The following is a 55,525-nucleotide window of genomic DNA, read 5'->3' as shown; positions in this document are numbered from 1 at the left end:
GATCCAGTGCCCCTCGGGACCGGTGAGGAAGGCGACCACGCGGGCGATGTCCTCCGGTGTGCCCAGGCGTTCGAGCGGCGGATTGGCGGCCAGCGTGGTGATCTGTTCCTCGGTCTTCCCGTCGAGGAACATCGCGGTCGCGGTCGGGCCGGGAGCCACGGTGTTGACGGTGATGTCGCGGCCACGCAGTTCCCTGGCCAGGATCAGTGTGACCGCTTCTACGGCGCCTTTGCCGGCGGCATAGGCACCGTAGGTGGGGAACTGGGCACCGACCACGGATGTCGAGAAGCTCACGAACGAGCCGCCGGCACGCAGCCGCCGCGCCGCTTGCTGGGCAACGACGAAGGTGCCGCGGATGTTGACACGGTGGATCGCGTCGAGAACATTCAGATCCAGATCGGCGATGGTGGACAGGGCGAGGCGGCCCGCGGAGTTGACGACGACGTCGACGCCTCCGAACTCGGCCTCGGCGCGGTCGAACAGTGCGGAGACGGCGTACTCGTCGGCGACGTCGGCCCGGACCGCGATTGCGGTGCCACCCGCCGCGGAGATGGCGTCCACGGCTTCCTCGGCAGCGGTGGCGTTGCCCGCGTAGTTGACGACAACGGTGCTGCCGCGGGCCGCGAGCTCGAGCGAGATCGCGCGCCCGATGCCACGGGAACCTCCGGTGACGACGGCAACCTGTCCGGCGTTTCGTGATGCGGTGTCGGTGGATGTCATGTTCTTCACTATCGGCGGAGCGGGCGGTGGGTACGAGGGGATGTCATCCCCTGTGTCGCGGGCCCGAGGTGCCGCAGACTGGATGTCATGAGCAGCGCGAAGTACTCCGAGCTGGGGATGTTCCTGCGGTCCCGGCGCGAGCGCATCCGCCCCGAAGAGGTCGGATTCGTCTCCGGGCCGCGACGGCGCGTGCGCGGACTCCGTCGCGACGAGGTCGCCCAACTCGCCGGTGCGTCGGTGGACTACTACAACGAGCTCGAGCGTGGGGCCGGGTCGCAGCCGTCGGAGCAGATGCTGGCGGCACTGGCGCGCGCCCTGCGGCTGACCGCCGACGAACGTGACCACATCTATCACCTCGCCGAGCGTCCGGTGCCGCGCGACGGAACCGCGAATTCGCACGTCCATCCAGGAATGGTCGACCTGCTCACCCGGCTGGTCGCGACACCTGCCCAGGTGATCACCGACCTGCACGTCACGCTGGTGCAGAACGCCGCGGCCGTCGCGCTACTAGGCGATCAGTCCGGCCTGCAGGGCATGGCGGCGAGCTTTGTCTACCGATGGTTCACCGATCCCAGCGCCCGGCGGCTCTACCCCGAGAGCGACCATGAGCCCCAGTCCCGGGCGTTCGTCGCCGACCTGCGGGCCGCGGCCGGTCGTCGCTCCGCGGCGGATGCCGAGGCAACTTCGCTCATCTCCGAACTGCTGAGCCGCTCCGCCGAATTCGCGGCGTTATGGACGGCTCACGAGGTGGCATTCCGTCGAAACGACCGCAAACGAATCAATCATCCCGCCCTCGGCCTGATCGAAGTCAACTGCCTCAATCTGTTCAGCGAAGACGGCCGACAACGGCTGCTCTGGTTCACCCCGGCCATCGGCACCGACAGCGCGGACAAGCTGGACCTGCTGACCGTGGTCGGCACCCAGGAGTTCACCGACCTCCAGTGAGCGCCCGAGCGGTGCGGTGATGATATCGGCCGGCTGTGCTGCCGAGTCCTATTACGCGTCGTCCGGGGACCGCTGCGAGCCGGGGCGCACATGTGCGCGTGTTCCGTGCGGACCGAACAGGATCAGCAACTCGACCGCACCCCCATCAGCGCTGCCCAGCCAATGCGGTAGGGACGTATCGAATTCGGCCGCCTCACCGGCCGGCAATGTCAGGTCACGGTCGCCCAGAATCAGCCGTAGGCGGCCGTTGAGGACGTACAACCATTCGAAGCCGTCGTGGGTCTGCGGTGTGGGTTCCAGCGGTTGCGGCCGGGCCGGGATCATCATCTTGAATGCCTGTACCCCACCCGGACGCCGGGTGAGCGGGATGTAGACCATTCCGGCTCGCTGGATCGGTTTCAGGTGGATCCGGGGATCGCCGGTGCGTGGGGCGCCGACGAGGTCGTCGAGTGGAACATCGTAGGTACGCGCCAGCGGCAGCAGCAGTTCCAGGCTGGCGCGGCGTTGCCCGCTTTCCAGGCGGGACAGCGTGCTCTCGGATATTCCGGTCTTCTCCGTCAGGTCGGCGAGGGTGATTCCGCGGTCACGGCGCAGCGCGCGTAGCCGCGGCCCCACCACATCGAGTACTTCTTCCGTTTCCCGGTCCATCCGGGCATCTTGCCGGAACCGCAAGACTTCGTGCCAGATACGGGTGTGGCCGGTGAGACTGAACCGGCCCGGCCACAGACGGGTTCACCTCCACAGAACGGATCGCGATGACCACCGCAACCAGGCCACCGGCGCGTCGAGCGCTGCTCATGGCGGCGGCCGCCACGCTCGCCTGCCTGCTCATGATCTGTACGGCGGCATGCGGCGCGCCGAACGCCGCCGAGATTCCCCCATACGCCGCAGCCGCCCACGAAGACCCCGAATTCGACGCCACCTTCCGCCACGAATTCGCCGATATCGACGGCGTCCGCATGCATTACGTGACCGGCGGCAGCGGTACACCGGTGGTACTGATCCACGGTTGGCCGCAGACCTGGTACGGCTGGTGGCCGATCATGCCCGAACTCGCCGAACACCACACCGTTTACGCCGTCGACCTTCCCGGGTTGGGTGACAGCACCGGATCGCCGACCGGCTATGACAAAGCCACCCTCGCCCGGTATATCCACACGTTGATCGCCGAGCAGCTCGGGGTGCGCGACGCACGCGTCGTGGGACACGATTTCGGTGCCGCGGTGGCATTCCAGTACGCCGCCCAGTTCCCGGACGATACCGAGCGACTCGGCTACTTCGATCTCCCACTACCCGGCCCGGCGATCGATGCCGGCACCTACCGGACGATGAGCTGGCATATCGCCTTCCATTCCCAGCGGCGGGTTCCCGAGGCGGTGGTGGGCGACGACGTCCGCGAATATCTTGCCCTGTTCTACCCCCAGGTCGCCTTCGGCGGAACAGCTTTCGGCGGTACGTCGACCCGGTCGCCGTTCACCGATGCCGAGATCGACGAGTACGCCCGGACATACTCCCGCCCCGAGGCGCTGACCGGCGGATTCGAGTTGTACCGCAGCCTCGACCAGGACGTCCGCACTACCGTCGAGGCGGCACCTGTCCGGGTCCCGACTCTGCTGCTGACCGCCCAGGGACAGCTCGATCCGGTCCGCGCCACCGTGGCCCCGCGGATAGCCGATATCGTCCGGGCGATGGACGTACCGAACGCCGGGCATTGGCTCATCGAAGAGAACCCCCGGTTCGTCACGGCGGAACTACTCCGTTTCCTCGACGGCTGAACTCCGGCAGAACGGTCCGGCAGTGACACCAGCAGGCCCGGTAGTCGCCGGTTCGTGATCGCGATCGGACTATTACCGCTGGGAATCGCGGTGACGCCGGCCTGGCCGATTCACGCCTCGATCAGCCGGCCGACCCGAAGCACAGCGTCGTATGCCTCGGTAGGCCGGATCAGGCCCACTACGCAGTCCGGGCCCCGCATGAGCGGTCCGGACCCGCGGACAGGGCGACGTCACGCAGAGGCGGCGAGCGGCGGATGGTCGAGCACGCGAGGCTTGTACTCGACCAGTTGGATGCTGCCGTCGAAGGTGCGGTGCTCGGTCATCTCGAGGGCGACGTCGGGGTAGCCGTCGTAGATGCGTTCTGCGCCCGTGGCCCCGGTGATCACCGGGAACATCACGACCCGGAAGCGGTCGACGAGTCCGGCTCGCAACAGAGACCGGGACAGGCCGAGGCTGCCGATCGTGCTGAGCAGCCCCGATCCACTCGATTTCATGGCGCGGACAATCTCGACGGCGTCGTCGCGGACCAGCGTGGAGTTGGCCCAGGTCAGTGGCTCCTCGAGCGACGAGGAGAAGACCACCTTGGATGCTCGGGTGAGCTCATCGACGGACTCCTCTTCTTCGGGCCTGAACTCGTCTTGACCACTCGGGACCTCCCCCGCGGCAAAGCCCGACATCAGACGGTAGGTGTTCGCTCCCATCAGGTAGGTGACCTCGGGTTGCTCACCGAGCCACGCGAGATATTCCGGCCCCTCGAGGCCCCAGAACCCGGGCCACCCCTCTCCCGATGCGTAGCCGTCGAGGGAGGTGATGAAGTCGACGAGAAGCTCCGACATGGCGGTGTCCTTTCCTACGGGTGTCATGAGCTTCGACCGGCCGGGAGCCACAAACTCATCGGCCGCGCTGTGGGGTGACGGGAACAATCGCCTCGCGCGTACACCTCTCGGAATTGCGTCGCGGAGCACTCCACGTGTGCCCGGCATGCCTTCGCGCCGGCGCCCTGCGGTTCAGCCGACGGGGCGATCGGGCAGGAGTTGGGCCGCGAGCGAGCGTGCGGTGGCGGCGAGCGGGGCCGTGTCCAACCCCGTCCGCCCCATGAATACGAGCCCTTGTTGCGCGGCCAGGAGAGCACGGGCCAGCGCGGTCGGATCCGCCCCGGCCGCCACGTCGCCCTCACGTTGGGCGCGAGCGACGCAGTCGGCGATCAGTGCAGTGGATATCTCGTAGGTGCGGTGGGCGTGGGCGAGGACTTCCGGATCGGCGTGACCGAGTTCGTAGGTGCTGTTGGCCATCAGGCAGCCACGTCGCGCATCGGCCGGGGCTTCGAGGAGCATGCGCAGTGCGCCCAGAGCCCGCGAAGTCTCGGTGAGCATTTTCCGGAGCTCATCGTGGCGCGCGTCGGTGTAGCCGCGCAGCGCCTGGAGGAAGAGCTGATGCTTGTCACCGAACGCTGCGTAGAGGCTGCCTTTGCCGAGCCCGCTGACCTGCATCAGGTCTTCCAGCGAAGTCGCGGCATAACCGGCGTCCCAGAACTGATCACAGACGGCGGTCAGCACCTGCTTTTCATCGAACTGTCGAGGACGTGCCATACGACCCAGAATACGGGTTTTTGACCACACGGTCCAATATGACTATTGTGGACTGCGCGGTCAAAAATTCCGCCGGAGATCAGTCCTACCGGGAAGAAGGAAGTACATGGGAAAGCTGGACAACAAGGTCGCGATCGTGACCGGCGGATCGCGGGGAATGGGGGCGGCATCGGCGCTGGCACTGGCCGACGAAGGAGCCGACGTCGCGATCAGCTATTCGTCTTCGGCGGATCAGGCCGAGGCCGTGGTCGCCGACCTGCAAGCAAAGGGGGTCCGCGCGGCGGCCTTTCAGGCAGACCAGTCGGACGCGGCGCAGGCGTCGGGCCTGATCCACAGCGTGGTCCGGCAGTTCGGAAAGCTGGACATTCTGGTCAACAATGCGGGCGTCACCGTGGGCGGACCGATCGACAGCGAGCCCGACGAATCCGCTTTGGACCGCCAGCTCGCCATCAACTACACCAGCGTGGTGGCCGCGATCCGGGCCGCGATCCCGCTACTGCCCGAGGGCGGGCGGATCGTCAGCATCAGCTCTGGTGTGGGAACACGGGTGGGTTTTCCCGGGATGACCGACTATGCGGCCACCAAATCCGCCCTCGAGGGTTACAGCCGCGGCGCCGCCCGCGATCTGGCCCACCGGGGCATCACGGTCAACATCATCCAGCCCGGTTTCATCGACACCGAGATGAACCCCGCCGACAGCCCGGCCGCGTCCATATTCCTTCCGACAACCGCGATGGGACGCTACGGCACGCCGGAGGAGATCGCCGCAGGCGTCGTCTTCCTCGCCGGCCCGCAGGCCTCCTACGTCACCGGCGCAGTGCTGAGGATCGACGGTGGCTACGGCGCATAGCGCGATCCGGCTGCGTCAATCGCGTTTCGCCTCGTAACGCAACAGGACCGTGCCGCACGGGAAGGTGCGGTTCTCCAGCAGTCGCAGCGATATCCACGACGGCAGTGCCGGGAAGAACGGGGTGCCGCCGCCCACGGCGGTGGGCGCGATCACGAGCCGGTATTCGTCCACCAAGCCGGCCTGCACGATCGGCGCGGCCAGCGTCGCGCCGGCCACCTCCAGCCTGCCGTCGGTTTCGGCTTTCAGCTTCCGCACCACCTCGACCGGGTCGCCGCGTTCCAGGCGGGAGTTCCAGTCGACCGACTCCAAGGTGCGGGAGAACACGACCTTGGGCATATCGCGCCAGACCCGGGCGTAGTCGACGATCATAGGTGTGGCGTCCGGGGCCTTGTCGGCGGTCGGCCAGTACGCGGACATCAGTTCGTAGAGCCGCCGCCCGTAGAACGACAGGGCGGTTTCCCGCGCAAAGTCGTTCCAGTACTGGTGCAGCTCTTCGCTCGGATCGGACCAGTCGATACTGCCTTGTGCGTCGGCGATATACCCGTCCACCGACACATTGAAGCCATAAATGAGTGTGCCCATGGAGATCAGACTGCCCTGGAGGCCGAAAATCATCGCGACGCGACACGAGATATCGTCCGCGGTCGAACCCGCCGATATCGCCTGGGCGCGCGGCCGATTCGCCACCGGCCGATAACTGACAGCTCGACGGAGTATCGATACCGACGCGGGCTCGATTGCGCTACGGCTACTTCGGTCGTCCGGGGCCGCCACAGGGGTGAATCGGCCCAGCGGCCGGGCAGCCCAGCAGACGGCGGATCTCCTTGTCCGGATACAGGGTCCTCCGGCTTGTTTGCTGGAACGCACGCATGAACGCCGATATCGCCGCGGCGATCGGCGCACGCCGGATGAGGACCGCGGCGGCCTCCTCCGGGATACCCTCCGGCGACTGCCCCTCGGCCAGGGCCCGCACCATCGTGGCGCGGTCCTCCTGCTGAACCCCGAACAGGGCAGTGACCAGCCAGTTCACCAGGTAGGCGGAGGTGTACCCGCGGTCGTAGCTCTGGTTCCGGTCGAAGAACGAGGTCTCCTCCGGCGAAAGAGCGAACCCGGAGGAGAGCGCGAGACCGTAATCGCTGAAGTACAGGTGCTGACCGTCGGTGAGGATGTTCTCGAAATGCGCGTCCAGATGCAGCAATCCGCGACTGTTCATGAACGCGATACCGGCGGCCAGTTCCTGCTCCACCATGACGCAAGCCCGGTCTGTGGCCGCGTCCCCCGCCTCGATCCGGTCGTTCAGCCACTCGTGCAGGTTCTGCGGTATGTACTCCAGGAACAGCGCGATGCTCGCCGAAGAGTCCCGGAGTGCCTCGATCCGGTGGCGTACCTGCGATCGCCCGTCCCAGTAGGCGACGGCGCGATCGATATCGGCCAGCTCCTCCGGTAGCGGTGTCGTGTCCGGCAGCACCCGCCAGTGATACATCAGCGGGAAGCCTTCGTATTCGGCGCCGAGCACCCAATTCGTCGCCATGGCGTGCACGGCGAGTTCGCGCCACGCCCCGAAGCCCGCCGTGCCGAGGTGACCGACTCCGTAATGACAGAAGAGGGGCAGGCCGAACACGTTCGCCGTGGACCGGACGTGCTCCGGCTGCCGTTCCAGGTCGGTGAGAGGTACTCGCTTCACGAAGACCGGGTTTCCGGCGATCTCCAGCAGCGCCGACTTCCCTCCGATACCGGCGCCGAGCGGAACGGCCGCGTCGACGAGCTCGCGCAATGCACGGTCACTGTGCCGCGCCAGGTCCGTGGAAACGGCAGCGTGGACGTGCAGGCGCGCAGGGAGCGACATATCCGTGGGGCGCTTTCCACGGTACCGGCCCATCATTGGAAAGCGTCGATATTCTCTTCAGCCCATTGCGCGAAAGTCCTTGCCGCTGAACCGGTCACCCTGGAGACTGTGCCACGCACCTGCAACAGAGCGTCGTTGAGGTCGCCGCCGGTCACGTCCAGGACGGCGTCGGCGGCGTCCTCGCCGAAAACCGCGACCATGCCCGGTCGAGCCTCCGCCCTGGTGATCTCGGTGAATTCGATATCCCGGCCCAGTAGCCCGGCAATGGTTGCAACCTGCTGACGCGCACTGACCGGTGCGGGCCCGGTCAAGGGCTGCCGTTGGTCAGGAGTAGATAGAGGACGCTATCGCCCTTGCGGTGGAAGGCGGTGCAGGAATCACAGCCGCCGCCGTCGAAGTAATAGGCGGGTCCGGACGGAATACCGCTGTCGGAGTAGTAGCCGGAGTCGTGCAGGAAATGGGGCGGGATGGCGGCAAACAACCAGGTAGCAGCGGCAGGACCCCGGCCGTCGAGTAGCTGGGTGCAGAACTCGGCAATGAGCCGATCCGCCGTTCCCGGCTCGATATGGGTGCTGTACGGGCTGAATGCCCCGGTCATCAGCCACCGCAGGTGCCGCTCGAAACCGGCGCGGTCCATGGAGTCGGCGGTGACCGCCGCATCGAGCCGGACCATGAGGGCCGGGTCTCGATCCGGGTCCGGGACATATCGCCGCAGTTCGGGGTCGTAAAAGGACCAGTTTCCCCAGCACCTGGCGGCATCCGCCGTGGCGATCAACTCACCGAAACCGGGGTGGTGAACGAGGGCGGCGACCGCGGCCGCCGTGTCACCCTCCGCGACAGGCACGCCGATATCCGCCACCAGCAGGAAGGTATTGCTGTTGATCGCGGTGTCGATGGCATCCAGCAGCGCTCTCACCGTGGGGAGGGCCGCACGCTCCATCCTCGATCTCACGGGTTCTGCCACCTCCTTCGAAGAGCAACTCACTCGGGCGGTTCCGGCTGTGGCACGACGCAGCCGCTACGCCGCGCCGCGGCCGAGGGAAACCGCGCGCTCGGCAAGGCAACTGCATCCGTCTCCGAGAACCTTGTCGGCCACCTTCCCACCTGGTCGCGATCGGCGTAACTTACGCCGATCGCCGGTGATACGGAGGGCGACCGGTTGCTCCGGAACCGGCTCGGCGTGGCGGCAAGCAGGACAACCGCACCGAACGGGAGGGTCCGCGTTGTCGACGTCGATCACCGACGCGAGGATCGCGTTGTCGTGGGAGCGGTCCGGGTCGAGTCGGGGATGGCATTGTCGACGAGGACGGCAGCGATTGCGGCGGCCGTGGAGAAGGATTCGCTGTTGAGAACCCGGGTACGGGCCGCGGCGCCGTCGAGGAGTAGCGCCAGTTGTTCGCCGAGCTGTTCGGGGGCAGTGGCGCCCGCCTCGCGGGCGGTTTCGGTGAGCCGCACGGCGATAGCGGTCTTGTAGTCGCGCGCGTACTGGGATGCAGGATGTTCGGGATCGTGAAGTTCGACGGCCGCCGCGATATAGGGGCACAGGGGCGTGGACGCGGGTAACTCGAAGGCGGCGAGGAGCCGTTCGCGGGGGGTGAGGTCGGTGCGGTCGAATACGCCGGACATGAGGTCGGGATCGTATCGGCGCAGATACTCGGCGACGAGTTCGTCCTTGCTGGTGAAGTGCTGGTAGGCCGTGCGTTTGGACACCTGGGCCACGGCGCAGAGTTGGTCGATACCAGTGCGGTTGATGCCCTGATCGCGGAACAGCTGCTGGGACGCGCCGAGGATGCGCTCGCGTGCGCCCCGACCGCGGCGCCGCCCCTGGGGGCCCTTCTCCAATTCCGTCATACCTGCAGCATAGCCGTTTGGTACCGATCGGTGTACATAGCTTGTGCTCCGGCCGATCGTCGGTTAGGTTACGTAAACAGCTCGGTGTATATATCAATCGGACTGCCTCGATAACCAACAACTCAACGGAGTGATCATGGGAAAGCTCGATGGCAAGGTCACGGTGATCACCGCCGGCGGCACCACCGCCATCTGAACCACAGCACAAGCACCGGGTTCCGCCCCGCCACAACCCAGTCGCGACACCTCGAAAACAGGAAGAGAGCACACCACATGAGCAGCATCACTCTCATCGGTACAGGGAACATGGCCCGCACCATCGGCACACTCGCGGTAGCGGGCGGCAACACTGTCGAGGTCATGGGACGCAACCGGGCCAAGGCCGATGCCCTGGCCGAAGCCCTGGGCGGCGGCGCGACGACGGGTAGATGGGGCGACGTGCCGGCCGGGGACATCGTCATCACGGCCCTGCTGTACGACGGGGTCGTTCCGGTCGTCGCCGAATACGGAGACACCCTGGCGGGCAAGGTCATCGTCGATATCAGCAACCCTTTCAACACCACATTCGACGGACTCGCCCACAGCGAGGAAACCTCGATCGCACAGAGAGTCGCCGAGGTGGCTCCGGCCGGCACCAGCGTGGTGAAGGCATTCAACACCATCTTCCGCAACGTACTCGAGAAGGGCCGGCCCGACGTCTTCATGGCCGGCGACAATGCGCAGGCCAAGGCGGCCGTGGCGAAATTCGTCGAGAGCCTCGGGCTACGCCCGCTGGATGTCGGTGGCCTGACAATGGCGCACTGGCTGGAAGGAATGGGTCTGGTCACAGTGGGCCTCGCCGGCAACGGAGTCGGCCACTGGGACTTCGCCCTCGGCGCCGACGAATTCACTGCCTGAGCCCGGCGCCGCCTGATGCCGATCACTACCCGGCACAGCCGAGGCAGGCGGTGCCGGGCGGTGATCGGTTCGGGCCGCTGGTTCAGATTCGGGTCATGGTCGAGGCGTATCCGCCCCCGCCGGGATAGACCCATTCGCCGGTGACCGTGGATCCGTCGGCGTCGAAGGTGCCGCGGTAGTAGGCGGGGCTGTCTTTGGCGCCGGCCCAGATGGTGAGGGTGTCACCGACCAGTTCGTAGACGTAGTCGAAGGTGTTGCCGGTCGAGTCGTAGTATCGCGACGCCACATCGGGGCCGGTCGGCTCTCCGAACGGGCGGAGGTTGCCGATCACTTCCATGCCGGTGACAGGTTCGCCGGCCTGGGTGAGTTCGACGTGCTGGAGCAGGAAGAACCGCCCCGGCATCCACTCATAGCGCACGGTTCCTTCCGCGCCTCCGCTGACCTTCCATGTGCCGACGATGCGGTCCAGGGCCTGCAGTTCGGGGGTGGGCTGCTGCTGGGTCTCGTCCATTTTTCGTCCTCCTGTGTGGGTTGTTCGCTGCTACCTCGGCGCAGGCACCCGGTCTTCGACATCAATCGACTGTGATCTACCTCACTCACCTGGCTGTCGAGGTCCGTCCGGCGGTTCCGAGGTAGCAGGGCGCCGCCGCCGGTCTCGGCCGCACGCTCGCACAGCGGATACCGTGACAACAACCCACCACATCGGAGGATCCCGTGAAATACCTGCTTCTCGGCTACACCCCGGCCACCGCGTGGGACGCCGCGACCGCCGACAGCCCTTCGGAGGAAGCGCTGGCCGCGTTCGCCACCTACCAAGAGTTGGAGAAGGAACTGTTCGCCTCCGGTGAGTTGGTCAGCACCGAGGGACTGGGCCACCCGGCCGTCAGCACCACCGTCCGCAAGGCCGCCGACGGCGTGGTCGCCACCGACGGGCCGTTTGCCGAGCTGAAAGAGGTCCTGGCCAGCTTCGCGGTGATCGACGTCGCCGGACACGAACGGGCCGTGCAGATCACCGCCCGCATCGTCGAAGCGCTCGGTGAACCGATCGAGATCCGACCGATCATGGGCGCGGACTTCACCGCATGACCCGCGAGACCGAGGACCTGTTGCGCACTGAAGCGCCGCAGGTACTCGGTGCGCTGATCCGCCGCTTCGGCCGCTTCGACACCGCCGAGGACGCCGTGCAGGAAGCGCTGCTGGCCGCCGCGCGCATATGGCCGGACGAAGGCGTCCCGGACAACCCGCGCAGCTGGCTCATCCGCGTCGCCTATCGGCGAATGGTCGACCTGCTGCGCGCCGACCAGGCCCGCCGCCGCCGGGAGTTGGAGACCGGTGCCGCCGAGCTGGCCATGTCCGAACCCGCACGGGCAACGCAGGCCGGCGGAATCGACGACAGTCTCACCCTGCTCCTGCTGTGCTGCCACCCCGCACTCGGCCACACTTCCCGGGTAGCGCTCACCCTGCGCGCGGTCGGCGGCCTGACCACCGTCGAGATCGCCCACGCCTACGGCACCACCGAAGCCACGATGGGCACCCGGATCAGCCGAGCCAAACAACAACTCGCCAAGGCCGGCGCCCAGTTCACCCTCCCCACCGGCACCGACCGCGACAGCCGGATGGCCGCGGTCCTCCAGGTGCTGTACCTCATTTTCAACGAGGGCTACACCGCTACCGCCGGAGCCGACCTCACCCGCGTCGACCTCACCGGCGAGGCCATCCGGCTGACCAGAATGCTGCATGCCACCGCCCCCGACGACGCGGAAGCAACGGGCTTGCTCGCACTCATGCTGCTCACCGAATCCCGCCGCGCGGCACGCACCGACGGCGGCGAACTGATCCCCCTGGCTCAGCAGGACACCACCCGGTGGAACCGCGAAATGATCGACGAGGGAACCACACTCATCGACGGCATCCGCAACCACGGCCCGGCGGGCCCCTACCAGCTCCAAGCTGCGATCGCTGCAATCCACGCCGCCGCCGAGCCGGGGCACACCGACTGGCCCCAGATCGCCGTGCTCTACCTGTGGCTCGAACGCCTCACCCCCACCCCGCCCGTCCAACTCGCCCGCGTCGTCGCCGTCGCCCACGCCCACGGCCCCGCGCGCGGCCTGGCCCTGCTGGACGACCTCAACCGCCGCCACCACCTCGACCACAATCCCCTCACCCGGCAACGTGAACACGCCGTCCGCGCCCACCTCCTCCAGCAAACCGGCGACCACACCACCGCAGCCGAACTCTTCCGCCGAGCCGCCGAACTCACCGACAACCAAGTCGAACAGCGCTACCTCCACAACAAAGCCGACCGACTGATCGACCTGCCGGGCGGGCCATCGCAGTCGTAGGCCCGGCCGCCGCGCGCTGCGGGGCGTGAGCCGTGGCGCTCCCGGATCGCTGTTTCGCCGGCGAACTATGTCACCAGGAAGTCGGCCATCATCGCCATATCCTCGTGTTCGAGATTGTGGCAGTGCAGCATGAACGGGCCGGGTAGTCGGTGAAGCGGACCGCCGGATGACTGGACCCGCACCGACGATGAGCCCGGCCGCAAGCGGTCCACGTCGATCGGGATCGCTCGGTTCCTCAGGACCCTGCTCATGAAGGACGAAGCCGTACGTAGCTATTTCGAAGCCGAACGCCTGTCGAAGATCGCATGGCGCGGGCATCAGCAGGTTCCCACGCTCCGCGCCGCAGGCGTCGAATCCCGCACCGCTACGGTTCTCCACGTCCACGACACACAGGAATCGATCAATGAGGACCCGGTCCTCGTGCTGACGGTCGAGCTGGACGGACTCCGACCAGAGTTGGTCGCGCTCGTACCTCGGATAGCAGTGCCTCGACCTGGGGAACACGTGGTAGTCGTCGACAGCCCGGATCGCTCCACACTCCTGTATGCGGGGCTGAAGCTGCAGTAGATCACGGTTGCCGGTACTGCGCTGAGCGATGAGTTTCCCGGCAAGCTCACGTCATCCATACGTACGCAGGCAACTTTGCTGTGGGCGCGCGGGCCGGCTGCCGATCATCCGCCCCGGTGACAGTTGGCTGTACGAGCTCGTCGGACCCGAGGAAGTGATATGTCGGACAGTGAACCGGATGTTGTGCTGGGAGCGTTCTCGTCTCCGGACGCACAGGCGACGCCATGGGCGTCGGCAGCGGCGGTCCTCGGGGCGGCGGAGGTGTTCTGGCTTTCCACGGTGCGCCCGGACGGGCGGCCGCATGTGACGCCGTTGCTGGCCGCATGGACTCTGGGGGGTATGTGCTTCACCACGGGGGGCCGGGAACGCAAAGCACTCAACCTCGACAGTAATCCGCATTGTGTGCTGACGACCGGTACAAACGCTTTGACCGGTGTGGACGTCGTCATCGAGGGTGTCGCGTCCGCTGTAGCCGAACACTCCCAGCGTGCGCAGGCCGTTATGGATTTCGAACGGAAGTACGGGACGCATCTGACCGCCCCCGAGGGGAGCTGGTACCAGTTGGGCGAGGCGGTCCTCGCCGGCAACGTCAAGCTGTATCGAATAGCACCGACTGTCGGATTCGCGTTCGGCAAGTTACCGATCTCCAGCCAGACCCGCTACACGTGGCCGAGCCGGTGACGACGTCGGCACACAGCACCGAGCCCACGGTGTCATCGGCGCCGGGCGCGCGGCGAGCACGGTCTCGCGCGGGCGCGCCGCACGCAATCTGCGGAAATAGCGTTGCCGGTGTCCCGGGACGGTCGATAGGGTGTCGCGGTTTGCCCATCCGATCAGAAGGAGACCGACAGCCGATGGAACCTGTCACCGAACGAGAGATCAGAGCGTCGTTCGTCAACTGTTCGAAAGGAGATGCCAAACGTCTGACGGTACCGGCCGATCTGGCGACCCGCCCTTGGGACGATCTCGACTTCCTGGGCTGGACCGATCCGGGCCTACCGGGTCGCGCGTATCTGGTACTGCCCGAAGCAGACGGTCTCGCCGGTATCGCGCTGCGCTATGAGACCGGCGGCCCACGCCGGACCCAGATGTGCACCGTCTGTTCGACCACCCACAGCAACGGTGGAGTCGTATTGATGACCGCCCGCAAAGCGGGTGAATCCGGTCGGCGCGGTAATTCCACCGGCACTTATATGTGCGGTGACCTCTGCTGTTCGCTGTACGCCCGGCGTGTGATGACGCCGACGCTGGGTCGCGCCTACCGCGACGATTACGACCCTGCCGACCGTATCGAGCAGATCCGGCAGAACGTGACCGCGTTCCTCGGCCGGGTCCGCACCTGATCGCCGCCTGACGATGCGTTACGAAAGAAAAGAGGTTGTGGCCATGTGCCGACACTCGAGACCGAACTCGCGGGCGACTCCGGATTCCTGGCCCTGGCAAGTGAATCCGGAGCTGCCCATCTCCTCCCCGGCCGGGACGGACCGGATCTGGTCCGGTCCGTGCCGGCCGGGGAGGAGAAACGCGACCGTCGGCCGCAGCTCCACAATCTCGAGCAGCCGAACCTGTCCGCTGTGGATCTCGACCAGCGCACGGCCATCCTGCCGGTCGAACGCCGCGCCGACCTCGTCGCGCCCGGGACGGTGGAGCGGACATCTGCGCCCTCGTCCCTGGCTAAACTGCGAGGAGTGAGCAGCACCGCGCCGACCTCTCGCCACACCGGAAACCGCGTGACGACTGAGCTCTCTCGACCCGCGACGCGGCTTCCATGAGCGACGACGAGCCGATCGGGCTGCGTGGGCCCGGCGGCCTCGGCCCCCGGTGGGAACATATCGAGCCCCTGTTCACCGAGATGGCCCGCGCGCAGGCCGCAGGGGGTCCGGCGGCCGCCGAGCCTGTGGTCCGGCGGATCTACGAAGCGACGTCGGCCGATGATGTGGACGCGCTGGGTCTCGATATCCGCGCCCGCGCCCTGTCGAACCTCGCCGCGATCGCGGAGGCGAAAGGTGCTCTGGAGGAGGCGGTTTCATTCGCCAACGAAGCCGTCGAACTCTGCCGCACGGTCGAGGTCCGGCTCGGCTCCGCGCGCCGGACCGGGGATGTGCGCATCGGCGCCGTCATCAACCGTGCGCAGACCTACGCGCTGCTCGGGCGCCACGCGGAAGGGATCGCCGACCTCACGGCGGCCGAGGCAGAAATCGATGCGGATGCCCCACCTCTACTGAGCTTCAGCCTGCACAACGCCCTCGGCTTCGCCTATCTCGCCGTAGAGCGCTACGCCGAAGCCGAGGCCGAGTTCCGGATCGCGCGCGATATCGCCCTGGATCACGAGCCCCGGCTCCTCGCGGACGCGTATTCCGGGCTCGCCGCCCTCGCGCACCGCACGGGTGACCGCCGGCTGGCCCGCGAACAGCTGGACCTCGCCCGCGAACTACACACCACCGACGCGGCAGCCGCGGCGCGAGCCGACGAGAACCTGGCCCGCATACTGCTGGAACAAGGCGATGTGGAGGGGGCCGAGGCCCGTTTCGCCGCCGCCGAACTCGGGTACGAGCGGGGCGGGGATCCGCGGGGAGCGGCCGGATGCCGTTACGGACGCGCCGCGGTATTACTGGCGCGGGGAAAACTACTGCCCGCCCGGAAGATCGCGAAGCAGGCGCTGACCGGTTTCACCGAGCAGGGCGATCTGGCCGCCCGGGTCGCCACACATCTGCTTCTCGGCGATATCTACGCACAGGGGATGCGTTTCGCCGACTCCGAGGACCAGTATCTGACCGCCCGCGCGCTCTGCGAGGAACAGGGGACAATGCACGAGGTCGCGCGTATCGATGTGCGCCGCGCCGGCGTCGCGCACGCCGCGGCCGGGGTGGCGGTCCGTCCGTCGGAGAAGCGGCGGCGCCTCGAGGGTGCGCTGAATCTCGCTCTCCCGGCGGCACTCGCCACGGATGCGATGCGGCAGCGGTTCGCGCCCGGACCGGTTCGCGAACGCTGGGTCACGGGCGTCGCCTCGGTGGCGTTGTCGATCGCCTTGCAGGTGATCACATCGCTGCAGCACACCCGATTCGCGGTCGAACTCTTGGAATTCGTCTGCTCCTCGTCCTCGGTCGATATGGGGACCGCGACCACCGGCCGGACAGATCTGCCGGCCCTCGCGCGGCCCGACTCCCCTTTCGGTACCGACTTCACCCTCGTCGCCGAGGGGCGCGCGGACACACTCGGCGACGCCACTGTCGATATCGCCCTGCCCGGTGGCGCGCCGGCACTACCACCCCGCGTGCGCGCGGTACCGGATGGCAATGACGAGTTCCTCGAATGGATTGCCGAGGCCGAGCGCCGCTACCGCCTCGACATCCGTTCCGCCGACCTGATCGATGCGTGGTGACCGCACGATGAGCCGACGCAACCGGAGGCCACCGCCGGTAGACACCCGGGTCGTGCAGGGTCCGCTGAGCGGGCAGCCCTGCGTGCAACTCAAGTTCGTGGACGCCGGTGAGCTGTATCTGACCTGGCGCTGGGAACACGCCCCCGAGCAACCCCGGGCCTGCATGATCCCCCGGGACCAGGTGCAACCGGCGCTCGACGAGCTCGAACTCGCGGTCCCGTCGCCCTGGCCCGGCGAAAATGTGCGGGCAGCGCTGGAACGCGCATTCACCGGCCCGTTCGGGAACCCGGATCGCGAGGCGGAACTGACCGCACGCTTGGCCGGACCGCTCATCCCGTTCCCGCTCGCGGCCGAGCTCAACGAACTACTCGGCCGCGGTATCCGTCCGCATATGCGCATCCAGCCGTCTGCATCCCTCGGCCGGGTCCCGTGGGAAGCGCTGTTCGTCGACGAGGGGCGGCGGATGGTGCACGAGGCGGAGGTATCGGTACTGCAACCTGCCGGGGTGCGGAACTCGCCGGGCCGCATTGTGTCGCCCTACGACCCGGCGGGTGCTGTCGTCACAGTGATCGATCCGCCGGTCCCCGGGCGCGTGCTGGCGCCTGTGCTCCGACCGGAGTGGGCAGATACCCCGGTCTCCGAGGTACTGAGCCGCCTCGGAGACCGCCGCCTCGGAGCCGAGCCCGCGGTCGGCGGCACGATCGACCGCACCGCGTTGCGCACCGTGCTCACCGGGGCATCCCGGCTGCTCTACGTGGGTCACGTATCGAGTGCCCAGTACGGGCTCGATGTGCGTATGCACCTGTCCGATACCGCCGATACCCCCGGCCGCGCCGACCCCATCGGACGCCACCGCCCATTGACCGCGGCCGATATCGCGTTCGGGCACGCGGACGAAGGCCCCTGGCGTATCCCCGCGCGGGTCGCGATGATCGCTTGTGATTCGGGCGGGGATATGCGTTTCGCCGAGCCGACAGCGCTCGTCTCGGTCATGGTGCGCGGCGGAGCCGAATATGTGACCGCCGCCCGCTGGACCCTGCCGACCGATACCGGTTTCGCGCTCGTCGCGGGCACCGGCGTACCCGCGTTCAGCTCCGCCGTGAACGCCGTCGATGCCGGTCACGAAGCAGCCGATCCCGTCGCGGCGCTCGGGGCCTGGCAGCGGGCACAGGCCGAATGCTGGGCGCACAGCGGGTCGCTCGAATACTCGCCACTGGTGTGGGGTGCGTTCTCCACAACTTGGGCTCCGCCGCGGATAATGGCAACGTGACGGAGCGTGGGGTGGAGGTCGTCGTCGCCCATCACGAGCGCGCAACTCTGCGCGTAGGCGATGTGTATCTGAAGATCGACGCCGATCAGGCACGCACCGATATCGAAGTCGATGCGATGGCGCGGGCGCCGATCCCGACGCCGGAGGTCCTGTGGCGCCGACCGCCCGTACTCGCACTCGCCGCCCTACCGGGGACGGCACTCGGCCGCCTCGGCGAACCGTCGACCGCCACCTCGGCGGCTTGGGCGGCGGCCGGCGCCATCGTACGCAGGTTGCACGATGCGCCGTTGCCACCGCGGGTCGGCCGCAGCATCGACGAGTTGGCCACCGAACTCGACACCGAATGCGAGTGGCTCCGCACGAGCGGCATACTCCCCACCGACGTGATTGCACATAACCGCCGGATTGCCGAGGCTGCACTCCGCCCGTGGACACCAGTGTTCACACACGGCGATCTTCAGGCCGCCCACGTGTTGGTCGACCACGACGAGGTCACCGGCGTGCTCGACTGGTCCGAGGCAGCTCGAGGTGACGCGCTGTACGATCTCGCCACCTTGACGCTCGGACACCCGGAGCATCTCGGCGATGTCGTCACCGGTTACGGCACCGACGTGGACCTCGACGTGATCCGCGCATGGTGGTCGTTACGCAGCCTGCGGGGAGTCCGCTGGGTGGTCGAGCACGGCTTCGAGCCGAATTCGCCGGGCTGCGAGGTCGACATCTTGTACGCCCGGGCGATGTGAGTCCGAGGTCAGGGGACGAACACTTCGGCCGTCGCCGGAACGCTCGGGCGGTCGGTGCGCACAGTGAGCGCTACGCGCCCCGGCCCCGAATCGACGTGCAGGTAGAACGGCCGGTAGCTCGTATGGCCCGCAGGGATGAAATGACTCACCGAACCACTGCGGCCGGTGTCGAGGTTGCGCCAGTCGACGATCGCTGTGACATCGCAAGCGAGGAGAGTCGGCGCGAAATTGCCCAGCGGGGAGAATCCTTGTGTGATCCGCAGTTCTATGGAATGCGCAGTCCCCGGAAAGACGTGGTACTGAGCTAGCGGACCGTCGTAGGCCACTCCGGCGGCACTGAGCATGCCGACGCAGATGCCGTTGCCCAGCGTCCACGCCGGAGCCGTCCGGACCTCGTTCATGGCGCAGGACCGCGGCCCCACATTCGACCACCCGAGCTGACAAGGGTCGGCGGCTCCGGCGATGCCCGGCGCTACCACCGCCATCGCTGCACCGACAAGTCCCGCAGCTGCTGTCGTCGCTATTTTCCGTGCGATCGTCATGCCCGGATGATCGTGCACCGCCTCGTATTCATTACCGATTCGTTCCTGGCGGCCGGGCGCCGATATGGCCCGCAACGGTGATGTCGTAATCCCGCCAGCTCCGCGACCTGTGGCTTCATACCGTCGGTCGATGTGAGAACCGAACCCACCACAAGACCACACGTCGGCGATCGACTACCGGGCCACGTCGTACTCTTCCTGTCGCTCGCCGCCGCGCTCGGCACTTCCACGATCTACCCACTGCAGCCCGCAATAGCAGACGTGGCGCACTCTTTGGGCGCGCAGATCGCTGCCGTCGGACTTGCGCTCGCCTGCGGACCCGCCGGTTACATGGCCGGGCTCGGGCTGCTCGTGCCGTTGGTGGACCGCTTCCCGCCCGGGCGGGTGCTCGCGATCCAGTTCGCCGTCATGTCGGGCGCGCTGGCGGCGTGCGCCGCGGTGGGTGATGTCTGGTCGCTGGGATTGCTGACCGGTGTGGTGGGAGCATGCTCGGCGGTGGGCGCGGGCCTCAGCTCCGTGGCCGGCAGGTTCGCACCGCCGCGTCGCCGGGCGACGATTCTGGGCATCGTGACCGCCGGAATATCGGCGGGAATTCTGGCCGGCCGGATCGCCGGTGGTTGGCTTGCCGAAGAGATCGGCTGGCGTGGAGTGCTTCTCGTATTCGCCTTGTGTTGTGCGGTACTTGCTGCGGCCTGCATGTCGGTACTGCCCGCCGCGCGGGGCGTGGGCGAACGTGGCTATTTCGAAATGCTGCGGTCGCTACCCGGGTTGTTCGTGCGATACACCCAGCTCAGGATTGCCGCGATTTGTGGCGCGATATGGTTTTTCGCGTTCTGCGCGGTGTGGGCGGGGCTCGCGGTCGCGCTGTCGCAGCCGCCGTTCTCCTACTCCGCCGAACAGATCGGCCTGTATGCGGCAGCCGGGCTCTCGGGCATTCTGGCGACCCGGGTCGCCGGAACCTGGACCGACCGGGTGGGCTCCGGCCGGGTGATTCTGGCCGGCCTGGCACTGGCCGGAGTCGCTGCAGCCATCATGGCATTCACGCTCACCGACACCGTCGTAACGCTGGTCTGTCTGGCTCTTTTCGATGCGGGACTCTTCGCTGCACAAGTGGCGAATCAGAGCACGGTGCTCTCGATCGATCCCGCCGCGCCGGCGCGGTTCAACAGCGCCTACATGCTCGTGTATTTCGTCGGCGGCAGTCTCGGTTCGGCCGCCGGGGCAGCGGCTGTCGACTGGTTCGGCTGGGCCGCAACGGCTTCGCTCGCCGCGGCAGCCGTCGGGACAGCCGGCGTGATCGTTGTGATCACGTCCCTGGGTACAGGTACGCGGCGCCGGCAGACGACCGGCACCGCGGTAACTCCTATTCCCTGAGCGTCGAGATCATCTCGATTCTCCGGCGACCAGAAGGGCCCGCACCCAAAGGTGCGGGCCCTTCTGGTTCGCGGAGATCACGCTTCGAGCAACTTGCGGCGCAATCCCTCGGTGGCGACGACCAGGGCGGGGACCAATGTCAGGTGCGTGACCGACAGCGCGACCGTAGACGCGGTGTCGAAACCGGCGGTGACGGTCATGGCGATGGTGGCCACGGCGATCACCGAGCCGATCACTGCGGCGAGGCGCAGGACACCGATCCATTTGTAGGACAGCAGTACTGCCGCGCCGAGACCGATCAGCATCGGGATCACGGTCAGCATGATGATGCCGCCGGGGGCCACACTCTGCACCTGACCTGCGTTGGTCGTCTCGAAGGTGCCGCCGGCGGCCGCGCCGATCAACCAGACGACGACGTTGGCCAGCAGGGCGGCACCGATCGCACCGAAGAGCGCGACGGGACGGTTCAGCGCGGGGATGCGGATGGCGGGGCGGGCGGTAGTGGTCGTGGTGCTCATGATGACCTCCTGGAGCTGTGAAGTTCGAGTGAGATCATCATGAAACCTGAACAATTGTTCAGGTCAATTCTTTTGGAAGATGCAGTGTCACAGATCACTCCCGGCCGGATCGATCCTCGAAACCCGCAGGCGTGGCCCCGGCGAGGGCGGCCACTCTCCTGCCACCGGGGAGAATGCGATCACACCGCGGAATAGCCCCCCGATCGGCCGACGTTGGACCCGCTCGTGACCGCTACATCGCTGCCCGTGGATGCCCTGTTCGATCCCTTCGAGGTGAAGTCGCTGCACCTGCGCAATCGCTTCGCGATGGCGCCGATGACCCGGATGTTCTCGCCGGACGGAATCCCGACTGCGGACGTCGCCGAGTATTACCGCCGCCGCGCCGCAGGCGGCGTGGGACTGATCATCACCGAGGGCACCTACATCCCCGACCCCGCCGCCGGACCCGATACCGCGGTACCGCGCCACTACGGGGAGCAGAGCCTCGCCGGGTGGAAAGCGGTTGTCGACGCGGTCCACAACGAGGGCGGGCAGATCATCCCGCAGCTGTGGCATCTCGGTATCGGTCGCGGGAACGAACCGAAGCTCAACCCCGAGGTCGAATCCGTCAGCCCGTCCGGGCTCGGACTCGACGGCACCCCGGCCGGTCGCGCATTGACCGCCGCCGACCTCGAGACCTTGCGCGACGCCTGGGTCACCGCCGCTGTCAACGCGAAAGCCACCGGATTCGACGGTATCGAATTACACGGCGCACACGGCTACTTGCTCGATCAATTCTTCTGGGAACAAACGAATCTCCGCTCGGACCGGTACGGCGGCTCGCTAGAGGCCCGAGTCAGGTTTCCCGCCGAGGTCGTCGCGGCGATCCGCGAAGCCGTCGGCCCCGACCTGGCGATCGTGTACCGGTACTCGCAGTGGAAATCCAACGACTACAACGCACGTATCGCGGCCACGCCCGACGAACTCGCCCGTGTGCTCACCCCGCTCGCCGAAGCAGGTGTCGATGTTCTGCACCCGTCCACGCGCAGGCACTGGGAACCGGCCTTCCCCGAGCTGACCGGCGCCGACGGTGAGCTCGGGCTGGCGGGCTGGACCAAGAAGATCACCGGACTGCCGACGATCACCGTCGGATCCGTCGGTCTCGACAAGGTGTTCACCACAACCTTCAGCGGTAAAGGCGATTCGAACGTCACCGGTATCGATCGCCTGCTGGAACAGCATGCAGGTGGCGAATTCGATCTGGTCGCTGTCGGCCGCGCCCTGCTCGCCGACCCCGAATGGGTCCGGAAGTTACGCGAAGGACGAGGCGACGAGCACATCCCCTACCGGCAGGAACACCAGACCACACTGGCGTAGTACCCACAGCCCGGCGGCTCCGGAGCACGCCACCGGCAAACCGGCGCGATTAATCCCAGTGGGCGAAGTCGCAGGTCGGATCGGGTTCGTTCTGGAAAGCCACGTACTTATTACCATCCATGATGATGGTGCACATCGATGCACCCTCAGCGCTGACGTAGGACGAAACCCGGTCGTAGACCGGATACTCCTTCGTCCACGGCAACATCACAGCGGTTTCGACCTGCTCGGCCGCGCCGTTGATCGAATAGCGGATCGTCGCCGGGCCGGTGCCACCTCTCACTTCCATTCTCGCCGTACCAACAACAGGTGCGCCGGACGGTATCGGCGACTCGGTAGATATCGTGGGCTCGGCCGACACGGTAGTGGTTGCCGGAGTGGACGTTTCGGTGAGCTTACCGGCTGTATCGGGGTCCACGCATCCGGTCACCACCGCCGCGGCCACGGCCGAACTCGCGAAAAGCGCGGTACGTCTGAGAGCTGAAGAACTGAACATGTCTCCACGCTCGCGCATCCCCCCGCTGGACCACATGAGTAGCATTACCCGATTCCATGAGTAATGCTCGCATAACCGTCCGCGTCGATGCTGTGCGGTGTGGCCGCAGACCACACCGCACACCTACTCGATCAGCCGGCCGCGGTCAGCATCCGCGCGACCTCGGCACTGTGGTGGATGAACCCGGCGTGGCTGGTGTCCAGCGTGTGCACCGAGAACTTGTTGTCCGGGGTCAGGGCGTCCGCGTCGGCGATGATGCGGTTCTGCATGGCGATCGGCAGGGATCGATCCGCGGTGAGCCGCAGGAACGTCCGCGGGATCCGGCCCCAGGTGGCCGGGTTCGCGGTGGCGTGGGCGACCATCACTTCGATCGACTCGTCGGGTTGCAGGATGTTCAGGAAGGCCATGAATTCCGCGTCCGACCGGTCGGCCATGGTGGCTTCCTTCAACGCCCGCAACATTTCCGGGTCCGCTGTCCGGTAGTTCGCGCGACCGGCGCCGAGAACGGCCGGGTCCCCCACGTTCAGCGGAGCCAAACCGGGTAGCAGACTGTCCGCGAACTCGGGTTCGGACATGTAGGCAACCGGGCTGGGCCGGGTGGTGCACGCCCACGCCGAGATGTACACCAGCCCGTCGACGAGTTCCGGGAGGCGATCGGCCGTAGCGGTGATGGTGACCCCGCCCAGGCTGGCGCCCACCAGGATCACCGGCCCGTGCTCGCGCAACCGGGTGACCACCTCGGCGACACGCTCCACGTTGTCGTCGAGGGTCACCCCGGCCAGCGTCGACGGCGTATCGGCGAGCGCAGCCAAGTCCTGCGGCGCTTGATACGCCACCGGGTACTGGGCTTCGAGACCGTGACCGGGCAGGTCCACGGCGTAGGAGCGGTGCCCGAGCAACGCGAGTTCACGTTGCAGGGGCGCCCACATGAACGAACTGGTGCCGGATCCGTGCACGAGAACGAAAGTTGGGCTCGTCGAGGAATTTACAGAGGGATACGCAGACATGGTGAAGTCCTTCGTGGAGAAGTTCACTACCCGTCGGCGACACGTCTACCCGCAACTCTCGGCGGTTCGGAATAGAGTCCGGCCCCGGAGGGCCGGAGGAGTGCGCCGACTATTCGGGGCGCAGGCGCACGAAGAACAAAAGCATGTTCGGCAACTTACAGCCCCTGCACTCGCCGGTCAACGGCGGCCGTGGTTTCTTCGTCCGCCTGCGTCGCCGCCCGCCGGTCGATGACGGCGGCACCGAAATCCCCTCCGCCGCTGCCGAGGCGGGTGCATCGCACCTCTCCGGTCCGGTACCAATCGGCAACCGACCGTGCGGCCGCACCGGCCTCGACATCAGCGACCAGTATGAGGTACGAGGCGCCGAGGTCGAGCAGGCCGTTGATCGAGGACTCGTAGTCGATGCGATGTGCCACTTCGCGAACCCAGCGGATCGCGCGCGACCGCTCGGACCTGGAGGCCTGCTCGGCGTCGCACAGAATGAGCAGGCGGCGGGCATCGACCGCGGTGGCGGTCTCGATCACCTGCTCACACAGCAGGTTCTCGTACGATCGCGCCGGCGCCGACCGAAAACGTAACCACCTGTTCGGCCGGCCATCCCCGGACCTGCCGAACAGGTGGTCGACCAGCGACCGATCGATCACGACGACGATCGCTTCCGTACCCGACCGCCGCCCGACGGTGATGGGTTGTGGAACCGCGGACGGACCGAGCGGCGATCGCGGAATACGCGGTACTGCTGCGTAACTCGCCGGAATACCACGACGATTGATATCGGTGAGGATCGCATCGGCGAAGGCCACCGGGCGTTCGGTCACCGGCCGGCCCGGCTCGGGCACCGCCGGAAGATCGGAGATGCGGCGCCACGACCGGAGTGCTGTCCGTTCCTCAGGGTTCTTTTTCGTCGTGATCACGACTGTCGTGCCTGTCTGCGGGTAGGGGGTAGGTGCGGTCATCGAACATCGCCTCGATTCGAGACTTGATCTCGGCCGTGCTGAATCCGGCTCCTTTGTCGTTTCTTCGGTCCACAATTCCCGATGCATTCATCTGTTACTCCTGAAATAAAAATTGCACGGCGGATCGCCGTGAACTGTTTTGCGTCGTGCAATAGCAGGCACAACCTGCAAAGAAAATACGGTTACCTGGATGAGCCGCGAAAAATATCCCGCTCTACTGCGCCACAGGTGGGGGCACTGACCGTAGTTCCGTCCAGAAACCGCTCAGTACCGGCACCGAACGCTGTCCCGGTGAGTTTCCGAGATACCCCTCAACGCTTCCTCTTTCGCACGACAACCGTCGCACTCTCCTGCCGTTCGCGCTTCTCGGCCCGCCGTTCCTTCATGGTCGACGAAGGTTTCTTCAGCGATTTTCCGCGCGATTTGTCAGCCACTGTCGCTCCTGTTTTCCGAAGTTCCATCCGACTGACTTCGACCATACGTCAGAAAAAATAAAAAGCCAGTCCGTCGGTAAACACCCCGAACCGATGGGCGGGTCCCGGGGGTGGCCACGATGCCGAGCGGCGACGTATCCCGGTCTCATGACGATCTCGCGCAGTCCCAGCTCACCGAAGTCACGTTCGTCGCCACCTGAACGATCACACCGGAATTCATCTGCTCGAGAATCCGTGGTCGGCCACTTCCAGCAGCAGTTCCCGGATGGCGCGCAGCGCGGGATTGTCGTCGTCGGCGCGCCAGGCGGCGACGAGTTCGACCGGTTCGCCGTCGATCCCGTGCACCGGGCGCAGGACGACACCGTCGAGCCCGAATGCCTCGGCTGCCCGGGGGACGAGCGCCAGCCCGAGCCCGGCACGCACCAAGGCCAGGATGGTGTGCACTTGGCTGAGGTGTTGGACATACCGTGGCGCGATTCCGGCGCTGCGGAAAACGCCGACGAGTACTTCGTAGAAGTAGCGCGCCTCCGCCGGCGAGTACATGACGAAAGGTTCACCGTCGAGGTCGTGCACATGCAGTCTGTGATCCGGCGCGGCGAGTGGGTGCTCGGCCGGTATCGCTGCCAGCAGGGGTTCCCGGTACAGCAGACGATGCACCAGTTCGGCGCCACGGACCGGTGGCCGCACCAGGACCAAGTCGAGTTCGCCCGAGCGCAACTCCTCGAGCTGAATTCCGGAGACCCGCTCCCGCAGGACCAGGTCGACACCGGGCAATCGGGTGCGGGCCGCCGCGACGAACGCGTCCAGCACCGAATGCGCCGAGGAGGCGGTGAACCCCATCGCCACTGTTCCGGTCTCCCCCGTGGGTACCCGCCGCACCGTCAGCGTCGCCTGTTCCGAGAGCCCGAGGATGCGCCGGGCGTCGCCGAGGAAGGACTGGCCCGCGGTGGTGAGCCGGACCGCGCGGCCGGTTCGGTCGAACAACTCGACCCCCAGCTCACGCTCGAGCAACTGGATCCGGCGCGATAACGGCGGCTGGCTGATCGACAGTCGTTCCGCCGCACGTCCGTAGTGGAGGGTCTCGGCCACGGCGACAAAGCTTTCCAGCTGATTCAGCGTAAACACCGATCCATAATAGGTATTGATGCATGCGGAAAGAGTGTTGGACATGCATCACTCCGGTTTCTTACTGTGGTCGCATTCACTAACGAACAGCCGTTATGCGCAGGAGGCAGCCCTGATGTCCGCCCTCACACCGACCGAACTGGCCCAACAGCTCGGTTCCGGTCTGTTGTCGTTCCCGGTCACCCATTTCACCGGGGATCTGGCGTTCGACGAGCCCGCCTACCGGGAGAACATCGTCCGCCTCGGCAAGTACCAGGTGGCCGGCCTGTTCGCCGCCGGCGGCACCGGGGAGTTCTTCTCCCTGACCCCGAAGGAGGTGGGACGGGTGGTACGTGCGGCCACCGAGAGCGCTCCCGAGTCCACCCCGATCCTCGCCCCGGCCGGATACGGCACCGCTCAGGCCATCGAAATGGCCCGCGACGCGGAAGCTGCCGGGGCCGACGGGCTGCTGTTGTTCCCGCCTTACCTCACCGAATCGTCGGCCCACGGCCTGCGCAACCATGTGCGCGCGGTCTGCGAGGCCACCTCGCTCAGCGTGGTGGTCTACGGCCGGGCGAACGCGGTCTACACCCCGGAAACACTCGCTGAGCTCGCCGATTCCCATCCGAACCTGATCGGATACAAGGACGGTATCGGTGACCTGGAGGCGATCACCCGCATCCACTCCCGGCTCGGCGACCGGCTCGTGTACATCGGCGGGCTGCCCACAGCGGAAACGTTCGCGCTGCCGTACCTGGAACTGGGCGTGACCACCTACAGTTCGGCCATCTTCAACTTCCTGCCCGAATTCGCCCTGGACTTCTACGAGGCGGTGCGCGCCGGAGACCGGGATACCGTGCGCCGGCTGCTCGACGAGGTCGTGCTCCCCTATACCGCGATCCGGGACCGGAAGGCGGGATACGCGGTCAGCGTTGTGAAAGCCGGAATGAAACTCACCGGGCACGATGCGGGCCCGGTGCGCCCGCCGCTGACCGATCTGGACGAAACCGAGATGGCGATGTTGAACAAGGTCATCGAAACCTCGCGCTCCGTCACCGCCTGAGCACCGTCCGATATCCCGCCAGCGATAAGTGATGAAGCCGAAGGAGGCCCCCGTGCCCGACCGCCCCCACCCCCAACCGACCGGCACCATGGTCATCGGAACCGAACTCGTCCTGGGCACCGGAGCACAGATACAGGTCAGCGATCCGCGCAGCGGCGAGGTGGTCGGACCGGTCTACCGTGCGGCCTCGGACGAGCAGATCGACCGGGCGTGCGCCCTCGCGGACCGGGCGTTCCCCCAGTTCCGGGGACTGCCGGCCGAGCAGCGGGCCCGGTTCCTGGAACACATCGCCGACCTGCTCGACGAGCGCCGCGACGCGCTGGTCGAGCGCGCACATACCGAGACCGCACTCCCCCGGCCGCGGCTCACCGGCGAAGTCGGTCGCACCACCGGACAGTTGCGTTTGTTCGCCTCCGAACTGCGGGCGGGAACCTGGCAGGGCGCCCGGATCGATGCCGGGCGGACCGGCGACAACTCCCGTCCCGATATCCGCCAACGGCGGATCGCCCTGGGCCCCGTCGTGGTATTCGGCGCGAGCAACTTCCCGTTGGCTTTCTCCACCGCCGGTGGCGATACTGCCTCCGCGCTGGCCGCGGGCTGCCCCGTGGTGGTCAAAGCACACCCCGCGCATCTGGGTACCGCGGAACTGGTGGCCCGGGCGGTCGCCGACGCGGCCGCTGCGACGGATATGCCGGAAGGTACGTTTTCCCAGCTCGTCGGTAGCGGATACGAGATCGGCACCCGGTTGGTGAGCGATCCGCGGATCCGGGCCGTAGGGTTCACCGGGTCGCGTGCGGGCGGGCTGGCGATCGCGGCCGCGGCCGCGGCGCGCCCCGTACCGATCCCGGTGTACGCGGAGATGAGCAGTATCAACCCCGTCCTGCTGCTTCCGGCCGCCCTGGCTGCACGTGGCGCCGCTCTGGGTGGCGCGTTCGTCGAATCGCTGACACTCGGCGCCGGGCAGTTCTGCACCAATCCCGGGCTGATCTTCGCGGTCGACGGTCCCGGCCTCGACGCGTTCACCACGGCGGCCGCCGACGCCGTCACCGCGAACACCGGAGCGGTCATGCTCACGGGCGATATCGCCGGCCACTACACAGCCGCGGGTACGGCCCTGGCCGCACGTAATGGTGTCGCGGAGCTCGCCCGGGGAACGCGCCCAGACGGCGCCGCAGCCGCAAACGCCCGATTGCTGACGGTCGACGGCACCGCATTCATCGCGGACCCGCAGCTGCAAACCGAGGTTTTCGGCGCGACGTCACTGCTGGTCCGCTGCGCGGATACCAGCGAACTGATCGCGGCCGTCCGGGCGCTGGAAGGCCAGCTCACCGCCACCGTGCACGCCGATTCCGCGGACCTTCCGCTGGCTGCCACGTTGCTGCCGATGTTGGAGGAACGGGCCGGTCGTATCCTGTTCGACGGCTGGCCCACCGGGGTCCAGGTCGGGCACGCGATGGTGCACGGCGGCCCCTTCCCCGCCACGACCGATGCGCGCAGCACCTCGGTCGGGACGCTGGCGATCGAACGTTTCCTGCGTCCGGTCGCGTATCAAGACGTGCCGGCGGCGCTGTTGCCGGCCGAGGTGTGCGACGACAATCCGGTCGGCGTATGGCGACGCGTCGACGGCGAAGTCGAACGGGGCGAGCTGTCCCCCGGCTGACGTAGCGATCTGCCGGAGCACCGCAGCCGGCGGCTGTCGCACCCTTCCGATGTTGTGAGGATCCACATGAAATCTCGATTGTTGTCACCGGCACTCCGCCCTCGCCGATCCCCTCGTCCCGCCACCGCGCCGCCGCGGTGTTCACTGTCTCGTCCTGGACCGGCCGGTAATCGGTCCGCGGCATTCTCCACACGCTGCACATCTTTCGAGGGGAGCTCCCGCGATGACCGTTCCTGAGGTCGATACGGAGGCCGCGCGCCCGCCCACCGCTGCACCAGCGACCCGCCCCGCTCAGGTGAGCCGGTCCAAACCGAGAATGTTCGGGCGGGATTCGTTCGTGACCGCGGCCAAAGCGGTCGCGGGTATCGCCGGGCTGTTCGTCGTCTGGGAGCTGCTGGTGGTCATTTTCGATCCACCCGAGTTCCTGTTGGTCGGTCCGGTCTCTGCGTTCGCCGAGCTGATCGAACGCCCCGAGTACTTCGCGACCAACACCTTCGTCACCTTGCAAGAAGCACTGGCCGGTTTCGCGCTCGGTACGGCGCTGGGTGTTCTGTGCGGCGCAGCACTGCACTATTCCGCGACGATTCGCAGCTTCCTCTACCCGGCACTCGTCGCGATCGACACGATCCCCAAGGTGGCGCTCGCGCCGCTGTTCATCGTGTGGTTCGGATTCGGTTTCGAATCGAAGGCCTTCGTCGCGATGGCGATCGCGTTCTTTCCCCTGGTGATCAACACCTACGACGGTCTCAGTTCGGTCCCCAACGAACTACAGGAACTGGCGCGGATCAACAAGGCGTCGTCGTGGAAGAAGATGACGAAGATCGAAATGATCTATGCGCTGCCCTCGATCTTCTCCGGGGCCAAGATCTCCATCTCGCTCGCCGTAGGCGGCGCGGTGGTCGGTGAGTTCATCGCCGGATCGAAGGGCTTGGGCTATGTGATCCTGCTGGCCAACAGTCAGGTCGATCTGCCCTCGATGTTCGCGGCGTTCATCGTTCTCGCCGCGATCGCGCTGGCGCTGTTCTTCCTGGTCGATCTCGCCGGACGAAAGCTCGTCCCGTGGAAGAACCACGCGAAGTGACCAGGGGATCGGAGAATCGGATGCGGAATTCGAGGCGAATACTTGCCGCGATCGCCGGGGCGATCATGGTCGCCGCACTGCCGGCCTGTACGAGCGGCGGTGGAGAGAACTCGATGACTGTCATGATGGACGTCGGCTATCTGCCGAAGCACGCACCGTTCTTCGCGGCGGTCGAGCGTGGTTTCTTCGCGGCGGAAGGGCTCGACATCACCATCATGCCGGGGTCGGGTTCGACCAATACGGTCACCTCGGTCGAGACCGGAAAGGTGGATGCGGGCTTCGCCGATTTCGGCAGCACCATCATCAGCCAGGGCCGGGGAGCTTCGGTGAAGCAGGTCAATCTGCTGCAGGCCAGGTCGGCCTACGCGGTCGTCGCCCTGGGAGATACCGGTATCGAGGGCTGGGACGACCTGCGGGGTAAAACCCTGGCCACCGAGGGCGCGGGCGCAATGACCGCGATGTGGCCGTACGCGATGAGCAAGCTGGGATTCGCCGAGGGCGATGTGAACGTCGTGCACGCCTCGAGCGGGTCGAAGATTCCCGGACTGCTGGCCGGGCAGTGGGATGCCAATCTCGCCCTGTATGTCTCCGACGAACCGGCCATCGACGCACTCGGCCGTGAAGCGGTCGTGCTGAAATGGGCGGATATCGGCATCGACCTCTACGGCAACGGCATCGTCGTATCCGACGAGAAACTCGCCGACAAGCCCGAACAGGTGCGTAAGTTCAACCGGGCGATGCAGAAGGGCTTTCTCTGGTCGTGCGCGCATCCGGAGGAGGCCGCACAGGATTTCCGGAACGAGGTCAGCGGTTTCGAAACCGACACCGTCACCCTGGCGATCCGCGAACAGTGCTCCCTGAACTGGGGTACCGGCGAGGCCGCGAACAACTTCGGGGTCATGGACGATGCGGGGGTCGCGAACATGATCGATATCTCCCGGAAGTTCCTGGGTCTGCCGGCCGACAGCGACCTCTCCCCAGCCGATATCTACACCAACGAGTTTCTCGCGCCGCTACACCGCGACGAGACCGTTCAAGCGCCGTAACAGCCGGACAGAGGGCCTTATGAACAACGAATACGCCATCTCGGTCAACAACATCGGTATGACCTACCGGTCCCGGGACGGACACGACAACACCGTTCTCGAAGGACTGGACTTCCATGTCGAGCCGGGACAATTCGTCTCGATCGTCGGACAGTCGGGCAGCGGCAAGACCACCCTGCTGAAAACGATCTCCGGACTCCAGCAGCCCACCGCGGGCGAGATCCTGGTCAAGGGGCGGCCGATCAACGACGGTCTGGAAGATATCGCGATGGTGTTCCAGAGCCCGGTACTGCTGCCGTGGCGCAACAACATCGACAATGTGCTGCTACCACTGGAATTCCGCGGCACCCGCACCGACGAATCACGCCGCTATGCCCGAGAACTCCTCGAGATGGTCGGCCTCGGCGACCGTGCCACCCGATACTCCTACGAGCTCAGCGGCGGTATGCAGCAACGGGTCGCGATCTGCCGCGCGCTGGTCTCCCGCCCCGAACTGCTGCTGATGGACGAGCCGTTCGGCGCGCTCGACGCCATGACCCGCGATTCGATGAACTTCGAAATCCAGCGCATCTGGCAGGCCGCCGGATGCAGCGTCCTGTTCGTGACGCACAGCATCTCCGAGGCGGTCTGGCTCGGAGACCGGGTGGTCGTGGTCGGTGGGCGGCCGGGCCGGATCGTCGCCGATATCGCGATCGACCTGCCGCGGCCGCGCGGCAAAGAGCACCGGTTCTCCCCGGTTTTCTCCGATTACGTCACGGAGATCGAATCCCATATCGGGGTCACCACCGGTATCAGCTGACCCGCGGCTCCGAAACCTTTCTCCCATACCGAATCCCGAGAGAATGAGGGAAGCAATGCTGAGTATCACCGCCGACGCCGGCCAGGTCGCGCGAGCCTACGGGCTCGAGGCACGTAAAAGCCTGCTGTTCTCCGCGATCCGCCTCGATTCCTATCCGCTGGTGGCCCCACTGATCGCACGCACGGACGACGAGGAGTTCCTGCTCGTACGCCAGCAGGAGCAGGGCAACGCGCTGTCGGCCGGGGTCCCGAAGGACCGGATCAAGTTCTACGCGCCCTGGGTGACCATCGACCCCCGGATCGTCGCCGATACTCCCGCCGCAACTTCACTCACCGACCTGGTCCGGGAGCTGGCAGACGGTTCGGGCGTGCAGTTGTCGGCGGATGTCGTCTACAGCCATTACCTCGCGCTGGCCGGATCGGTGGACCTGTCCGTTGCCGATCAGGATCCCACCCCGGTAACCGCCTACGAGATCGATACGGACGAAGTACTCGGCCGGTTCGCGGCATGGCGCGCGACCGGGGTCGAGACCGCACGCCGGCTCATCGACGGTGTCGAACATCTCGCGGGTCTGGAGAAGGAGTTCACCACCACCGAGGACAGCAGGTACTCGGCGCTGCGCTCCCTGGCCGACGACCGCTCGCTGGATGCGCTGCTCCTCGCCGCGCCCCCGAACTTCACCGAAGCGACCGGTTTCGCCCAACCGGACGGCGCGGTCGCCGTATGGCTGGCCGGCTCGGAGAAACTCCTCGTGCTGGTCCCCGAAGGCGGTGCCGCCGGGCCCGGTGCACCGGTCGGACGATTCCCCTCCATCGGGGCGGCGGTGCGGGAACTCGCCCGCGGCCCGCGCACCGGGGTGGAAGACGAGTGGATCGGTATCGGCCTGGCCCGCGAACTGGAACGTGAGCATGCCCAGCTGGTGCCGGTCTCGCGTGACCTGGGGCATTGGCGCGATATCCGCGATCACGAAGATCTCGCGTTCCAGGTGATCGCCGCGCGGGCGAGCGTCTTCGCGATCGAGGAGGCATTGGCCTGGGCGGAAACAGGCCTGGATGCCGGGCATTCGTTCTCCGAACTCGATATCTATGCCGTGTACGTGGACAAGATCGCCGAATTCCGCACGGCGAACGAGATCCCGGTCGGTGTGGAACCGTATTTCACCAATCTGCACTCGTCGAACCGGATGCTCTTCCCCGGACCGCCCGTCGACTACCCGATCAATGCGGAGACGACCTGTATCCAGCTCGACGCCGGGGTACGCATCGTTATCGACGGGGTCACCGTGGCCACCTCCGATATGGCCCGTTCGCTACCGCGGACGCCCGCCGCCAAGGAGGCCTACAGCTTCTTCTTCGATGTGGTGCGCGAAGGCATCATCGGACAACTCGGACCCGGTGTGATCTGCGAGGACGTGCACGAGGGGACCTTGCGTTATCTGGCACCCCACCTCGACCGGATGGTCGAGATCGGCATGCTGGGAACGGATATCGACTTCGATACCGAATACCGCAAACGCAATGTCGGGCACCTCATGGGCAAGCAGGAATCGTTCGCGAACGAGCTGCGGCCCGGCTATAAACATGTCCTCGATATCGGCTCCTACGGCGCTGCCGAAATCCCTTGGCGCTACGAGAATGCGGCGATCGGCACCGAGGATCTGTGGTACATCGGGCGCGACCGGACCTACATCGTGAGCAAACGATGAGCGCGCCGACGCGTCTCTCGCTGCACCTCCGCACGCACGCGCGTGGCATATCGCGCACGGCCGTCGAATCGGAAGAACCATGACTGATACAGAAGAACGCCTGGCGGCGCTCTCCCTCGAACTGCCCGTCCTGGGCCCACCTCGTTACGCGTACGAGGCGAGCACCCGCTGGGGCGAGATGCTGTGGATCTCGGGGCAGATCTCACGAACCGCCACGGGAGACATCCTGCGCGGCCACCTGGGTGAAACCGCAACCGTCGAGGACGGTATCGCCGCGGCCGAAACCGCCGCACTGAACCTGCTGGCCCGGATGCACGACGCCGTCGGGCTGGCGAATATCCGCCAGATCCTGAAGCTCGATATCCATATCGCGAGCTCACGCGACTTCGTGGATCAGCCGACGGTGGCCGATGGAGCTTCCCGGCTGCTGCGAAACGTTCTGGGCGATGCCGGCCGGCATGCGCGCACCGCGCTACCGGCCCATGTGCTCCCCCAGGGGGCGCTGGTAGAACTCGACGCCACCGTGGCAGTCCGGGTGGACTGACAGCCGCAGCGGCACCGCTGCGTATCGCCATGGCCCGAAACCCCTGCGGTGCTCGGCCGGGCCCCGGCCGGATGAGGGCGGCCGGGGCCCTTCCGGGGTCTCGGGCGGGTACTCGATCTGTCCGCGCAGCGGTCGCCGGCCCTCCTTCCCGAAGTCAGTCGAGCCGCAACCGCACGAGCCGGATATTCAGCTCGTGCAGCACCCGTAGCTGCGCCATGTTGTACAGCGAGAACATCGCTTGCGCGATGGTGTCTGCGGCGTTCTTTGCGCCGACCGGCGCATCCGCTGCCAAATCCTCCCACTCCGGATGCTTCTCCCGGCTCCGCAGAACCGAGGAAACCATCCGCTCGGCGAGGGATTCGATGACGGTGGCGTCGGCGTCGGCGGGCAGGTTCTCGAATTCGACGTCGACCGAGTCTCGTTCGGCGAGCATCTCCTGGAGCATCTTCAGAGCACGTTCGCTGAGAACGGTCGAATAGACCATGAGCATCGACTGGTGCGCCTCGGGCACGCCCTGTGCGATCGTCGGTGCGAAAACCGGTGGGATATGAGCGGGCGTGCGATGGCGCATGAGCACTGTCAGCTCCGCTCTGATGCGGTTCAGCCGATCGACCGTTGCTTCCAGTTCCGCGTCCAGCACGCGAAGCGCCTGATCCGACTCGTCGCCTGCCTGGCCCGTCGCCGGGATCTGCGATAGCGGAACCCCGAGTTCACGTAATCGTTTGATCTGCAGCAGCCGGATCAGGTGCGCGACCTCGTATTGTTTGTACCCGTTCGAGCGGCGCTCCGGCTCGTCGAGCAACCCGATCTCGTGGTAATAGCGAATGGTTTTGACGGTCGAACCCGCCAGTTCGGCGAGCCGGCGCGTACTCCACGCCATTGCTCCCTCCTCGTCCACCATGTCGTGGGTGTTCTGCCCGGAACTCTTCCCGGAGTGCTCAGTCCGCTTTTTCGCAGGTTACGTCCTGCTCGGGCAGAGTGCCGTCGACCAGGTAGGCAGTGGCCACCTCCGACGCGCAGGAGTTGGTGCCGAGGACGTAGACCCCGTGCCCGCTTCCGTCGACGGTTACCAGCCGCGACCGCTCACCGAACTTCTCGTCGAGCAACTCGCCGCCGCGCAGCGGTGTGACCGGATCGCGCCGGTTCTGCAGGATGAGGACGTCGGCCGGGCCCTCTGCGTCGATTCGCGCCGGTGGTTCCGACGGCCCGAGCTGCCAGAAGGCGCAGGGCGTGATGTTCGCGGCAGCAGCCCCGTAGAGCGGGTATTTCTCGCGGTCCTCGGCGACGGCGCGGCGGTAGGCCTGGATATCCTCGGGCCATTCGACGTCGTTGCAGGTCACCGCGAGAAAGACCGACCAGGCGTTATCACTGGGCGAAGGCGCACCGGTACCCGGCGGGCGGCCGGCCGCGGGCCCCGCAGTCCCGGTTTCGAGCAGCGCCCGCCAACTCTCCGCCGTGGGCTCGTACAACGCCTCGCGGTAGAGCGTGAAGAAGTTGCCGAACCGGAAGAGGCCGCCGTCCATCCCGTCCACGGGGTTCTCGTCGAGTCGTTCGGCGAGGGTGAAGTAGGTCCCGCGCACCTCCTCGGGTGTGCGGCCCAGACCGTAGGTATCGTGCCGCGCGGCAGCCCATTTCGCGAAGTCCGGGAAGGTCTCCTCCATACCGCGGCCGTACCTGCGCATCCCGTCGTGGTCGAGGAAGGTATCGCCGATATTGCTGTCGAGCACGACCCGATCGGCGCGTTCGGGGAACATCGAGGCGTACGCGGCACCCAGCGCGGTGCCGTAGGAGTAGCCGAGAAAGCTCGCCTTGTCCTCACCCAGCGCGGCGCGGATCCGGTCCAGATCACGGGCCATATTCGCCGTCGACAACTGCCGCAACCGGCCATCGTGATCATTGGCCGCGCACTGTTCGGCGACTCCCCGGGCGACCGCGGCCTGCTCGGTGACCGCCGCATCGTCCACCGCATACGGCGGGATATTGCCGAAGTACGCCTGGTCATCGGTGAAACCACAGCTCACCGGCGCAGAATGTCCCACTCCGCGCGTGTCCATTCCGATCAGGTCATAGCTGTCCAGCACGTCGGGCGGTAGCCCCTGAGCTGCCAGGAAACCGGGCTGATCCAGGCCGGTCCCGCCCGGACCGCCCGGGTTGAGCAACAGCACACCGCGGCGCTTGTCCGGGTTCGTGCTCGCCAGCCGGGAAATCATGATTTCGATCTGTGCACCTTGGGGCTCGCCGTAGTTCAGCGGCACCGGTACGGTGGCGCACTGCAACTGTGGTGGTGCGGCCGGCACATCCGCGGGGCAGGCGCCCCACCGCACCTGCGCCGCGGGTTCGGCGGCCACCGGCGGCGCCCCCACCAATGCGCCGGTGAGACCGAGCACTGCCATCAGGGCCGCGCCACGGGCGACCTTCCGTTTCCGGACCATAACCAAACCTCCCCGATGCGGTGCGACAGGAACTGCCCTGCCGACCACCACTGCACACCGTGCCCTCGGGGCAGGGTCAAGGTATTGCGTCCGGCCCCACACGATGCGGGGACCGCCACAACACTGCCCACCACACGTATCCGCAACTGACCCGGTGCGAACGGCAGTCGGTGAAAGCTCACAACCCCGGACCTCCGCGCGTCCGGGTACGGTGGCTATCGCCCCCGATCACGGTGTGGTTCTCCTGCTCAACAATCTGGATGTCATCGATGAATTCAACCGCCGAAAAACTTGCCGACCTGCGTAAGAAGCTGGAGATCGCGCAGGAGCCGGCCGGCGAGGCGGGGGCCGCCAAACGAGCACGTAAGGGCTTACCGTCCGCCCGCGACCGCATCGAGATGCTGCTGGACCCGGGTACTTTCGTCGAAATCGGTGCTCTCGTACGCAATCCCACCGATCCCGACGCTCTCTACGGTGACGGTGTGGTCACCGGCCGGGGCCTGGTGGACGGGCGGCCCGTCGCCGTGTTCTCCCATGATCAGACCGTGTACGGCGGCACCATCGGTGAGATGTTCGGCCGTAAGGTCGCCGCGATCATGGACCTGGCGGGGAAGATGGGCTGCCCGCTGATCGGTATCAACGATTCCGGTGGCGCGCGCGTACAGGAGGCCGTGACCTCGCTGCGCTGGTACGGCGAATTGGCGACCATGATGGAACCGCTGTCGGGCGCGGTGCCGATGGTGTCGCTGATCCTGGGCAACTGCGCGGCCGGTGCGGTGTATCAGCCGATCTGCACCGATGTCGTGGTCGCGACGAAGAGCGCGCATATGTTCGTCACCGGCCCCAAGATCCTCGAGGACGCCATCGGCGAAAAGGTGGATATGGAGGAGCTGGGCGGCGCCTACAACCAGGCCGCCTACGGCAATATCCACCACATCGCCGAGGACGAGGCGGCGGCGTTCGCCTGGGTCCGCAATTATCTGAGCTACCTGCCGTCGAGCTTCTCCGAGCTACCGCCGGTCGTGAACCCCGGCCTGGAGCCGGCGGTCACCGAATCGGATCTGACGCTGAACGCGCTGGTCCCCGACTCGGACAACGCTGTCTACGATATGCACGACGTACTGCTGCGGATCTTCGACGACGGTGAATTCCACGAGATCGGCTCGGCCGCTACCACGAACCTGATCACCGGTTTCGCGCGCGTCGACGGCCGGCCGGTGGGTGTGGTCGCCAATCAGCCGACCGTGCTGGCCGGCGCGCTCGATGCCAAGGCCGGTGACAAGGCCGCGCATTTCATCCACATCTGCAACGCCTTCGAGATCCCGCTGGTGCTGGTGGTCGACACTCCGGGGTTCCTGCCCGGGGTGGAACAGGAGAAACAGGGCGTCATCAAACGCGGCGGCCGATTCCTGTTCGCCTACGTGGAGGCCACGGTGCCCAAGGTGACCGTGGTGGTGCGGAAAGCCTACGGCGGCGGTTGGGCCGTGATGGGGGCCAAGGCACTCGGTTGCGATGTGTATCTGGCGTGGCCCACCGCGCGGATCGCCGTGATGGGCGCGGAAAGCGCCGTCGGCCTGACCCAGCGCAAGGTCCTCGACGCGACCCCGGAGGATCAGCGCGCCGCACTGCGGCAGCAGATGATCGACTTCTACAACGCCACCGTCGCGACCCCGTGGGTCGCGGCCGAGCGCGGCTATATCGACGCGGTGATCGAGCCGTCGGCCACCCGGCTGGAGCTGCGGCGGGCGCTGCAGCTGCTCCGCGACAAGAAGGTCATCCGCTACCCGCGTAAGCATCATCTGCTGCCCTTGTGACCGGAGTCCCCCGGCAGTCGGTGATCGGGCCGCGGATTCCAGCACCGACTCCGCAGCGCCCACCGGCCGCCTCGAACAGACCGGTCACCCCGCGGATCCGACGGTCGCATGCCGGTGGGCGCCGCGATGGTGATCCGCTGGCCGGTGCTCGAATATTCGCCTGCGGCGCCGAGTGTTTCGGCGCCGCAGGCCCGGTCCGGCCGTCGTCGAAACCTACTACTGCTGCGCGACCTGCACCGTGTCGGCGCCCCGCAGCGGCGCACCGACACGGTGCAGGTGCGTGAGCGCCTCGCGGTAGGAGGCGATCAGCCCCGTCTCGTGGTACGGCACACCGATTTCGGCGCAGTAATCGCGGACGATCACCTGCGCATGCCGCAGGTTGGGAGTCGGCATGCTCGGAAACAGGTGGTGCTCGATCTGATAGTTGAGCCCGCCCAGAGCGATATCGGTCAGGACACCGCCGCGGACATTGCGGGAAGTCAGCACCTGGCGGCGCAGGTAGTCGGGGCGTTCGTCACCGGTCAGGGTCGGCATGCCCTTGTGGTTCGGGGCGAAGATGCACCCCATGTACACCCCGAACAGCGCCTGGTGGACGACGAAGAACACGAGTGCCTTGTCGACGGGCAGGACCGCGAACAGCGCGCCCAGATAGACAGCGAAGTGGGTGAACAGCAGCGCCCCCTCGAGCACGCGGTTCTTGATCGACCGATTCTTGAGCGCACGCACACCCGCCAGATGAAGGTTCAGGCCTTCCAGCAGGAGCAGTGGGAAGAACAGGAACGCCTGTGCCCGCCCGATGAGACGGGCCGGTCCGCGGCTGGCCCGGGCCTGCTGCTGCGACCACACAATGATGTCGGGCGCGACATCGGGATCGAGTTCCTCGTGGTTGGGATTCGCGTGATGGCGAGTGTGCTTGTCCTGCCACCAGCCGTAGCCGAGGCCGATGCCGGCATTGCCGACCACCCGGCCCACGATCTCCGTCGGCCGCCGCAACCGGAAGACCTGACGGTGCGCGACATCGTGCATGACGAGCGCGACCTGGGCGAAGGTCACGGCCATGAACGCCGCGATCAGTAGCGTCCACCACGAGTCACCGACGACGACGAACGCCGCCCAACCGGCCACGAACGCGAGCCCGACGGCGCTGAGCCGGACGACGTAGTAGCCGGGTCGCCGCCCCATCAGTCCGGCGGCGGAGATCCGGCGCAGCAAACGGCCGTAATCACCGTCGGCGCCGCGCCGCGGTGACCTGGGAGAGGGCTTATGAGCCAAGGCAGGTGTCGTCATAGATCTTCCTGAGAGTCGGGACGCGAACCCACCTCCGCCCGTGTCGGTGACGAACGGCCGCAATCGATCGGAGCTCGGAACCAGAGGGTACTGCTCGGTGCGTCGGGACGGGTGACGAATTCGATACCCCCGAACCTATCGGCCCGATTCTCGTTGCGGGTAATCCTGCGGTACCGGAACCGAGTAGCACTCCGGTGTGAGATGGCGCCGCGGAACCCGGAACAGCTGCCGTGTCAGGCCACCGCCCCGATCTCCACCACCCGCGCCCATGCCGGTGGCCGGTCCGGAACGTAATCGGGACTGTGTTCGCTCCATCCCCGTTCCCGGCGGAACAGTCCGACCACTGTCCGGCAGGCCGGTCGGCTCGTCGGCCAGGGAGTCTGGCCGTCGGTCAGTGCGACCAGAACATCGGGCCGCGGCGCCGCCCGCAGTGCCTTGGCGAAACCCGTGCGCAGATCTGTACCACCCCCGCCCACCAGCGGTATTCCCTCCGCACGGCACAGCGGGTGCGCGACCCGGGCCGCCGCATCGCACGACAGTACGGTCACCAGATCACGCCGCCCGCCGACAGCGCGGGTGATGGCAGCCACCTCGAGCAGCGCGCTCCCCAGTTCCGCGTCGCTGACCGATCCCGACGTATCGATGATGACGCTGACCCGGGGTGGTGTGCGTCGCAGACTCGGCAGCACCACCCCGGGCACACCGGCCGAGCGCCGGGCGGGTCTGCCGTACGTGTAGTCCGCCCCGATACCGGGCGCCGAAGCCGCCGAACGGATGGCCGCTCCCAGCAGGTCCCGCCACGGTTGCGGCGGATGCAACGCCTCATCCGCCCAGCGGCGCCATGCCCGCGAAGCGTTACCCGGCCGGCCGGCGATGCCCTGGGCCACCCGGAATCGGACCAGTTCGCGTTCCTGTTCGCTGAGACCGTCCGCGCCGTCGGGGCCCAGCTCCCATTCGCGGTCCGACCCGTCGGCGCCGCTACCGCAGTCCAGCCAGGCCATCTCCTGGGTGAGCGGACCGAGGCCGAAACGGCGCAGATAGTCCTCCATGAGTCCGCCGCGGGACAGACCGAGCGTCTCCGGCAGGACCGCCCCCGTCGGTTGCACCAGCCCGTCGCCGAATGCGTCGTCGTTGATCTCGGCGTCCGCGGCGATATTCATCCGCAATCGTTCCGCCGGCCCGGTGAGCTCGTGTTCACGGGCGAACCGGTCGCTGCGACGGTGATGGTCGCGTAGCAGATGGGAGACCTCGTGGACGAGTACCGAGGCCAGTTCCTCCACGGGCGTGTAATCCACGAAGGCGGGCGAGATATAGCAGCGCCAGTACCGGTCCACGCCCATCGTCCGCGCTTCCCGCGATTCCACGATATGCAGCGCATACAGCGCGGTTGCCAGATAGGGCCGGGCCCGGGCGGCCTGCAGCCGGGCGGCGAACAGTTTGCCGAGATCGAGCTTCGAGGAGTCGGTCATCGGCCCACCTTCGCGGCGACCCGGGCGGCGGCATGATCGGCTCCCTGGGATACCGACACCATGCCGGCGAGCTCTTCGATCGCCGCCGGCACGAGCCAATCGTCCTGCCGCAACGTCGCCAGGGTGGTCGCGGGAACGACGACCAGATCCGGGGCGCCCGTTTCCACCGCCCGCACCAGCAATATCCAGGCCGCATCCCAGCGGGTCTCCGAGGGTTGCCGGCGAACAGCCGCCACCACCGCGTCGAGCACGGCCTGACGCAGATCACCGCGCTCGGGCAGGACGGCGGCGACCGGATCGGCGAGCAGCGTCTCGGGATCCGGAAGATCCATCCGGTCCATACTCGCCAGCAGTTCGAAACCGGGGCCATCCCCCACGGTGCCCCGGACCAACTGCGACAGCACATCTTTCGAAGATCCGGCCGCGGTGGCGAAGGCGATCAACCGCAGCGTCATATCCCAGCTCCGCGGTGAGGGCCAGGCACCGCCGCGGCGGGTCTCGCTGCCGGGCAGCTGATGGACGAGCGCAGGACGGGCCGCGAGCAGGCCGCATACGGCGCGGCGAGCGAAAGTTACCGCATCAGCGAATTTTTCCGGTGCCAGCTGGGGCAGGGTCGCCCGCGGCCAGGTCCCGCCGAGACCACGCACGACCACATCGTGGTCGTGGGTCCACTGCAGGTGTACGAAACGGTTGGCCAGCGGCGGGCTCAACTCCCAGCCGTCGGCCGCCGAGGATCGCGGGTTGGCGGCGGCCACGATCCGCACACCCGGGGGCAGTTGCAGGGCACCGATGCGGCGTTCCAGGACCAGGCGCAACAAAGCGGCCTGCACGGCCGGTGGTGCCGTCGACAGCTCGTCGAGAAACAACAACCCGCGACCGGCCCGGACGAGCCGGACCGCCCAGTCGGGCGGGGCCATCGGCACACCGTGCTCCGCGGGATCGTCGCCGATGATGGGCAGACCCGAGAAGTCCGAGGGTTCGTGCACGCTCGCGATCACCGTGGTCAGCGGGAGATCCAGCGATTCGGCGAGCTGGGTGAGAGCGGCAGTCTTCCCGATTCCCGGTTCACCCCACAGCAGTACCGGCAGGTCGGCGGCAACGGCCAGAGTCAGGGCCTCCAGTTGATTGTCGGGACGGGGTTCGGTCGTGACGTCGCCGAGCATCGACAGCAGTTCGCCGGCGATCTCTAGTTCGGTGGGGCGGGCGTGGTCAGCGATCGATGTGCGAAGAAATGCAGTCATATATGAAATCACCTTGTGGTCTGGTCGGAGTCAGTGGAATCGATGTGCTTGGGGGCTTGCCGGAGCTGCACCGAGGCGCGGTGGGCGGATATGGGATGAAGGTCGCCTGGTCGGGTGGGTCTGCGGCGACGCATCGGTCAGCGCAGGGTTGCGTTGCGCGGGTGGGCGCGGCGATCGCCGGGCCGGCGAGTGGACCGGCTACGTGGCGGCCCGTACCCGGTCAACCCGGCCCGGAACAACCCGTAGGTGATCCGCCGTTGCGCGGAGGCCGCCAGCGCATCGCGTAGCGGGCCGTCGCGCAATACGGCACCGGTGCCGAGCAGACCCTCGACAACGGCCAGCGCACCGGCGGTATCGCCGTGATCGAGACGCTCCCGCACACCGGTGAGACAGTCCGGGTGGCGGTGGGCCCGGTCGATGGCCCGCAGGCACGGCAGCGGACTGCCGGTCAGGGCGACCAGCAGTTCCTCCCGTCGCAGCTCCGCCGGATCGTGGTCGAGCGCGGCCAGCACCCCGTCGACCAGCCCGATGCGATGCTGCTCGCCGCGGCACTCCACCAGGAACGGCCGCTCGGCCGGGTCCGCGGACCGGCGTGCTCCGGCCGGAGTCCACTGCGGTTCCAGCGCGGCGGCGACCAGCGGATGCAGCTGATCCGCCGTTATCGCGCCGGCCCGGAGCAGTTCCAGGTCGGGCAGCGTCCACGTCGCTGCATCGGGCAGCACCGGCAGCGCGGATACCTCCCCGCGCGGATAGGACTCGGCGATCCGTAACACGGGTGGCCCGGGATCAGCGGAGAGTTCGACGACCAGTTGGCGCCGCGTCCCGGCCCGCACCCGCAGCGGTCCGTTCGACCGGCCTTCGGCGCGCAACAGTATCGCCGCCTCGGCCGCCCACCTGTCCACGGCGCAGCCTTCGGGCACAGTGTCCGCCAGGTCGGGACCAGGGGTCCCGCTATCTGCGAAACCGACTGATCCAGAACGTATTCGAAGCTCGCCCGACCTACGGGCATCCCACAGGTGACGGTGGAGGTCGAGCCGGAAACGCCGATCGGGCCGCGGATGCGGATGCGGGCCGGCGCGGGATCCGTCCCACAGTGCGAGGCCGATCCGTTGACCGGCCTCCGCCCATGCCGGGGCGGTCCGGGCAACGAGGTAGACGGAACCATCTCCACTGCAATGGCTTCGAGAATCCGGTGGATCGTATCGGGCCAGCGCGACGGTCGTGCCCGGCCGGAGCAAACCGTCCGGAGCAACCCGGGGCAGGTGCCAGCGCAACAGGTCGGGAGCCAGTCGGCGCAGATCGGCACGCACACGATCCGCGAACTCACGGCCGTATCTTCGCGTCAGCGTCCGTATATCGATATCGATATCGAACCCCGCTGCGGCACATGCCCCCGCCCAATCGCCGACGGCTCGGCGGGCGGTCGCGGTTTCGATCATGGAGGGCGGCACGGCGAACTCACGCACGCGCAGCCAGAAGGAAAGGCGGGAATCGTTCCCATTCGTGTCCGGAGTACGCATCAGCACTCACCTGGCACGAAAGGGACCCCCAATCTTTGCTCGGAACGAGTCATCACGGGTCGAGCATAACCGCTCGAGCTCACACCGGCCATCCATGTCCTCGACGGGCCGGCCGAAAAGTACAGACGAAGGAGGTCGCAGCACGGGACGGTGGCGGGCCCGCGCCCACTGGAAAGCGCGAGCCCGGTGGGCGCGCGAGCGGAAGCGCAGCGATTCGGGCAGCTCCGCGGATCCGCTCACAACCGGCCCTCCGATCACCCTTGCGCATACCCCTAGGGGGTATTATGGTCGGTGTCGATACGAGAGCACCCCGAGGAGACCGCCATGAACGCCCACACCCACCACACCGCCCACGCACACCACGCCGCCGGCGCCCACAGCGAACATGCCGACCACACTCCGGACGCCCATGCTGCACACGCCGGCACAGCTCCGGGCGGATTACAGATCACCGAGGCGGGCTACACCCTCGCGCTCGAGGCCTCGATCGTCGCGGCCGGCGCGGTCGACTTCCGGTTCCGGATCCTCGGCCCGGACGGCGCGGCGGTTACCGATTTCGCCCCCATCCACGAGCGCGAACTACATCTGATCGTGGCCCGCCGCGAACTGACCGGCTTCCAGCACGTACACCCGGTTCGCGACGAGCACGGCAGCTGGTCGATTCGCCTCGACCTGACCGAACCCGGCGCCTATCGCGTATTCACCGATATCGCACCCCGGGCACTCGGGCGTACCCTCACCCTCGGCGCCGATCTCGCCGTCGCGGGGAATTACGAACCCCGCCCCGTCCCCGCCACGGAGCGCACGATCACAGTCGACGACTACCACGTCACCGTCGAGGGCGACCTGATTCCCGGCGCGGGCCGCACCGTGACCTTCACCCTCCACAAGGACGGCGCCCCGGTCACCGATCTCGATCCCTACCTCGGCGCATACGGGCACCTGGTCGTTCTGCGCGCAGGCGACCTCGCCTACGTCCACGTACACCCCAACGGCGAACCCGGGGACGGAATCACCCCGGCCGGACCCGGAATCGACTTCCACACGGTGGCGCCCGGACCGGGCACATACCGGCTGTTCCTCGATTTCCGCCACCGCGGGATCGTGCGGACCGCGGCGTTCACCCTGAACGCAACACCCGACGGCAACTGACCCACAGCACCGTGGTCAGCGGTGCGAGGCCCGGAGGGCCCGATGATCACCTCACTGTTCGCCCACCGCGATTACCTTCGACTCTTCATCGCCCAGATCTCGGCGCTGTTCGGCACCGGATTGACCACCGTGGCACTGGGACTGCTCGCCTACGAACTCGCCGGTGGCGATGCGGCGGTCGTTCTGGGGCTCGCGCTCACCATCAAGATGGTCGTCTACGTCACGGTCGCGCCGGTCGTGGGCGCCTACGCCGATCGTATTCCGCGCCGGACATTCCTGGTGGGTCTCAACATCATTCGAGCGGGCGTGGTTTCGCTGCTGCCGTTCGTCGACCAGATCTGGCAGATCTACGTGCTGATCGCGGTACTGCAAACCGCCTCGGCCGCCTTCACACCCACATATCAGGCCGTTATCCCCGATATCCTGCCCGACGAACGCGACTACACGAGGGCACTGTCGGCCGCGCAACTGGCCGCGACCATGGAAACCCTGCTCAGTCCGATGCTGGCCGCGGCCGCGCTGGCCCTCATCAGTTTCCACTGGCTGTTCGTAGGCACCGCGATCGGTTTCGTCGTCTCGGCCGTACTGGTGGTGAGTACCCGTATCCCGGATGCCGGGGCCGCCGCGGATGGGTCTTTCCGCGAACGCATCGCGGTAGGAATGCGGATCTTCCTGTCCACACCCCGGCTGCGCGGTTTGCTCGCGCTCAACCTCGTCATCGCGGCCGCGGGGTCGATCGTCATGGTCAACACCGTCAACTACGCCCGCGACACCCTGGGTGGTGATCAGGCCGATGTGGCGAAACTACTGGCGGCCAATGGTTTCGGCACCATGCTCATCGCGCTGGCACTGCCCCGGATCCTAGACCGGGCCGGTGCCCGTCCGGTCATGCTCACCGGCGCCGCCGTCCTGGTCACCGGGCTCGCGGCCGCCGTCGCGCTCGCCGCGACCGAGACCGGGGAATGGCACCGGATCGCCGCGCCCGCCGTCTGGGCGATCATCGGAGCGGGCACCGCGGCCGTACTCACCCCGACCGGCCAGGTGCTGCGACGCTCATCGCACCCAGCGGACCGCCCGGCTCTTTTCGCCGCCCAGTTCTCGCTGTCCCACCTCGCCTGGCTTATCACCTACCCGCTCACCGGCTGGCTCACCACCACCGCGGGACTCACCGCGACCTGGGTCACCCTCGCCGTCCTCGCCACGGGCGCGGCCGCAGCCGCGACGCGCCTGTGGCCCCGCCACGATCCCGCCGAACTGACCCACCTCCACGAGGCCGCCACCATCGACCCCGCCCGCCTCGCCGACGCCGTCCGTATCGACGACCGCATCTACCAGCACACACACATATTCGTCATCGACGCCGAACACCCCCGCTGGCCGGCCCGCAGCCATGTCCCGGCGGCATGATCCGGCCCGGTGGTCACCAGCGGTTCCGTGTCTCCTCCGCCCAGCCGACCGCACCGTCGAGGTCCAGCCAGCGGCCGTCGTCGGTGCGGGCACGGCCGTGGAAAGTGCCGAAACACTGGTGGACGTCATTGGCCAGCACCAGCAGATCGGTTTTCGCCGTACGTGTATGGAACGGCCGGAATTCGGCGTCGACCCGTTCGCCGGTGATATGCCACGGCCGCAACCAGTTCTCGCGGTCGTAGTCCCACCGCAGTTCGTCACTGATCTTGTGAACCCGGCCGTCCACGATGAGAGCGTTCTCGGTACTGTCGGTACCTTCGGTCCATTTACCACCGAATTGGACTCCGAGGCCGGGCTTGTAGCCGGCGGCCCAGTTCCAGCTGATGGCGTACGGCCACTTCCCGCGGCCGTGGTCCAGCACCGCGAAAGCATCGTCGAATACGTACTCCCGCGACCCCAGCGTCAGAGTCCCGGAGGCCGGCCGGCCCACATCCTTGACCGTGTATTGGAAGCGCCGAGTACTCCACGGCACGACCACGCCCAGCGATTCGTGGCCGGGTGGCAGCTCCGCCCGGACCGATAACCGCACACCGGTCGCGCGGGCCTCGATCGAGGTTCCGGACGCATCATTGGACAATTCGATCTCGATACCGCCACCGCGCACGGAGTTCACCCCCTCGCCGCTGCGCTCCCCCATCACCGCACCCCGCCCGAACGGCACGGTCGCGTCCCGTGTGGTCTCTTCACCCGTTTCCCGATCGAGCACGTAGATACCGTGCACCCCGGCGTAATCGAGCGTGGACGCGACGATCCCCACGATATGTTCCGGGGTGACGATGCCCCAGTACTCCCAGCGTTTCCGGCGCCCCCACCCGCGGAGATTCCCCCGGTGCAGGGGCCGCCGCGTCCATCCGACAGCGGCGGGGTCGAGCCGGCCGTCCGGGCGGCACAGGTCGACGGGGTCGGTGATCTCGCGTTCCGTTGCCATACCCGTCCGCAGCTCCTCATGACTCGGCATCCACATCGCAGCAGAGGACACTACTCGGCCGTAACCGCCGTACCCACGAACAGCGGCACCCGATTTACCGGGCCCCGTCGCCGACCGGCGACGAAAGCGATATCGCAGGTACAGACCGCTTCGATACGGTTACCGGCCCGATATCGCCGCCGCCCCGGCAACGAGTCAGCCGGCCAGGTACTGCCCGCCCAGCGTGTAGTACGCCGAGCCACCATCCGCCCGGCTGTAGTCGACCTCGATCACATATTCTTCTCCCCGATCGGAATCGAATCCGTGCCAGCTCCCGATGGAAATCTTCGCGTCCGCGCGATCTACCGGATCGATGTGGTAGCGAGTCATAGCGTCGTCACGAACGTGAGCGAGCACGCCCGGGTCGATATCGGCGAACCGGAACCCCGGCGACTCGGAATCGCTGCCCGCATCGTCGGGGTCGGTGAACCCGCCGGCACCGGCGCCCGTGCCGTAGATGATGCCGTCCCGGGAGAACGCGACATCGAAGGAACCGGCCCCGTTTCCGGATCCGCCACGGTCGACAGTGATCGAGTCCAGCCGCGGAGCTTCGGCCGGAACCCCACGGGCCGACAAAGCGGCCCCTACCTGCTCCAGGGCCGCGGCGAGGTCGTCGGCCGGCCACCACGGTGCAACCGTCCCGTCGGGCAGCGCATACATCCAATATTCGGAGCCGCTGCCGAACCAGGTCTCCACATGGAGAGGTTCGGGGTCGGTGATGCCGAAGATCTCCTCGGCATCGCGCGTTATCTCCATCCGGTTGGGCTCCCGTTTGTCCGCCGGCAGCATCGCCGCCTTCTCGGCCAGCACCTCGCGCGCCGAGAAGTTCTGCAGGTCGGCCAGTGTGAACGTATCCCGGGCCCGATCCGCAGTTTGGAAGTCATACGTTTCCCAGCCATCGGTGCGGCCTTCGAAACCCCGTGCCCGGTCGGCGCCGAGGTATAATGCCACCTCGACACGGGACTCGTGAACAGTGATACCCAGTATCGAATTCAGCAGCTCTGGTGCTTCGGCGCGCACATGGGCCAGGGCGTCGTCGTACCACTGCCACAGTGGGCGTTCGTCGGGCCCGGCCACGGACAGCACCGCCGGCGGCGCTGTCACCGATATCTCGCTCAGGTCCCAGAAGTCGCCCGGCGGTAACAGCATCGTCGCCCACATCGCGGCAGCCGCCACCAGTGCCGCCGGGGCCTGTCTGCGGAGGCCGCCGTGCTCGGTCACCGGTTCGGCGTCCGGCGCACCGACCGCTTCCGACGGTAGGACACCGCGCCCGTGCCGGACGATCTCGGCCAACTGGTTGGCGGACAGATTCGCACTGGTCTGGAAACGGAACGGCGTATCCCCCGACGGACGCGCCTCACCGGCAACGAGGGTCGGCGAGTTGCCGACGAGTGTCGTGGTCCGGTCGACGAGATCCACTCGTACCGGTACGGGTTCGCCCTCCGAGACGGCGAGCGCCGACCGGATGGAATCGCTGACGACCAGTCCGATCCCGGCCACGGAGACGATCACCGCGGCCAGCAGGAACCAGCCGCCGGAATAAGCACCGATCGCGATCCCGCCGCCGACGCAGGCGCCGCCCATCGCGGCACGAACCATGGAATTCACCGGCGCCCCTGTCGATAGACCGGAAATACGGCCCGCCGGAACTGCTGCAGAGCGTCGGACACAGGCCGACAATACCCGCTGAGCACCGCCGACGGCGGTGTCGCGGTAACGTTTGCGGTATGCGCTCGACGATTCCGCGACCATGAGAACCCCGGCGAAGGGCCCGGCCGCGGCGCTGATCACCCGGACCGAATTCCTCACCGCCCCCGCCCAGATCCGCCGGACGCTCGGCACAGTACTGCTGGTCGGCGCCGCGCCGCTGCTGGTCGTGCTCACTTTCGCCGGCTCCGCGCCGGGAATCGTCGCCTCGGTCGTCGGCGCCGCAGTAACCGGTTCGCTCGCGCTGGCCGTCACCGGTCCACCCATCACCCGCCGCGCGGCCGTCCGCCTCGGACTCGTCGACGAACAGATCCTCATCGGTACCGATAACGCGGGGGCAGCGGGTTCCTCCGCCGATATCGTGCGCCCGCTTTCGGAATTGGCGGGTCTCGAACAGCCCCGCACGCCCGCTCCGGAAACACATATCGATCCCGCGCGCAAAGACCTACGTATACAAGGCCACCGTTATCTGCGGTTGGCCTTCGCCGACGGAGCCATATACCTGGTTGCGGTGCCCGAATCCGATCCCGTGGCCGCGGAGATCATTCGCCGGCTCCGTAAAGCGCTACCGGGTGCCCCGGCCGAGAAAGGCGACCCGGCCGAAGAACCGGTGAAGGAACCTTCCGCGGCAACCGTGGATTCCGGCGCACCCGGCAAGCAGGCGAAACAGCCGGCCGGTGCTACCGACACCCGCCGCCGGAAAACCGGGGAACCTGCCGACGACCGGTGGCATACCGCCCCCAGCTCATCACCCGCCGCCGATATCCGGCTGTGGGAGGCCGCGCGCACCACCCACCGGCGGGTGCTGTCCGAGTACGGCGCCTACGAACTCGACCCCACTCTCTTCCTCCGCTACCCCGGCGTCACCGATATCACCCGGGATCCGGTGATGGACTTCCACACCGCCCTGGCGGAGGCGCAGGCGCTCGCCACCGACGAGTACCCCGATGATGCCGGTTACGCGGGGCGCTACCGTGCCGCGGTCGACACGCTGCGGCGCACCTGGATTCGTTGTGAACGCGACGGAAAAGCCACCGGAACCGGCTATCTGCACGATAACGACCGCTCCGATCTCGATACCGCCGCGAAGCTCTACAACCACGCGCAGGCCACCGATCACGCCGATGAGAAGGCGTCCTATCTGCGTAAAGCACAGCAGATCATCGTCGACCTCGAGGCCCGCGGCCGGGTGCACCTCCCGCGGCCGGTTGTCGCCGCGATCGAGGCGCAGGTCCGGCTCGCCCTCGAACCCGGCACCGCGTCGCGCTGAACCGGACCCATCCGCTCCAGCGCGACGACTTGCGGACCGGTCGGCGCCCCGTCAGGGTTTGGTGGCCTCGACGAGGGTCCGGGCGGCATACGCGACCAAGGGTCACAGCGCGGATGCGGGCGCGAGTAGGCTGGTCAGCAGTGTGCTCCGGCGACCGAAGGAGTGCGAAACGATGGAGTGGCTGCTGATCGGCGCGGCGATTGTCGCGGTCGCGTCGATTCTGGTGTGGCGGTCCCGGCAGCGCGAACAACGCGCGATCGAGCTGACCGACGCGCTCGCCGACGCCCGCCGTACCAACGAACGCCTGGGTGGGCAGATCTACAACCTGACCGGCACCAACACTGCCGCGCAACAGGCACTCGCCGACGCCGCGGAACGCCATAACGCCGCGGGCGGCCAGCTCGACCAGGCCGCGTCCGCTGTCCAGGCACACCTGGCGAAGCAAACCGCCGTCGAAGGCCTGTACTACATCCGCGCCGCCCGTATCGCCATGGATATGGACCCCGGGCCCGCGGTACCCGAACTGGAGGGCCGGGCGACTGCGGGTGAAGTCAGCGAAGACCGCGAGATCGACTTCGAGGACCGCAAGGTCGCCGCCTCACCCCGTCCCTCGTCCACGACACCGAACTACTACCCCGGTGGACGCGTGGCCGGCCGCCCCGTCCCGGCCGGCTGGTATTCCGAACCGTGGTGGCGACCCGCCATGATCGCCGGTGCCTGGGGGATCGGCTCGACGCTGCTGTTCACATCGCTGTTCACCGGTATGGCGGGCGTCGGCTACGGCGCGCAGGGTTTCGAGAACGGTTACGGCGAGGGATTCCAGGACGGACTCTCGGCCGGTGATCCGGGCGCGGACGCCGGAGGCGGGGACAGCTGGGGCGGCGACAGCGGCGGATTCGACGTCGGCGGATTCGATTTCTGAGCGGCCGTGGAGGCATGGTGACGCGTCCGGCTCCCGCCGTAGAATTGTGGCATAGACCAGCGCATCGGACCGGCCACCTGGAAGGTAGGCAAACCAATGACGCATCACCATGATCCCCTCGCCGCCGGCACCCACAACGCCCATATCTGGTTGCGCGCGGTCGCCGACGATCTGGGCACCGAAGACCTCACGTTCGCCCTGCGCGCACTGCGCGCCTGGATGCACACTGTCCGCGATCGGATAAGCGTGGCCAATTCCGCACATCTCACCGCACAACTACCGGATTTCCTGCGGGGCATCTGGTACGAGGGGTGGGTACCGAGCCGGGTACCGGGTGCGCACGGCATCGCGGACTTCGTCGAAGAGTTCGCGGAACGGGCCGGAATCTCCGTGGGCGATGTCGCGTTCACGGCAGGTTGCGTAACCTCCGCGCTGGACCGGATGATGTCACCCGGCCAGCTCAACCATGTTTTCGCGGTGTTCCCGGACCGCTTGACCAGCGTGCTCCGTGGCGAGGAACTGCTCGCCGGAACCTGAAACGCGGCGGCAGCCGATACAGGCACTCGTCTCCGAGCTCAGCTGCATTCCACGTGGTATCCCGAGGCCGCGAGCCAGCGACACAGGTCGTCGGTGACGTAAGCACCGTCGGCCTCGACGTCGTCCGAGAGGGCGCCGAGGCCGAGTCGATAGACCTCGGCGTCACTACCGCCGGGCGTGCCCTGTCGCCGCATCAGATATCCGGCCCCGCCGCCGTCATCGCCGATGAGCACCCACCCCGGTGAGTACTCCTCGACCTCGTAGGTCGTGTTGCGTTCGGAGATCGAGTGGGGGCCGTAGATCGCCGTGCCGTTCGCGAGATACAGCCCGGGCGTCATCCGCCACAACTCGGCGACGGCGGCGTTCGGGGCAGGAGCAAGCTGCTCGGTCGACTCCTCGAACTCTGCCGTCGTCTCCGGATCCGGTGCCAGTCGCCTCACCTGCGGACCCACCGGCCGGGTGCTCATTGCGCCCCGAATACGTCGGCAATGGTGAGGTCGTCGTACACGGCCAGGAGCGTGTCGCCGTCGAACACCTCGGTGCGATCTGCATACGCACGTCCGATGCGCACGATCCCCGTGCCCTGCAACGACGCCGGCCGATCCGGAACACACGCCCCCGCGATATGAATCACGACCTCCGCACCAGGCCCACCCGACCCCGGCGGCAGTGGTGTGACGGTGTCGAATCCGCCGTACTCCTCGCCGAGCCGGTGGCAGACCTCCGCGACGAATGCACTGGGCTGCGGCCGGCCGGTCTGACGGCGTCGACGAAACAGAGCCATACGCCCATCCTGGTACACAGGGCGCCGCCCACCCCCGGAGGGTCAGAAGAGTCGCAGGTTCCCGATATAGATCTTTCCGCCGACCGATACCGGCGTGTACTCGCTGGTGATCTCCCATACCTGGTCTGTGGCGTCCCAGACCTCCAGTGAATGGCCCGGCCGGGACGAGTCGGTGGCGACGGCGATCTTTTCGCCGTCGGTTCCGAGCGGGGTTCCCTCCGGCACATAACCGGGGATCACGTACTCCCCGGTGTAGGCATCTATCACACGACCCGAATCCGATGTGGTGATCAGGGTGCCGATACCCCGCAAAATCAGTGGCTCGGAACTGTCCTCGACGCCGTAGGATTCGTTCTCCCACAGCACGGTCCCGGTGCGCGGAGCGATTCCCGCGTAGGTCGTCTTGTCCCCGTCCGTTCGTACGACGGTCGGCACCGACGTCTCGGCCGCGGTTTCCTCGGACGCGGTCGGCAACTGCCGGCTCGGGAGCCATCCTTGCGCGATCTGCGCGGTCTCGATGCCGTTGCGGTCATAGATCCTGGGCGCGGCTCCGCCCTCGGCGACGAGGAATCCGTCGACGAAAACGTTCCAGCGATCGTCGCCGATCCTCTCGACCGAATCGCGCCGGAACACCTCTTTGCCGTCTTCGAGCCGGATCACGCGGAATTCCCACTTCGCCAGCGGTTGTGCCGGGGCGGGGGCGGAGGTGATCACCGCCAGCCGGGCCGCACCGAAAACCTCGATCCAATGATGGGGCTGAGGCGTGGGCCGGGAATCGGGCCAGCTGATCGCCGCAAGCTCGGCGCCGTCGGCGCCGATCGACCGCAGCGTCGGCGGCCGGCCGTCTGTGCTGTCCACAAAGACGAACCGATCACCGGCGGCGGTCAGATCGGAAATATGTTCTCTCGAAGTGATGGTGGTGCTGATCTGCCCGGTGACGAGATCGATGACCACGACCGCATCATCGGGCACCGACGCACCCCGCAGATGGCAAGCAGCGACCGAACGGCTTTCGTCGACGACGCAGCGGTCCAGGTTTCGTTGCACCGTGTCCACCGGAATCGGCGCGGTACCGTCCCGGAGCCGACCGGTGTTCGCATCGACGATATCGAGGTAGTCGACGGTGTTTCCCTCGGCCAGGCGCACTTCACGATTGACGAGGACGATTTCGGAGTCGCCGCCGAGCGCTTCCGTGTCCAGGGTTTCGGCGCCGGGCGGCCCGGGAGTTTCCTGCAGGGTCCAGACCGGGCTGTCCGGCCGCGTGTCCAGCACCGGCAGGATCGGCGTCACAGGACGGCGGGGCAGCTGCGCGACTTCCCCCGCAACAGCGTTCTGCCGGGCTGCCCACACCCCGAGCACTCCGGCAACGACCAGCACCGAAACGGCGGCGAACGCTGCGATGAGCAGCCCGGTCCGGCGACGCGTCGTATCGGGTGCCGGGAGAACCGGGCCCGACGGTGGTGGTGGCGGCGGGTTTCGGTGATGCGGCGCGGAGCCAGTCGGCGACTGGTTGACAACCGTTGCCGTGTAGCGACCGGACGCCGCCGGCGATTGCGGCGGCCGCAGCGCGAGTGTGCTGGTGAGGGCGGCCGCGAAATCCCTACTGCTGGGGAAGCGCTCTTCCGGCGTCTTCGCCATCGCCCGCGCCAGCACCCGATCCACATATGGCGAGAGATCGGGCCGCCGCTCCCGCACGCTCGGTACCGGCTGTTACGCATGCGCCATGATCACCGCGACCGGATTCGTTCCGGTGAACGGCTGCGACCCGGTGAGCAGATGAAACGCGGTGGCAGCCAGCGCATACTGGTCCGAGCGCGGCCCCACCGGCAGGCCCTGCATCTGCTCGGGCGAGGCATAGGCGACAGTTCCGACGGTCAAACCGGTCCCGGTGAGATCCGAGGTTTCCGGCCCCATCCGGGCAATCCCGAAATCGGTCAGCAGATAGTGCCCCGTCCCGGCGAGCAAGATATTGGCGGGCTTCACATCCCGGTGAACCAACCCCCGCGCACCCGCGTAGTCGAGCGCATCGGCCACCTCCGCGACAGCCCGCACCACATCGGCCACGGGCAGCCCCGTCGGCGCAGCCCGCAGTAACGCCGATACATCGACACCGTCGATCAGCTGCAATGCGATCCACAGTCGCCCGTCGAACTCGCCGCGGTCGTGCACGCTGACGATGCCGGGATGCGATAGCGAGGCGGCGAGATCGGCCTCCCGCTCGAAGCGTCGCCGGTACGAATCGTCGAGCGTAAGCGGCGCGGCGAGCACTTTCACCGCATCCGAGCGAGGCAGCCGCGGATGCCGGGCCGCATACACCTCTCCCATACCACCGGCGCCGAGCAGGCGTTCGATGATGTAACCGGCAAATACCGATCCGGGCGTCAATGCGGCCAACGTCCGATACCTCCCATATACGCCGGTGCGATGATCACACCGCATCCCGAACCGACAGGCAAACTCGCGGACCGGAAGTCCAGCAGCCTGCCGATTCGAG

General features: G+C 67.1%; 57 protein-coding genes (1 of these 57 cut by a window edge). 28 read left to right on the top strand and 29 right to left on the bottom strand.

Annotated elements, in window-relative coordinates; translation table 11 throughout:
- Positions 1-720: the 5' portion of an SDR family oxidoreductase gene (locus tag ON22_RS29340; RefSeq protein ID WP_033247331.1), read on the bottom strand. Its footprint begins 39 nt before the window's first position; only the first 720 of its 759 coding nucleotides appear in the window; it begins with the start codon at positions 718-720; its stop codon lies beyond the left edge, outside the window.
- An 87-nt stretch (positions 721-807) separates the two neighbouring features.
- Between ON22_RS29340 and ON22_RS29335 the strand changes: the two genes are divergently transcribed.
- On the top strand, positions 808-1,665 hold the full coding sequence (locus tag ON22_RS29335; protein WP_033247330.1) for an MmyB family transcriptional regulator: 858 nt from the start codon (positions 808-810) through the stop codon (positions 1,663-1,665).
- A 51-nt stretch (positions 1,666-1,716) separates the two neighbouring features.
- On the opposite strand, the gene ON22_RS29330 is transcribed toward ON22_RS29335, so the two are convergent.
- On the bottom strand, positions 1,717-2,313 hold the full coding sequence (locus tag ON22_RS29330; RefSeq protein WP_033247329.1) for a helix-turn-helix domain-containing protein: 597 nt from the start codon (positions 2,311-2,313) through the stop codon (positions 1,717-1,719).
- A gap of 107 nt (positions 2,314-2,420) precedes the next feature.
- On the opposite strand from ON22_RS29330, the gene ON22_RS29325 reads away from it, so the two are divergent.
- Complete coding sequence (locus tag ON22_RS29325; protein ID WP_033247328.1) at positions 2,421-3,440, top strand: alpha/beta fold hydrolase; 1,020 nt, start codon at positions 2,421-2,423, stop codon at positions 3,438-3,440.
- A 230-nt stretch (positions 3,441-3,670) separates the two neighbouring features.
- On the opposite strand, the gene ON22_RS29320 is transcribed toward ON22_RS29325, so the two are convergent.
- Together ON22_RS29320 and ON22_RS29315 are read right to left on the bottom strand one after the other, a co-directional pair.
- Positions 3,671-4,276: a dihydrofolate reductase family protein gene (locus ON22_RS29320; protein WP_033247327.1), complete on the bottom strand. Its 606-nt coding sequence runs from the start codon at positions 4,274-4,276 to the stop codon at positions 3,671-3,673.
- Positions 4,277-4,447: 171 nt separating this feature from the next.
- Positions 4,448-5,029: a TetR/AcrR family transcriptional regulator gene (locus tag ON22_RS29315; RefSeq protein WP_033247326.1), complete on the bottom strand. Its 582-nt coding sequence runs from the start codon at positions 5,027-5,029 to the stop codon at positions 4,448-4,450.
- 106 nt (positions 5,030-5,135) lie between these two features.
- Between ON22_RS29315 and ON22_RS29310 the strand changes: the two genes are divergently transcribed.
- Positions 5,136-5,879 (top strand): SDR family NAD(P)-dependent oxidoreductase, encoded by a 744-nt coding sequence (locus tag ON22_RS29310; protein ID WP_033247325.1) that lies wholly within the window; start codon positions 5,136-5,138, stop codon positions 5,877-5,879.
- A 15-nt stretch (positions 5,880-5,894) separates the two neighbouring features.
- Here ON22_RS29310 and ON22_RS29305 read toward each other — a convergent pair whose 3' ends face one another.
- The 5 genes from ON22_RS29305 to ON22_RS29285 form a co-directional block, all read right to left on the bottom strand.
- Positions 5,895-6,461 (bottom strand): dihydrofolate reductase family protein, encoded by a 567-nt coding sequence (locus ON22_RS29305; protein ID WP_033247358.1) that lies wholly within the window; start codon positions 6,459-6,461, stop codon positions 5,895-5,897.
- 166 nt (positions 6,462-6,627) lie between these two features.
- Positions 6,628-7,725 carry a protein kinase family protein gene (locus tag ON22_RS29300; RefSeq protein WP_051158251.1) on the bottom strand — a complete coding sequence of 366 codons (1,098 nt, stop codon included), beginning with the start codon at positions 7,723-7,725 and terminating at the stop codon, positions 6,628-6,630.
- A 32-nt stretch (positions 7,726-7,757) separates the two neighbouring features.
- Complete coding sequence (locus tag ON22_RS29295) at positions 7,758-8,036, bottom strand: Rossmann-fold NAD(P)-binding domain-containing protein (protein WP_051158249.1); 279 nt, start codon at positions 8,034-8,036, stop codon at positions 7,758-7,760.
- Positions 8,033-8,677, bottom strand: coding sequence for a hypothetical protein (locus ON22_RS29290; protein ID WP_156052457.1), 645 nt, complete (start codon positions 8,675-8,677; stop codon positions 8,033-8,035). The genes ON22_RS29295 and ON22_RS29290 overlap by 4 nt, the downstream gene beginning before the upstream one ends.
- A gap of 284 nt (positions 8,678-8,961) precedes the next feature.
- The gene (locus ON22_RS29285; protein WP_033247323.1) at positions 8,962-9,576 is read right to left on the bottom strand and encodes a TetR/AcrR family transcriptional regulator; all 615 of its coding nucleotides are present in this window, start codon (positions 9,574-9,576) and stop codon (positions 8,962-8,964) included.
- A 273-nt stretch (positions 9,577-9,849) separates the two neighbouring features.
- Here ON22_RS29285 and ON22_RS29280 point away from each other — a divergent pair, with 273 nt between their 5' ends.
- A complete protein-coding gene (locus ON22_RS29280; RefSeq protein ID WP_033247322.1) occupies positions 9,850-10,473 on the top strand; it encodes an NADPH-dependent F420 reductase in 624 nt (207 codons plus the stop codon).
- A gap of 82 nt (positions 10,474-10,555) precedes the next feature.
- Here the strand turns inward: ON22_RS29280 and ON22_RS29275 are convergent, their stop codons facing one another.
- Entirely contained in the window at positions 10,556-10,984 is a 429-nt protein-coding gene (locus ON22_RS29275) for a hypothetical protein (RefSeq protein WP_033247321.1), read from the bottom strand.
- A 203-nt stretch (positions 10,985-11,187) separates the two neighbouring features.
- Between ON22_RS29275 and ON22_RS29270 the strand changes: the two genes are divergently transcribed.
- A complete protein-coding gene (locus tag ON22_RS29270) occupies positions 11,188-11,559 on the top strand; it encodes a YciI family protein (protein ID WP_033247320.1) in 372 nt (123 codons plus the stop codon).
- Positions 11,556-12,815, top strand: a complete 1,260-nt coding sequence (locus ON22_RS29265) for an RNA polymerase sigma factor (protein ID WP_033247319.1) — start codon at positions 11,556-11,558, stop codon at positions 12,813-12,815. Before ON22_RS29270 ends, ON22_RS29265 begins: the two co-directional genes overlap by 4 nt.
- 65 nt (positions 12,816-12,880) lie before the next feature.
- On the opposite strand, the gene ON22_RS38650 is transcribed toward ON22_RS29265, so the two are convergent.
- Positions 12,881-12,946, bottom strand: coding sequence for a multicopper oxidase domain-containing protein (locus ON22_RS38650; protein ID WP_373280896.1), 66 nt, complete (start codon positions 12,944-12,946; stop codon positions 12,881-12,883).
- A 118-nt stretch (positions 12,947-13,064) separates the two neighbouring features.
- Here ON22_RS38650 and ON22_RS29255 point away from each other — a divergent pair, with 118 nt between their 5' ends.
- The 7 genes from ON22_RS29255 to ON22_RS29225 all read left to right on the top strand — a co-directional run bounded on the left by ON22_RS29255 (position 13,065) and on the right by ON22_RS29225 (position 18,777).
- A complete protein-coding gene (locus ON22_RS29255; RefSeq protein WP_033247317.1) occupies positions 13,065-13,382 on the top strand; it encodes a hypothetical protein in 318 nt (105 codons plus the stop codon).
- A 159-nt stretch (positions 13,383-13,541) separates the two neighbouring features.
- Positions 13,542-14,063, top strand: a complete 522-nt coding sequence (locus ON22_RS29250) for a pyridoxamine 5'-phosphate oxidase family protein (protein WP_033247316.1) — start codon at positions 13,542-13,544, stop codon at positions 14,061-14,063.
- A 173-nt stretch (positions 14,064-14,236) separates the two neighbouring features.
- Positions 14,237-14,725 carry an FBP domain-containing protein gene (locus ON22_RS29245; RefSeq protein WP_033247315.1) on the top strand — a complete coding sequence of 163 codons (489 nt, stop codon included), beginning with the start codon at positions 14,237-14,239 and terminating at the stop codon, positions 14,723-14,725.
- 45 nt (positions 14,726-14,770) lie between these two features.
- A complete protein-coding gene (locus ON22_RS36985; RefSeq protein WP_156052456.1) occupies positions 14,771-15,154 on the top strand; it encodes a hypothetical protein in 384 nt (127 codons plus the stop codon).
- A complete protein-coding gene (locus ON22_RS29235; protein WP_033247313.1) occupies positions 15,151-16,764 on the top strand; it encodes a tetratricopeptide repeat protein in 1,614 nt (537 codons plus the stop codon). The genes ON22_RS36985 and ON22_RS29235 overlap by 4 nt, the downstream gene beginning before the upstream one ends.
- Before the next feature lie 7 nt (positions 16,765-16,771).
- Entirely contained in the window at positions 16,772-18,034 is a 1,263-nt protein-coding gene (locus ON22_RS29230; protein WP_157170451.1) for a CHAT domain-containing protein, read from the top strand.
- The gene (locus tag ON22_RS29225; RefSeq protein ID WP_231508784.1) at positions 18,031-18,777 is read left to right on the top strand and encodes a phosphotransferase family protein; all 747 of its coding nucleotides are present in this window, start codon (positions 18,031-18,033) and stop codon (positions 18,775-18,777) included. The genes ON22_RS29230 and ON22_RS29225 overlap by 4 nt, the downstream gene beginning before the upstream one ends.
- An 8-nt stretch (positions 18,778-18,785) precedes the next feature.
- On the opposite strand, the gene ON22_RS29220 is transcribed toward ON22_RS29225, so the two are convergent.
- A complete protein-coding gene (locus ON22_RS29220) occupies positions 18,786-19,319 on the bottom strand; it encodes a hypothetical protein (RefSeq protein WP_231508783.1) in 534 nt (177 codons plus the stop codon).
- 132 nt (positions 19,320-19,451) lie between these two features.
- Here ON22_RS29220 and ON22_RS29215 point away from each other — a divergent pair, with 132 nt between their 5' ends.
- Positions 19,452-20,693 (top strand): MFS transporter, encoded by a 1,242-nt coding sequence (locus ON22_RS29215; protein WP_063820677.1) that lies wholly within the window; start codon positions 19,452-19,454, stop codon positions 20,691-20,693.
- Between the two features lie 77 nt (positions 20,694-20,770).
- Here ON22_RS29215 and ON22_RS29210 read toward each other — a convergent pair whose 3' ends face one another.
- Entirely contained in the window at positions 20,771-21,211 is a 441-nt protein-coding gene (locus ON22_RS29210) for a DUF6069 family protein (RefSeq protein WP_033247310.1), read from the bottom strand.
- Positions 21,212-21,436: 225 nt separating this feature from the next.
- Between ON22_RS29210 and ON22_RS29205 the strand changes: the two genes are divergently transcribed.
- Positions 21,437-22,567, top strand: coding sequence for an NADH:flavin oxidoreductase (locus tag ON22_RS29205; protein WP_033247309.1), 1,131 nt, complete (start codon positions 21,437-21,439; stop codon positions 22,565-22,567).
- 49 nt (positions 22,568-22,616) lie between these two features.
- Here the strand turns inward: ON22_RS29205 and ON22_RS36425 are convergent, their stop codons facing one another.
- The 4 genes from ON22_RS36425 to ON22_RS29185 form a co-directional block, all read right to left on the bottom strand.
- The gene (locus ON22_RS36425) at positions 22,617-23,063 is read right to left on the bottom strand and encodes a hypothetical protein (RefSeq protein WP_033247353.1); all 447 of its coding nucleotides are present in this window, start codon (positions 23,061-23,063) and stop codon (positions 22,617-22,619) included.
- A 131-nt stretch (positions 23,064-23,194) separates the two neighbouring features.
- Positions 23,195-24,070: an alpha/beta fold hydrolase gene (locus tag ON22_RS29195; RefSeq protein WP_033247352.1), complete on the bottom strand. Its 876-nt coding sequence runs from the start codon at positions 24,068-24,070 to the stop codon at positions 23,195-23,197.
- A gap of 155 nt (positions 24,071-24,225) precedes the next feature.
- The gene (locus ON22_RS35035) at positions 24,226-25,026 is read right to left on the bottom strand and encodes a hypothetical protein (protein ID WP_156052455.1); all 801 of its coding nucleotides are present in this window, start codon (positions 25,024-25,026) and stop codon (positions 24,226-24,228) included.
- 650 nt (positions 25,027-25,676) lie between these two features.
- Positions 25,677-26,585: a LysR family transcriptional regulator gene (locus ON22_RS29185; RefSeq protein ID WP_033247350.1), complete on the bottom strand. Its 909-nt coding sequence runs from the start codon at positions 26,583-26,585 to the stop codon at positions 25,677-25,679.
- Between the two features lie 115 nt (positions 26,586-26,700).
- On the opposite strand from ON22_RS29185, the gene kdgD reads away from it, so the two are divergent.
- The 7 genes from kdgD to ON22_RS29150 all read left to right on the top strand — a co-directional run bounded on the left by kdgD (position 26,701) and on the right by ON22_RS29150 (position 34,462).
- Positions 26,701-27,627 (top strand): 5-dehydro-4-deoxyglucarate dehydratase, encoded by a 927-nt coding sequence (gene kdgD, locus ON22_RS29180; protein ID WP_033247308.1) that lies wholly within the window; start codon positions 26,701-26,703, stop codon positions 27,625-27,627.
- 31 nt (positions 27,628-27,658) lie between these two features.
- Complete coding sequence (locus tag ON22_RS29175) at positions 27,659-29,287, top strand: aldehyde dehydrogenase (NADP(+)) (protein WP_051158245.1); 1,629 nt, start codon at positions 27,659-27,661, stop codon at positions 29,285-29,287.
- Positions 29,288-29,510: 223 nt separating this feature from the next.
- Positions 29,511-30,368, top strand: coding sequence for an ABC transporter permease (locus tag ON22_RS29170; protein ID WP_033247307.1), 858 nt, complete (start codon positions 29,511-29,513; stop codon positions 30,366-30,368).
- A gap of 20 nt (positions 30,369-30,388) precedes the next feature.
- Positions 30,389-31,414: an ABC transporter substrate-binding protein gene (locus ON22_RS29165; RefSeq protein ID WP_033247306.1), complete on the top strand. Its 1,026-nt coding sequence runs from the start codon at positions 30,389-30,391 to the stop codon at positions 31,412-31,414.
- Between the two features lie 19 nt (positions 31,415-31,433).
- A complete protein-coding gene (locus ON22_RS29160) occupies positions 31,434-32,213 on the top strand; it encodes an ABC transporter ATP-binding protein (protein ID WP_033247305.1) in 780 nt (259 codons plus the stop codon).
- A 55-nt stretch (positions 32,214-32,268) separates the two neighbouring features.
- Positions 32,269-33,918 carry a M24 family metallopeptidase gene (locus ON22_RS29155; RefSeq protein WP_033247304.1) on the top strand — a complete coding sequence of 550 codons (1,650 nt, stop codon included), beginning with the start codon at positions 32,269-32,271 and terminating at the stop codon, positions 33,916-33,918.
- Between the two features lie 79 nt (positions 33,919-33,997).
- Positions 33,998-34,462 carry a RidA family protein gene (locus ON22_RS29150; RefSeq protein WP_033247303.1) on the top strand — a complete coding sequence of 155 codons (465 nt, stop codon included), beginning with the start codon at positions 33,998-34,000 and terminating at the stop codon, positions 34,460-34,462.
- A gap of 154 nt (positions 34,463-34,616) precedes the next feature.
- Here ON22_RS29150 and ON22_RS29145 read toward each other — a convergent pair whose 3' ends face one another.
- A complete protein-coding gene (locus tag ON22_RS29145; RefSeq protein ID WP_033247348.1) occupies positions 34,617-35,342 on the bottom strand; it encodes a helix-turn-helix domain-containing protein in 726 nt (241 codons plus the stop codon).
- Between the two features lie 58 nt (positions 35,343-35,400).
- Positions 35,401-36,894 (bottom strand): alpha/beta hydrolase, encoded by a 1,494-nt coding sequence (locus tag ON22_RS29140; protein WP_051158244.1) that lies wholly within the window; start codon positions 36,892-36,894, stop codon positions 35,401-35,403.
- A gap of 269 nt (positions 36,895-37,163) precedes the next feature.
- Here ON22_RS29140 and ON22_RS29135 point away from each other — a divergent pair, with 269 nt between their 5' ends.
- Positions 37,164-38,708 (top strand): acyl-CoA carboxylase subunit beta, encoded by a 1,545-nt coding sequence (locus ON22_RS29135; RefSeq protein WP_033247346.1) that lies wholly within the window; start codon positions 37,164-37,166, stop codon positions 38,706-38,708.
- Positions 38,709-38,924: 216 nt separating this feature from the next.
- Here ON22_RS29135 and ON22_RS29130 read toward each other — a convergent pair whose 3' ends face one another.
- The 4 genes from ON22_RS29130 to ON22_RS29115 form a co-directional block, all read right to left on the bottom strand.
- Complete coding sequence (locus ON22_RS29130; RefSeq protein ID WP_033247302.1) at positions 38,925-39,995, bottom strand: fatty acid desaturase family protein; 1,071 nt, start codon at positions 39,993-39,995, stop codon at positions 38,925-38,927.
- 233 nt (positions 39,996-40,228) lie between these two features.
- On the bottom strand, positions 40,229-41,464 hold the full coding sequence (locus ON22_RS29125; RefSeq protein WP_033247301.1) for a vWA domain-containing protein: 1,236 nt from the start codon (positions 41,462-41,464) through the stop codon (positions 40,229-40,231).
- Positions 41,461-42,705: an AAA family ATPase gene (locus ON22_RS29120; protein ID WP_051158243.1), complete on the bottom strand. Its 1,245-nt coding sequence runs from the start codon at positions 42,703-42,705 to the stop codon at positions 41,461-41,463. The genes ON22_RS29125 and ON22_RS29120 overlap by 4 nt, the downstream gene beginning before the upstream one ends.
- A 137-nt stretch (positions 42,706-42,842) precedes the next feature.
- Positions 42,843-44,225: a hypothetical protein gene (locus ON22_RS29115; RefSeq protein ID WP_033247344.1), complete on the bottom strand. Its 1,383-nt coding sequence runs from the start codon at positions 44,223-44,225 to the stop codon at positions 42,843-42,845.
- A 324-nt stretch (positions 44,226-44,549) separates the two neighbouring features.
- Here ON22_RS29115 and ON22_RS29110 point away from each other — a divergent pair, with 324 nt between their 5' ends.
- Both ON22_RS29110 and ON22_RS29105 read left to right on the top strand, forming a co-directional pair.
- On the top strand, positions 44,550-45,377 hold the full coding sequence (locus ON22_RS29110) for a DUF8832 domain-containing protein (protein ID WP_033247300.1): 828 nt from the start codon (positions 44,550-44,552) through the stop codon (positions 45,375-45,377).
- Positions 45,378-45,419: 42 nt separating this feature from the next.
- Positions 45,420-46,784, top strand: a complete 1,365-nt coding sequence (locus ON22_RS29105; RefSeq protein ID WP_033247299.1) for an MFS transporter — start codon at positions 45,420-45,422, stop codon at positions 46,782-46,784.
- Positions 46,785-46,797: 13 nt separating this feature from the next.
- Here the strand turns inward: ON22_RS29105 and ON22_RS29100 are convergent, their stop codons facing one another.
- Together ON22_RS29100 and ON22_RS29095 are read right to left on the bottom strand one after the other, a co-directional pair.
- The gene (locus ON22_RS29100) at positions 46,798-47,772 is read right to left on the bottom strand and encodes a DUF2804 domain-containing protein (RefSeq protein ID WP_033247298.1); all 975 of its coding nucleotides are present in this window, start codon (positions 47,770-47,772) and stop codon (positions 46,798-46,800) included.
- 195 nt (positions 47,773-47,967) lie between these two features.
- Positions 47,968-49,419 (bottom strand): hypothetical protein, encoded by a 1,452-nt coding sequence (locus tag ON22_RS29095; protein ID WP_156052454.1) that lies wholly within the window; start codon positions 49,417-49,419, stop codon positions 47,968-47,970.
- A gap of 142 nt (positions 49,420-49,561) precedes the next feature.
- Between ON22_RS29095 and ON22_RS35030 the strand changes: the two genes are divergently transcribed.
- The 3 genes from ON22_RS35030 to ON22_RS29080 all read left to right on the top strand — a co-directional run bounded on the left by ON22_RS35030 (position 49,562) and on the right by ON22_RS29080 (position 52,247).
- The gene (locus ON22_RS35030) at positions 49,562-50,788 is read left to right on the top strand and encodes a hypothetical protein (RefSeq protein WP_037658820.1); all 1,227 of its coding nucleotides are present in this window, start codon (positions 49,562-49,564) and stop codon (positions 50,786-50,788) included.
- 172 nt (positions 50,789-50,960) lie between these two features.
- Entirely contained in the window at positions 50,961-51,710 is a 750-nt protein-coding gene (locus tag ON22_RS29085) for a hypothetical protein (protein WP_033247296.1), read from the top strand.
- 96 nt (positions 51,711-51,806) lie between these two features.
- Positions 51,807-52,247, top strand: coding sequence for a DUF2267 domain-containing protein (locus ON22_RS29080; protein ID WP_051158241.1), 441 nt, complete (start codon positions 51,807-51,809; stop codon positions 52,245-52,247).
- A 38-nt stretch (positions 52,248-52,285) separates the two neighbouring features.
- On the opposite strand, the gene ON22_RS29075 is transcribed toward ON22_RS29080, so the two are convergent.
- The 4 genes from ON22_RS29075 to ON22_RS38225 form a co-directional block, all read right to left on the bottom strand.
- Positions 52,286-52,714: a hypothetical protein gene (locus ON22_RS29075; RefSeq protein WP_051158240.1), complete on the bottom strand. Its 429-nt coding sequence runs from the start codon at positions 52,712-52,714 to the stop codon at positions 52,286-52,288.
- The gene (locus ON22_RS29070; protein ID WP_033247295.1) at positions 52,711-53,031 is read right to left on the bottom strand and encodes a hypothetical protein; all 321 of its coding nucleotides are present in this window, start codon (positions 53,029-53,031) and stop codon (positions 52,711-52,713) included. The genes ON22_RS29075 and ON22_RS29070 overlap by 4 nt, the downstream gene beginning before the upstream one ends.
- A gap of 42 nt (positions 53,032-53,073) precedes the next feature.
- Entirely contained in the window at positions 53,074-54,669 is a 1,596-nt protein-coding gene (locus tag ON22_RS35025; protein ID WP_231508781.1) for a serine/threonine-protein kinase, read from the bottom strand.
- A gap of 72 nt (positions 54,670-54,741) precedes the next feature.
- The gene (locus tag ON22_RS38225; protein ID WP_231508780.1) at positions 54,742-55,425 is read right to left on the bottom strand and encodes a serine/threonine-protein kinase; all 684 of its coding nucleotides are present in this window, start codon (positions 55,423-55,425) and stop codon (positions 54,742-54,744) included.
- Between the last annotated feature and the right edge of the window lie 100 nt (positions 55,426-55,525).

The organism is Nocardia carnea NBRC 14403, assembly GCF_000308515.1.
Lineage (GTDB): Bacteria > Actinomycetota > Actinomycetes > Mycobacteriales > Mycobacteriaceae > Nocardia > Nocardia carnea.
Note: the sequence above shows the minus strand (reverse complement) of the source record. Positions and strands in the feature narration are given on the sequence as shown.

Coding starts and splice junctions, on each gene's coding strand:
- ON22_RS29335 (WP_033247330.1), top strand. CDS start 808: ATGAGCAGCGCGAAGTACTCCGAGCTGGGGATGTTCCTGCGGTCCCGG.
- ON22_RS29330 (WP_033247329.1), bottom strand. CDS start 2,313: ATGGACCGGGAAACGGAAGAAGTACTCGATGTGGTGGGGCCGCGGCTA.
- ON22_RS29325 (WP_033247328.1), top strand. CDS start 2,421: ATGACCACCGCAACCAGGCCACCGGCGCGTCGAGCGCTGCTCATGGCG.
- ON22_RS29320 (WP_033247327.1), bottom strand. CDS start 4,276: ATGTCGGAGCTTCTCGTCGACTTCATCACCTCCCTCGACGGCTACGCA.
- ON22_RS29315 (WP_033247326.1), bottom strand. CDS start 5,029: ATGGCACGTCCTCGACAGTTCGATGAAAAGCAGGTGCTGACCGCCGTC.
- ON22_RS29310 (WP_033247325.1), top strand. CDS start 5,136: ATGGGAAAGCTGGACAACAAGGTCGCGATCGTGACCGGCGGATCGCGG.
- ON22_RS29305 (WP_033247358.1), bottom strand. CDS start 6,461: ATGGGCACACTCATTTATGGCTTCAATGTGTCGGTGGACGGGTATATC.
- ON22_RS29300 (WP_051158251.1), bottom strand. CDS start 7,725: ATGTCGCTCCCTGCGCGCCTGCACGTCCACGCTGCCGTTTCCACGGAC.
- ON22_RS29285 (WP_033247323.1), bottom strand. CDS start 9,576: ATGACGGAATTGGAGAAGGGCCCCCAGGGGCGGCGCCGCGGTCGGGGC.
- ON22_RS29280 (WP_033247322.1), top strand. CDS start 9,850: ATGAGCAGCATCACTCTCATCGGTACAGGGAACATGGCCCGCACCATC.
- ON22_RS29275 (WP_033247321.1), bottom strand. CDS start 10,984: ATGGACGAGACCCAGCAGCAGCCCACCCCCGAACTGCAGGCCCTGGAC.
- ON22_RS29265 (WP_033247319.1), top strand. CDS start 11,556: ATGACCCGCGAGACCGAGGACCTGTTGCGCACTGAAGCGCCGCAGGTA.
- ON22_RS29255 (WP_033247317.1), top strand. CDS start 13,065: ATGAAGGACGAAGCCGTACGTAGCTATTTCGAAGCCGAACGCCTGTCG.
- ON22_RS29250 (WP_033247316.1), top strand. CDS start 13,542: ATGTCGGACAGTGAACCGGATGTTGTGCTGGGAGCGTTCTCGTCTCCG.
- ON22_RS29245 (WP_033247315.1), top strand. CDS start 14,237: ATGGAACCTGTCACCGAACGAGAGATCAGAGCGTCGTTCGTCAACTGT.
- ON22_RS29235 (WP_033247313.1), top strand. CDS start 15,151: ATGAGCGACGACGAGCCGATCGGGCTGCGTGGGCCCGGCGGCCTCGGC.
- ON22_RS29230 (WP_157170451.1), top strand. CDS start 16,772: ATGAGCCGACGCAACCGGAGGCCACCGCCGGTAGACACCCGGGTCGTG.
- ON22_RS29220 (WP_231508783.1), bottom strand. CDS start 19,319: ATGACGATCGCACGGAAAATAGCGACGACAGCAGCTGCGGGACTTGTC.
- ON22_RS29210 (WP_033247310.1), bottom strand. CDS start 21,211: ATGAGCACCACGACCACTACCGCCCGCCCCGCCATCCGCATCCCCGCG.
- ON22_RS36425 (WP_033247353.1), bottom strand. CDS start 23,063: ATGTTCAGTTCTTCAGCTCTCAGACGTACCGCGCTTTTCGCGAGTTCG.
- ON22_RS29195 (WP_033247352.1), bottom strand. CDS start 24,070: ATGTCTGCGTATCCCTCTGTAAATTCCTCGACGAGCCCAACTTTCGTT.
- ON22_RS35035 (WP_156052455.1), bottom strand. CDS start 25,026: ATGACCGCACCTACCCCCTACCCGCAGACAGGCACGACAGTCGTGATC.
- kdgD (WP_033247308.1), top strand. CDS start 26,701: ATGTCCGCCCTCACACCGACCGAACTGGCCCAACAGCTCGGTTCCGGT.
- ON22_RS29175 (WP_051158245.1), top strand. CDS start 27,659: ATGAAGCCGAAGGAGGCCCCCGTGCCCGACCGCCCCCACCCCCAACCG.
- ON22_RS29170 (WP_033247307.1), top strand. CDS start 29,511: ATGACCGTTCCTGAGGTCGATACGGAGGCCGCGCGCCCGCCCACCGCT.
- ON22_RS29165 (WP_033247306.1), top strand. CDS start 30,389: ATGCGGAATTCGAGGCGAATACTTGCCGCGATCGCCGGGGCGATCATG.
- ON22_RS29160 (WP_033247305.1), top strand. CDS start 31,434: ATGAACAACGAATACGCCATCTCGGTCAACAACATCGGTATGACCTAC.
- ON22_RS29155 (WP_033247304.1), top strand. CDS start 32,269: ATGCTGAGTATCACCGCCGACGCCGGCCAGGTCGCGCGAGCCTACGGG.
- ON22_RS29150 (WP_033247303.1), top strand. CDS start 33,998: ATGACTGATACAGAAGAACGCCTGGCGGCGCTCTCCCTCGAACTGCCC.
- ON22_RS29145 (WP_033247348.1), bottom strand. CDS start 35,342: ATGGCGTGGAGTACGCGCCGGCTCGCCGAACTGGCGGGTTCGACCGTC.
- ON22_RS29140 (WP_051158244.1), bottom strand. CDS start 36,894: ATGGTCCGGAAACGGAAGGTCGCCCGTGGCGCGGCCCTGATGGCAGTG.
- ON22_RS29135 (WP_033247346.1), top strand. CDS start 37,164: ATGAATTCAACCGCCGAAAAACTTGCCGACCTGCGTAAGAAGCTGGAG.
- ON22_RS29130 (WP_033247302.1), bottom strand. CDS start 39,995: ATGACGACACCTGCCTTGGCTCATAAGCCCTCTCCCAGGTCACCGCGG.
- ON22_RS29125 (WP_033247301.1), bottom strand. CDS start 41,464: ATGACCGACTCCTCGAAGCTCGATCTCGGCAAACTGTTCGCCGCCCGG.
- ON22_RS29120 (WP_051158243.1), bottom strand. CDS start 42,705: ATGACTGCATTTCTTCGCACATCGATCGCTGACCACGCCCGCCCCACC.
- ON22_RS29115 (WP_033247344.1), bottom strand. CDS start 44,225: ATGCGTACTCCGGACACGAATGGGAACGATTCCCGCCTTTCCTTCTGG.
- ON22_RS29110 (WP_033247300.1), top strand. CDS start 44,550: ATGAACGCCCACACCCACCACACCGCCCACGCACACCACGCCGCCGGC.
- ON22_RS29105 (WP_033247299.1), top strand. CDS start 45,420: ATGATCACCTCACTGTTCGCCCACCGCGATTACCTTCGACTCTTCATC.
- ON22_RS29100 (WP_033247298.1), bottom strand. CDS start 47,772: ATGGCAACGGAACGCGAGATCACCGACCCCGTCGACCTGTGCCGCCCG.
- ON22_RS35030 (WP_037658820.1), top strand. CDS start 49,562: ATGAGAACCCCGGCGAAGGGCCCGGCCGCGGCGCTGATCACCCGGACC.
- ON22_RS29085 (WP_033247296.1), top strand. CDS start 50,961: ATGGAGTGGCTGCTGATCGGCGCGGCGATTGTCGCGGTCGCGTCGATT.
- ON22_RS29080 (WP_051158241.1), top strand. CDS start 51,807: ATGACGCATCACCATGATCCCCTCGCCGCCGGCACCCACAACGCCCAT.
- ON22_RS29075 (WP_051158240.1), bottom strand. CDS start 52,714: ATGAGCACCCGGCCGGTGGGTCCGCAGGTGAGGCGACTGGCACCGGAT.
- ON22_RS29070 (WP_033247295.1), bottom strand. CDS start 53,031: ATGGCTCTGTTTCGTCGACGCCGTCAGACCGGCCGGCCGCAGCCCAGT.
- ON22_RS35025 (WP_231508781.1), bottom strand. CDS start 54,669: ATGGCGAAGACGCCGGAAGAGCGCTTCCCCAGCAGTAGGGATTTCGCG.